Below are 57,671 nucleotides of genomic sequence, written 5' to 3' on the forward strand. Positions count from 1 at the left end.
TCATGATAAAACCGTTATGTCAACAGAATTAAAAAGAAACACACTTTCACCTTAAAAAATCACAAGCCATGCAGAAGCAAATATTAATTCGTGAAGCCAAAGACTACTTCAACATCACCCTCGGGCTGATGCTCTACACGTTCGCCTTCACGGTGTTCCTCCTGCCTTACGAGATAGTTACGGGAGGTATAGCGGGAATCGGCGCCGTGGTGTTCTACGCCACGAAGTTCCCCGTTCAGTACACATTCTTCATAATCAACGCCGTGCTCATCGTGGCCGCGCTGAAGATACTGGGCTGGCGCTTCCTGATGAAGACCATCTACGCCACGTTCATGCTGACGTTCCTGCTCGACGTGGCCCAGAGAGTTGTCATCCAGCCTGACGGCACGTTCTACAAGCTGCTGGGCGACGGCAACGACTTCATGTCGCTCGTCATCGGATGTATGATGACCGGCACGGCCCTGGCCATAGTGTTCCTCAACAACGGCTCTACGGGCGGCACCGACATCATAGCGGCCTCGGTCAACAAGTACCGCAACATATCGCTCGGCCGCGTAATCCTGCTAATCGACGTGTGCATCATAGGCAGCTGTCTGTTCATCGACACGTTCGGTCCCGTGCAGTTACGCTGCCAGAAGGTGGTGTTCGGCTTCTGCACCATGTTCATCGAGTGCACCATGCTCGACTACGTGATGAACTGGCAGCGCCAGTCGGTGCAGTTCATGATATTCTCAAAGAAATATCAGGAGATAGCCAACGCCATAGCCACCACGACCGACCACACGATAACCATACTCGACGGTCACGGATGGTATACGGGCAAGGAGACCAAGGTGCTCTGTCTGCTGGCAAAGAAGAACGAGAGCGTGACGATATTCCGACTGATAAAAGTAATCGACCCCAACGCCTTTGTGAGCCAGAGCTCCGTGATAGGCGTATACGGCGAGGGCTTCGACCAGATAAAGGTGAAAGTGCCCAAGAAGATGAAAGACAATACGCTAAACGGCAAGTGACGGCAAAAGGCCGCTGCCGGGCGCACAGAGAAACAATAAAGAAAAGATGAAAATAGTTTTCGCAACAAACAACAAGAACAAGCTGGCCGAGATAAGAGACATGCTCGGCGACAAGATAGAAGTGATGTCGCTGGCCGACATCAACTGCCACGAGGACATACCCGAGACGGCAGACACGCTGGAGGGAAACGCCCTGCAGAAAGCCCGCTACGTGTTTGACAAATACGGCATGAGCTGCTTTGCCGACGACACCGGACTCGAGGTGGACGCGCTGGGCGGAGAGCCGGGAGTCTACTCGGCACGATATGCCGGCGGCGAAGGTCACGACAGCGAGGCCAACATGGCAAAACTGATGCAGAAGCTCGGCGACAACGACAACCGCAAGGCGCGCTTCCGCACGGTGATAGCCCTGATAACGGGCAGCGGCGACGACGGCGTGAAGCTGTTTGAAGGCGTGGCAGAAGGCGACATAATACGCGAGAAGAGGGGAGGAGAGGGCTTCGGCTATGACCCAATATTCCGCCCCGAAGGCTACGACAAGACATTTGCCGAACTGGGCCACGAGATAAAGAACAAGATATCTCACCGCGCCAGGGCCGTGCAGAAACTTGTAGAATATCTTAAACAGGCAAGCGGCAACAGATAGCCGCCTGCCTTTATATTATCATCACCGTCGCCGGAAAGCGCTGCGCAAAGCGCTCTGGCGGCGCAACGGCAATGCCGCTGAACGAAGAATTTTGGCATTTTATAAAACAAATCTTACCTGCCGGCGTTATATCATTGAGCAACAAGCCACAAGCTGTAAACAAAACAATTATGCGAAAAATAAACACCCATATCCTCAGACATATCATGTCATGCTGTCTGCCGTGCCTTTTTCTGCTATTATCAGTGCCGGCCAATGCAATAAGCGGCGGCAGCACAGACGGCTGGACCCTCTATCCAAGCTACGGCAACATAACAGAAATAGAGCCCACGGGCAAGGAGGTGTACGTGCTGGCATCCAACAGTCTGTTTTCGTATAACCCCGCAGACGGACTTGTTGCCACCTACGACAAGACAAATATGCTGTCGGATATCGAGATATCGCACATAGCATGGTCAAAATCTGCCGGCAGACTTATCGTTACCTACACAAACTCTAACATCGACCTGCTTTCAAGAAACGGCAGCGTGATCAACGTGCCCGACCTCTACATGAAGGAAGCTACCTACGACAAGACCATAAACAACATTTATATATATAACCAATATGCCTATCTGTCGACAGCCTTCGGCATAGTGAAGATGAACGTCAGCAACGGAAGCATTGCCGACTCGTATCAGCTCGGATTCCAGGTTGACTACTGCTACATCGAGGGCAACTACATCTATGCTGCATCGAGCACGCAGGGCATCTACCGCGGCAACATGCAGGACAACCTGCTCGACAAAGGCAACTGGAGCCGCACGGGCGACTATGTGGCGCAGAACATAGACCGCACAAAGGTGTACGACCAGACCGACGGCACGTGGTGGACCAAGACCGAAGACGGAAAGCTAACAGGATATAAGATAAACAGCGACAACGTGCCCGTGTATGTAACCGAAGGCGTTGCACCAGACGGACCCGCATCAAACAACTTCTACCGCATATACATCAACAACGGAAGCCTCTACGGCGTGGGCGGCCTGTGGTCGCAGGAGACCGACGGCAACCGACCGGGCGAAGTTCACGTGTGGAACGGCGACAGCTGGTCGGAGTTTGAAAAGGTTACAACAGACAAGATAGGCCACAACTACGTTGACGTGCTGTGCCTCGACTTCGACCCAACAATAAGCGGACACGTCATGGTGGGCGCCAAGAGCGGCATGTATGAGTTTCAGGACGGCAAGTTCGTGAAGCACTACACAACGGACAACAGCGCGCTCGAGTCGCCGTTCAATCCGCCGTCGAAAGACTATACCATCGTTACATCTGTAAAATACGACGCTGCCGGAAACCTCTGGGCGCTCAACTCGCTGATAAGCAACAGCATAAAGTGCCTCTCGAAAAGCGACGGAAAATGGACTACATACAAGCATTCAGAACTGTCGGGCACCAACAGCTACGACCTAGAGAAAGCCTTTATCAGCAAGACCAACGGCAATATGTGGTTTGTAAACAACAACTACAACAACACCATACTTTACTCATACGACTATGCCAACGACGTGCTGACAAAATACGGACCGAGTATAATAAACCAAGACGGAACAAGCCTCGGCGCAAACTACATATTCAGTCCGGTTGAAGACAGGGAAGGAAACGTATGGGTAGGCACCAACGCCGGACCTGTTTATCTCTCGGCAAGCGCCATACAGAACGGCTCAACTTACTTCACGCAACACAAAGTGCCGCGCAATGACGGCACCAACTATGCCGACTATCTGCTATCGGGCATCGACGTGCGCGCCATAGCCATCGACGGCGGCAACCGCAAATGGATAGGCACCAACTCTAACGGAGTGTTCCTCATCAGCGACGACAACAACACCCAGATAAGCCACTTCACCACAGACAACTCGCCTCTGCCGTCAAACCTTGTGCAGGACATAGCCATCGACGGTGCGTCGGGCCGCGTATATTTCGCCACAGACAAGGGCTTATGCTCTTATCAGAGCGACGCAACCGAGCCGACAGACGAGATGACCAAGGACAACGTATACGCATATCCCAACCCCGTAAGACCCGACTACACGGGCCTGATAACCATCACAGGCCTTAGCTATGACGCCGACGTGAAGATCGTAACGTCGAGCGGAGCACTCGTAAACCAGGGCCGAAGCACGGGCGGATCATACACATGGGACGGATGCGACCTCAACGGCAAGCGTGTGGCATCAGGCGTGTATATGGTTGAGACGGCAACATCGTCGGGCGACAAGGGCACCGTGTGCAAGATTGCCATAGTAAACTGACATCACAACAGACATAAAAATCTCAGCAGGAACACGTGACACGAAATACAGACATCCTATCTCACGAAAACACATTATGGACGCAGGGCATATCGGCAATAATGGTTATGCTGATGCACTTCATAATGCAGATTGAAGGTTACCCCCGCATCGTCAACATATTAGGCAGCATAGGCGTGGCTGCGTTTCTGTTCATATCAGGCTTCGGACTAAACGAAAGCTACAAGAAAAGCGGTCTGACCGGCTACTGGCACAAACGTATCGTGCGCGTAATAATACCGTGCTGGCTCGTCTTTCTGTTCAAGCTGCCGTTTGAAGAACAGTTCAGCCTGTCAAGGCTTGTCCACAACCTGCTCTTCACCGACTCGGAACTGTGGTTTGTCGACTATATCGTAAGATGGTATATCATCTACTGGCTGGCGCGCAGACTATCACCGCGCCACACCACCAAGATACTTGCAGGCTTCTCAGTGGCCTTCATCTTCGCCCAGCAGCTCATGTGCGAGCAGGCCTTCTCGTTCTTCTGCGGATACATCGTGTCGCAGCATTATGATAAGGTAAGACAGATAAGCCGCGGCAGGATCATAAAATTCACGGCGGCAGCCTTTGCCTACGGCACGGCGTTCATGCTCATCAAGGAGATTCCGTTCGTAAGGAGATACATCGGCACCGTGCCCTTCAACGTCATACTGCTCAACATCAAGCTGCCGCTGGCAGTAGCCATAATCACAGCTCCGCACATATTACCGCAGCTGAAGAGGCTCAGACCTATATCATGGTTCGGCAAGATAAGCTATGAAATATACATAGTTCACTTCTTCGTCCTGCCGTTTGTAACCGACTTTTTATCCATAATTAAATACATGGCGGCGTCTACCGTCATTGCAGCCGTGTTCAACAGGATAAACAACGAGCTGAAGAACAACTTCACCACGGTGTTCACCTCAATACTCTACATCGCCGTATGCTACATCATGGCATGCAAATACAGCATGAGGGCCACCGAACATTTCGGATACGTCAGCATGAGCTATGCCGTCATCCTTGCGCTCGTCACGCTGCTGTTCAATCGCCGAAAGACAATTATAAGCAGACATTCTGAGGCAATATTTTGGTCAATGGCAGTGATAATGGCAGTTGCAATGGCAGCCGTGCAGTATCATTTCGACCCCATGCAGAACCAGGTTGACCGCTGGTCGGCCATAGCCAATCCGCTCACTGCCATGTTCAGCGGCCAGTTTCCTTATTCGGCACAGACCCATTTAGGCGGCTATGCCTCGCCGTTCCCGGTGTGGATGGTGTTCCACATACCTTTCTGGGCACTCGGCAACGTAGGCCTTTCAGAGATTTTCACCGCCCTGCTGTTCGTCATCAGCGTCAAGGCCGCCTACGGCTCTCAGGCAGGCATAAAGGCCACCGTGCTGCTTGCGCTCAGCCTTAACCTGTGGTATGAAACGGCTGTGAGGAGCGATCTTATATCCAATTTTCTTCTTCTTGCATCATTTATAAACCTTCTTATATGCAAGAAGATAACCTTCAGTAAATATCCTTTGATGCTCGCGGCCATAGCCGGCCTGTGGCTGTCAACGAGAATAAGCACGGCCTTTCCTCTCTTCATCATGTTCTTTCCCTTCTGGCTCAAGCTTTCTGCGGGCCGCAAGGTGTCCACGCTGCTCATTGTCGCGGCCGTGCTGTGCCTTACATTCCTGCCGTTTGCATTGTGGGACTGGCACGAACTATTCTATGCCGAGAACAATCCGTTCTCGCTTCAGTCGAGACAGGGACGCCCGGCCGACTCGCTTCTGCTGCTCGCGGTTGCAGTGATAATGGCTTTAAAATGGAAGGGAAACAACAAGATGCTTATGCTATTCTCGGCTATAATGCTTATCCTCGTGCCCGTGCTGGCATACGGACATAATATGTATGTGTACGGCAACTGGACCGACATATTCAATTCGGCATACGACATAACCTATCTCGATGCCTCGCTGCCGTTCTGCATCACGCTCATGGCAGCCTTCGGAGCATGTCAGATGCAGGCAAAGAAGCCCAGCTTATAGAGCTTGAATACGGTCAACGATGGCTTATTGCCACGCAGATTGCGCAGTTCGGCGCCGCGGAACATTCTGTGAAACAGCCTGACAAGCCACAGCATGTGCATCGACCTCAGCCTGCCCACCATGCCGAGCAGCGGCGAATAGTCTTTTAGTTCACCGGCAAACTGATGCAGAGTGAGCATAGCCTCCTCTATCTTCTTCAGATAAGCCGCGTTGCCCTCAAAGCACGTATAAGCCACAGGATTGTCTATATGCCTTACCACGATGCCGCTGTTACGGAATGCACGGCCAAGCATCACGTCCTCATATCCGTAGCCCTTTATCCTTTCGTCGTAAGGCACACGCTCAAGAACAGAGCGGTGATAAAAGAAGTTTGTCGTGCGGAACGAATTGTATGGCAGCCTGTTTCTCACCTCAACCGAATGGTTTTTCTCCTCAAATTTCTCATATCTGAAGCGAAGGTTCTCCTTATATAGTCTTGCCGAATCTGCTCCTCCGTCAACACACACGCCGCCGCACACAGCCTCGCCGCGCTGCGCTCCGCTGCGTAGATAGCGCAGCAGAAAGTCGTCGTAGACCAAACTGAGGCGCGCGTCGACCATCAGATGCCACTCATATTTGCCCTTAGACGTCATATTGTTGCGCATGGCTGCACGGCAGTCGTGGTGGCGGTCAATAACGTAGCGGCAGTTAGAAAGGCCGTCTATCGCCCTGTTTTCGGCTATCACGGCCTCGTTGGTGCTTCCGTCGTCTATTGCGAGAATCTCATATTCAAGGCCGTCTATGGCTTCAGCCTGTGAATGGAGCACGCTGACAAGCGCCACGGCACTGTCGTTATAGACGGGTATAAGTATTGACAATTCGTTTATCATTTTGTTTTGCACAGATATGAATATTTAAGGTGCTGCCACCGGCGTACCTCTTTTGCAGGCCGGCGTATATTATGCAAATATAATGAAAGCCGGCGGCAAAACAAAATAAAAGGCGCAGTTTTTAGACCGCGCCGTCAAGCGCGTACCATATACACACCTTAAAAAACACAATAAACAGCATAATTTGCAAATAATGCTATTTATTTTTTTAAATTTGCAAGTATGAAACTCAGCATCATCATCCCCGTTTACAACGCCGAAAAGACGCTCGGCAGATGCCTGGACAGCATACTGTCGCAGACGTATGAAGACTTCGAGGTGCTGCTCGTTGACGACGGCTCTACCGACGGCAGCGGTCTGACGGCCGACAAAATAGCGCAAGGCGACAGCCGCCTTACCGTCATACATAAGGCCAACGGAGGCCCCTCGGCGGCACGCAACTGTGCGCTCGACCGCATCAGAGGAGAGTATGTAACCTTTGCCGACAGCGACGACGAGCTCACACCGGGCACGCTCGGCAGGATAATGGCCATAATGGAGCAGCATCCTGAATACGACATACTGGAATATCCGGCTACGGAACGGCCCGGACGCAAGGACATGCACGTGATGAACCCGGGCAGCAGGGTGTATGCCGACGCCATCGGATGGCTCTCCGACCACGGCTTCGGCCACTGCTGGATGTGGAACAAGGTGTTCCGCAGGCAGATGTTCGACGGCGTAAGGTTTCCTGAAGACAGAAGGATGTTTGAGGACGGCATCGTCCTCGGCAAGATCATCAGCCGGCATCCTGTAATGGCAACCACCGGCGAAGGCATGTATCTCTACCACTGGAACGGCGACGGACTGACAGCCAAGGCTGCCTGCGGCGGACTCGTAACCATGCTCGAGGCACAGCTCGAAGTGGTGAAGATGCTCGGCATTGACACGAGAGAGAAGAAATGGCACAGGCTCTACATGGACATGTTCACGGCGCAGCTGTATGCCTACCGCGCCACGGGCAGACTGATGCTGCGCAGCCAGAAGGTTGCAGCCGATATGCACGGAGGCATGAGCGGCATGATAAAATCGCTAATGCTCAACACGTTAGGACTGAAGACGGCGTGCAGGATATTCAAAACACTAAGACCATGAAGATTGTTTATCTGATAGAAGACTTCGCCATAAAGGGCGGGGCAGAGCGCATGATATCCGAAAAGGCCAACACCTTTACGGCCGTGAAGGGGCACGACGTAACCATTGTGTCGATATTCAGCGACAGCCGTCCGCCGGCATATCCGCTCAACGGCGTGTCGTTCGTAAGTCTGGGCGTGCCCTTTGCCGCCACTGACTGCAGCCTGCTTGCCAAGACCATGTCGCGCCTCAGGGTGCTTACGTCGGCTGCCGTGCGCTTCAACAGACTGATGTCTGAGCTTCGCCCCGACGTAATATTCTTCACGCTGCCCATGGGAGCGCTGCTCCTGCCGCTCTACCGCGGCAACGCAAAGAGAGTGTATGAGTCGCACTCGGCACGGCAGTTTACGCCTTACCACAGCTTGTTCGCGCCCATGGAGCTTATGGCCGACACCGTGGTGTGCATAACCCAACAGGACGCACGGCAGTATGCACGGGCACGCAATAAGAGAGTTATACCCAACTTTATCAACACTCCCCGCCACACCGCCGAAGACTACGGCGCAAAAAGGGCGCTGGCGGCAGGCAGACTTGAGCATCCAAAAGGCTTCGACATCCTTATAAGATGCTGGAAGGAGATAGACAAGGCGCATCCTGACTGGCGGCTCGACATCTACGGCGAAGGCTCGCTGCGCGAAAGTCTGCAGCAACAGATAGACCAACTGGGGCTGAGCGGCAAGATAAGACTGTGCGGACGCACCGAAGACATGATGCAGACATACCCCAGATACAGCCTCATGCTGGCCACGTCGAGGTTTGAGGGCTTCTCGCTCGTGCTTGCCGAGGCACAGGCATGCGGACTGCCTGCCGTGACGTTCGACTTTAAATATGGCGCACGCGAGATTGTTGCCGACGACATAACGGGCACAATAGTGCCGCAGGACGACATGCAGGGCTTTGCCAGGGCAGCAATAGACATGATGGCGTCTGAAGACAAGCGCCGCAGCTATGGCGAAGAGGCTGCAAGGCGGACGATGCGCTTCTCGCGCGACAGGGTGATGGAGGAGTGGTACAGGCTGCTTGACGACCTGAGCCGATGAGCATCACGCGCAGTATATCTTCTGATGAAACAAGCAGGGCAACAGCTTACAAGACGAGATATGACTATATATAATGTCATACCGCCTTACCGCGACTATAGCCTCAGGCATACTTTAATGGCTGTGCTTATGCAGCATTACATTTACACATACGGATAAATAATACATAAAGAAAATAGCACCTCAGGCGGTGCTATTTTTTTGTTTACCCCAAATCGGCTATCAGTATTTATATAAAGCCATGTGCCGTCTGATGACAGATTGGGGCTTAAATACACGTTTCTTATTTCAACACAAACTAATCACGGCGCACAGAATATTTCTTATACACTTCAACATATTCTGCCGCCACCTTGCGGTAGTCGTGATACTTTCTTACAAACTCCACGCTCTGCTTTGACAGCAGTGCCACGTTGCCGGGCGTCAGGAGCGCCTGCTCGAGCGTAGCCACATTGTCGTCGAAGCTCTTCTCGGGACTTACGTTTATTATAGGCCTCAGTTTCTTCTCGCCTATAAACTCATAAAACTCTTCCTCACCTCCGCCTATCACCACCGTTCCGCGCGCCATTGCCGCCAGCGAGTTCATCGACGGCGTGTAGCTGTAGAACTGGTCCACCTGCACGTCGGCCTCGTCAAGCATCACGCAATAACGGTCGTAGGGCACGTCCTCTACATACATCACGCTGAGCCGTCCTGGATGCCTGCGGTCAACCTCTTCTATCATCTCGGCTATCTTGCGCGCACCTTTCAGATACTCGCGCCTGCTCTGCACGCCCACCAGCACCTTTATTTTGCCGTCTGTGCCCTTCACGCGTGCGTCATGGGGCACATGCATGGGCAGCGGCACATAATGCAGCCTTGAGCGAAAAGAATCGACGTCGTAGGCAAGATAATACTCATACAGGCATGCCACGAAGGCGTCTGAGCTGCCGGCTGCCTTGTTGAAGCACGAAACACACTCGGGCAGGCGCTGCTCTGCCAGTCGGGCCTTGTTCTGCTCCTGGTTGCGCACGCAGCCGTTCCAGTACATGTCCGAATATTCGGGCACGCCCTTCAGCTGGCGCTCGAGCACCTGCGGATCGTCGCCGTAGCATCCTTTTATAAGACAGCGGTTGTGGCGCTTCAGGAAACTGATGAGCATCTTGTTCCAGCTCATCTTCAGCGGCACAAACTGATAGTTGTGTATCTGCACCACATCGTTGCCGCACAGCCGCCTTATGTTGCGCAGGAGCGTGAGCAGCACCTTCAGTCCGCCAAGCTTTCCCCACCGCGGGTCGCGCCTGAGGTCGATGTCGCGCGGACAGTCGCGCGGAGCGTTGCCGTCAGACATCAGCACTACGTCGTGTCCAAGCTCAGCCAGACCGTCTCTCAGCGTAGCATGAGCATAGCTCGCCTCACCAATTAATAATATACGCACGGATTTTTTGGAATTAAAAAGTAAAAATTAAAAATTAAAAAATTAAGGAGCAAAAATTAAAAGGCGGGAAAGAACGGAATGTCAGGAAACTAACGGCTTTGCGGCTTGCATGAAATAGCCGGCTAAAGTTTTCCGTTTTTTTATAATCCCTTCATTCTTCCCAGCCTTTTAATTTTTACTTTTTAATTTTTAATTATGAACAATCTCTAGCTCATCTCCAGCATGCGGTTTATCGGCTTCACTGCCTCGGCTGCTATGTCGGCAGGAACGTCTACGCTGGGCCATTCATATTTAAGGGCGTTGTAAACTTTGAGCAGAGTATTCATCTTCATGTATTCACACTCGTTGCAAGAGCAGCCTACGGAGCCTTCGCTCACTTCGGGAGGCACGGGCAGGAACACCGTGTCGGGGCACTGGCGCTGCATCTCGAACAGTATGCCCGGCTCTGTTGCCACGATATACTCCTTGTCGGGATGTGCCACGGCATAGTCGAGCAGCACTGCCGTTGAGCCTACCACGTCGGCAAGCTTCACTACGGGACCCTTGCACTCGGGGTGAACCAGCACGATGGCGTCGGGGTGTTCCTTCTTCATCTCAACGATGGCCTGAGGCGAGAAGCGCTCATGCACATGGCATCCGCCGTTCCAGAGCAGCATCTCGCGGCCCGTAACGGCGTTGATGTAGCTGCCCAGGTTGTGGTCGGGTCCGAAGATAATCTTCTCGTCCTTCGGCAGCTGGTCAACAATCTTCTTCGCGTTGCCGCTCGTAACCACCACGTCGGTCAGCGCCTTCACGGCAGCCGTAGTGTTGACATAGCTCACCACGGTGTAGCCCGGGTGCTCCTGCTTAAACTTCCTGAGGTCTTCGGCGCGGCATGAGTCGGCCAGCGAGCATCCGGCGTTGAGGTCAGGACAGAGCACCAGCTTTTCGGGGCAAAGTATCTTGCACGTCTCCGCCATGAAGTGAACGCCGCACATCACGATAATCTTGGCGTCGGTCTTGGCAGCCTTGCGCGCCAGGGCCAGCGAGTCGCCAATGAAGTCGGCCACCTTCTGCACCGATCCGTCGGTGTAGTAGTGGGCCAGTATTATGGCGTCTTTCTCCTTGCACATTCTTCTTATCTCGGCGGCCAGGTCGGTGCCGTTGTCAGCAGGCTCGTCTATGTAGCCCTTCTCTGTCCATTCTTCTTTAACCATAGTGTTTGTTTCTTTTGCCGTGTGTGCTTGTCCTGCTTTCAGGTTACCCTCAGGTTTCCACACTCACATAATTATTCTTATCCTTTGTTTTCCTTTTTTAAAAAAGAGAATGAGTTGTATGATATGCCGTTGATTTGTTCAAAACTTTAGGGCTGAAAGTTTGCTTATTTCGTTATCAACCCGTGGTTATGTGTTTTCAACATGTGCCATTAATATCTTCTGTCTGACTGTCAGGCGTTAAGGCATCTTATCCACAATTCTCCTGTCAGACTGCAAATTTAATAAGTTTATATCTTTTTTCGCCATTTATCTGTTGAAAACTTGCTTATTTTGTCTGTATAAAGGTGTTGATATACACGTGTATAATGTCGTGCCCGCATGGCGTGTTGATATCCACATATTTTTCCAACGGTTTTCCACATGGTTATCAACAGGGTTTTCAACAGTGTCTCGGTGTTCTTTGTCCGCTGTGGCGTTTGTGCCTGTTTTCATGGTGTTTTCTGCGTTGTTTTCGGTCTGTGGTGTGGCTTTATCCCGGTTTTGGTGTTGCTTTATGCGTTTTTCGTGTTGTGATATGCCGTCTTTTGCCTTGCAACAGGTGGCTTTTTGCATTGCGATATGTGGCTTTTCGTGTGCTGAAAGATATGCTTTCGGCTTGTTGATAAATGGTGTTTATTTTGTTGATAAGTTTTGTAAAGGCCTTAGGCTCACGTCTTTATGATATGTTGAAATTTTGTTGAAAAGTGCCGTTATGCTTATTCTTTTCGGTGTGTTTTTCTGATGTGCCTATCTTCTGCGCAGTTTTTTCAGCCGTTCTGTCAGGCTGTTCCACAGCGATGTCTTTTTGTGCAGTATAAACAGCGAGGCGGCTGTGCTGACCAGGGTGAGCATTATGCCGAGGCTGGCGCTCAGCAGAGTGTTGCCGATAAGTGTTGAAAGATATGCCGCTATGCCTATCGGCAGATGTATGGCGGCATAGGTGCATACGCCTTTCGAGGGGCGGTAGGCGTAGCGTGTGTGGGCATAAGTGTATATCAGCGTCAGCTCGAAGAGATACGACACGAGCAGTCCGGCGCCCGTGCCCGTCAGTCCCATCAGGCGGTATCCGCCCATCACGGCTGCCACCTGCATGGCTGCCGACAGCGTTTCGAGCACGAAGAAGGCCTTAGAGTGGCTCTTGGCGAGCGTCATGTAGGCTATGGGCAGCGTTATGGCCCTGAGATACATCGACATGACGGCTATCTGAGCCATGGGCACCACGGGCGTGAACTTGCGGCTGTAGAGCATCGGCACCACCAGCGGCAGAGCCACGATGAGCAGCGTGAGCATGGGTGCCACGATGAGCAGCGACACCTCTATCTGGCGGTTGGCCGTGAGCTTCATGGCCTGGTTGTCGTGGTTGACGGCCGACAGGCGCGGAAAGTAGTCGGTCTCCATCGCCGAGAACACCATGCCCGAGTAGGTTATCGTAAGCACGAATCCCGCGTTGTATAGTCCCACTATGTCGAGGTCGGCCTCGGCGTTGAGCAGTGCGCGCAGCAGCATCTCGGCTCCGCTTGCCATTATGCCCGACATGATGAAGGCTATGCCCAGCCTTACCATCTCCATGCCTTCGCCCAGCAGGCCCTTGGTTCCGCTGAGGCGCAGCGGATAAGCCCTGTAAGAATACACCACCGTTATTATCATCGTGGCAAGCGCCATGAGTATTATCACGGGCACTATGCCGGTCCATCTGAACATCCAGTATATGGGCACGGATATCAGCAGCGAGGCTATGACCGACCATATCTGCACCACGGCGAGCGCCCTTAGCCGTCGTGTGGCCTTCAGTATGGCCGTCTCGCCGCCCGTTATGGCCATCAGCGCCACGGCAGGCGATAGCAGCATGAAGTGGAGCGTGTGGTCGCCCCACGAGAAGGCGAGGCTGTTGAGCAGCGGTCCGGCGGCTATGCACACGAGCATGCCGAGCAGTGCAGCTACGAGGCTCCATGCCCTGACAATCCTGATGAAGCGCTCCATGCCTTCTGTGTCGCCCTGATCGTAGAGTTCTGATATGTGCTTTATCGCACTGAATGATATTCCGAGGTTGGTGGCCTGCGAGATAAAGTTGACCGAAGAGTTAAGCAGCGACGCCAGTCCCATGCCGGCAGGGCCGAGCAGCAGGGCCGTAATCTTGTTGCGTACAAGGCCGATGATGATGTTGAGTCCCTGCACGCCGCCGAATATTCCAGTATATTTCAGCACATGTCCGTAGCTGTCTTTACTTTCGTCTTTATCCATTTAAGATATAGAACGGCGGAATTGGGGAAATATTGTTTGGTTTAGTAGTTAAAGGAGTTAGAGTAGTTAAAGTAGTTAAAGTCAAATGCATTGTTGGTTTTAGGAGTTAAGGAGTTATGTAGTTAAGTAGTTAAGACGAATGTTTTTCTTTTAGTAGTTAAAGGAGTTAGAGTAGTTAAAGTAGTTAAAGTCAAATGCATTGTTGGTTTTAGGAGTCAAGGAGTTATGTAGTTAAGACGAATGTTTTTGGTTTAGTAGTTAAAGTAGTTAGAGTAGTTAAAGTAGTTAAAGTCAAATGCATTGTTGGTTTTAGAAGTTAAAGTAGTTAGAGTAATTAAATCCGAATGTATTATTTGTTATTTTCTCAAGCACTACGTTTGCTATTGTTCCGGCGGATCTGCGCTCCGCCGGAATTGCTTATAAGGATCTCCAGATCCGCTTAAAATACCGCTTGTTTTAAGTGAAAAGCAGGCGCAAAAGCGCAATTGAAAGTGAAAGACGTTGTATTAGTAGTTAAAGGAGTTAAAGTAGTTAAAGTCAAATGCATTGTTGGTTTTAGAAGTTAAAGTAGTTAGAGTAATTAAATCCGAATGTATTATTTGTTATTCTCTCAAGCACTACGTTTGCTATTGTGCCGGCGGATCTGCGCTCCGCCGGAATTTATTATAAGGATCTCCTGATCCGCTTAAAATACCGCTTTTTAAGTTAAAAATGAAAAGCAGGCGCAAAAGCGCAATTAAAAATGAAAAATTAAAAATGAAAAACGCCTGACGGAAGTGAAAAGTTAAGAGTGAAAAATCCAAATGTTTTGTGGTCAGATGTTTACAAATAAAAGAAGAACGTCCCATTGCAACAACAAGCAACGGGACGTTCTTTATTTTCTTAATTCTTACTTCTTAATTAAAATAAACGCTGCCCAGTATTGTGGCTTCGAGTAGGGGCGAACGGTTTTCATTACTTTCTTCTTCGGCCATACCCATCGGCCTAAGCGCCTTATCTGTCCGTGCGACTTGTCGTCCTCGTCTGTCTCAACTTCTATCTTCACTTCATGGCAGCGCAGGTCAGTCTTGGCTTGGGCGAAGGCTTCCGACATAGGCATGCCGCCGAGCAGATGATGATAAAAACGGGTCATGAGCAGCTTGGTGGCCTTGTCGTCAACGTTCCACAGACTTGCCACTATCGCGCCGGCTCCAGCCTTCTTCAGTCCGCGCTGAAAGCCGAACACGCCCTCAGAAGTTATCGGTCCGAGACCTGTCTGACATGCCGACAGCACTACGAGGGCTGCCCTGTCGAGGCGCATCTCTGAGGCTTCGCGTGCCAGCAGTATGCCGTCGTCGTAGGCGCAGTATGCCGGGTGCACCATGCGGTTGGCACCAGCAAACACCAGTCCGCTGCGGCTCATCGTGTCGTCTTCGCGCAGACTGTCGCGGCAGAACGCCAGCGGCTCGGGCCTGTCGGTGTCGGCAAAGCAGAAGCCGTGGGTGGCAAGATGTATCATTGAGCACGACGGGGCGGCGAGCTTGAAGGCCGTTTCGGTGGCCTGCGTGCCTTTTATGCATTCAGCCTTTATGCCGTTGCCTTTTGCTATCATGCTCCTTATGGTGTCAGCCTCTGCCGCCGTGGCGGGCAGATAGGCGTAGGCTCCGTTGGCTGCGGGCGGCAGATGCAGGGCTGAGAGTATGCTGCTTGCGCTGCGGTCGGGCGCTGCTGTGGCGTCGTCCTGAGTCTTTGCGTCGCATTCGTCGTAGCTCACTCCGCCCATTATCAGTGCTTTTCCCCTGATGTCTTTGTCGTCATTGGCAAGCTCGCGCGTAGAACTGAGGCGGCACACGTCGCTGCCGTTCATGGCGTCGGCCATGTTCTCTATGGCAAGCAGATGCAGCAGACCGTCGGGCGCGAAGTATATCCGTCCGCGCTTCGTCAGCAGCGGTTTCAGCTTCGACCATATCATAGAGCTAAGCTTAGTGTCGGTGTATATGGCGTTCTTGTCGGCAGCGCGCATCGAGTTCATCGCCTCGTTGAGCGTTCGGCCGTCGGTCAGTCTGAAGTTGCGCAGACTGTCTTCTGTCCACAGCGGCACGAAGCCCACCTTGCCTGTGCCGTCAAGGGTCAGTGCGGCATAGCGTCGCGCCGATGTGCTGCCGTATCTTATAAACTCTATTGCCGTCTCGTTGCGCCCCAGCCGCCGCGCTATGTCGGCCGATGTCAGCCTCATGTTGGCGTTGAAGCTCCTGTATCCGTCCATCATGGCCATCAGTCTCTGCTCCTGCCTGTCGGCTTCGGCATAGAGCGAGTCGCGCTGCCGTGCGTCAGAGTTGCCCTTGTCGGCCTCACGCCTCAGTGATGCTATGCTGTCATAAAGCCTCGATGCAGATGTGTCGCGCCTTGCCTCGGCCTCTATGTTGCGCTCAACCTGCAGCAGAAGACACTTGGAGAAGAGCGCCACGTCGTAGAGCAGCTGCGGGTCGGCGGCCTCGGTGGCGTAACATTCGGTTACAAGCGGTTCGTTGCTGAACCAGAAGTCCTGCCGCTGCTTGTCGGTAAGGAAGGCAAACGAGCGGCACACATAGTTGCGCATAAGGCCGAAATACGTCTTAAACCACGCCGCCGCTTCATCCTTCCGTCCAGCTTTCAGCAGAATTTCGGCGCGCTTTCTTACGCTTATCGCATAGTCGGGATGCTTCTCTCCGAGGTTTGTTTTCTGCCATGTCAGGCACGAGTCTATGTGCGCCAGGGCTTTGTCAGCGTGTCCGCATCCGCTCTCAGCCAGCGCCAGGTTAGCCATCACGATGTATCGTCCGGCTCCCTCTGCCAGCATGCCTGTAGCCTTGCCGAGCGATGCCGCCGCCGCTTCGTGCTGTCCGAGCGACATCTCTATAAATCCGCGGTTGGCTGTCAGCGTGGCCTTCTGCTCTGCGCTCATGCCGTCGGTCGGTGCCGTGGCGAGCAGCTGCAGGGCGTCGCCGCCGCGTCCGAGATATGCATACGCCGATGCAAGGTTTATCAGCCGTGTGTCCTGACCTATCGTGGCGTCGAGCGGTTCGAGCAGGTCTACGGCGTCGGCGTATAGTCCGAGAGTGAGATACAGGTTGCTCATGTTCAGTTTTCCGCGCACGTCGAGCAGTCCTTCGCTGTCAATTGTGCGGTAGTTTTCGAGCGCCTCGCGATAGTTTCCCGTCTGTTTGTTGCACGTGGCCATGCCCGTCAGCGCCCTTAGCCGCCACGATCCGGGTATGCCTTTCTTGTCGTTCACCTCACGGTAGGCTTCAATAGCCTCGGCATAGCTCCCCGCGTTGCGCAGCGAGTCGGCCCTGAGCAGCGTTGCCACCGTCTGTCCTTCTGCCGTGGCGGCAGCGGCTGATAATATCAATAATGCAAGAAAACGAAACACGATGATAATCAGGAATTAAAAATTAAGAATTAAGAAAACATGTATAAATAATATTGCGGCAGCTGGATTTTTTGCCTTAACCCGAATATGTGGTGATAATCCGGATGGAAGCACCGATACGCAAACAGACAAAACAGCATGCACTCTGATAACCTTTCAGGGCTTAGTGAGCCTCATTTATGGCTTGTCATGCCGCTTCGGCCGTTTCGGCTTGTCTTATGCCTTTAGCTGCCTGGGGCTGTTCAGTTGGACACGATGATAAAGCTCAGGTCTTTGTCCGACTTGTTCTCCACGGTTATCACCAGTTCGCCGGCACGTTCTATCGTCCAGTTGAGCGTGCAGCAGTCCTTGCCTCCGTCGGCCTTGTCTGCCAGTTTGCGGCCGCTGCCCTTGTCGTCTACGTAGAGATTCACTTTGCCTCCGCACTCGGGCACCACCATCAGCTGCTGTTCGCCCTGCGCCATCATCGAGTAAGTTACGCTGCTGCCTGCCGCCACGGCGCGGTGGGTGCATCTTAGCGGAGCGCCCGTTGCCCTCATCTTGTAGGCGTCTTCAACCTCTATGAGCCCCATGTCGAGGTTTTTCAGCAGCAGTTCGTCAAGATATTCAACGTTATATTGCAGATGTCCGCGCATCGGCACGGCGCTCTTGGTGTCGACAGAGCTTAGCGTCAGTTCGCTGAACGGTATCTCGCTTATCATCTCCATGCCCGCCATCACGTTGTCGGCAGAGCGTGCCGTAACGGCGTCGCGTATCATCATGCACGCCTTTTCAGCCTTCATCATCAGTTCGGTTGTGTTTTGCGCATGTATGGCCGATGCACATACGGCAAGCACAAGCAATAATATTTTTCTCATGTCAGTAATATTTTAGTTGTCAGTCAATGTTCATTCACGTCTTTTCTGCTGTCTTTCCCCTTGTCTCTGTCGGAGGTGCCGTCGGGTCGGCGCGGCCTTATTCGGCGTCAAGCAGAGTGAAGGCAGCCCAGAAGAACGGCTCGCGGTGCTGCTGTCTCATGTTGTTCACGGCAGTCCTGAAGGCCTCGCGCTTGGTCATTCCGCCGAGCCACAGCCTGTAGAAGTCCTGCATGAATATCGCCGTGGCGCGGTCGTTCACGTTCCATAGCGACATCATCAGCGTGTTGACGCCTGCCTCCTTAAATCCGCGCTGCAGTCCGTACACGCCTTCGGTGGTGTAGCTTCCCAGCGCCGTCTCGCATGCCGACAGCACAGCCATGTCGGTGTTGCCAAGGTCGAGCAGCGACAGCTCGTTGGCGGTCAGTATGCCGTCCTCGCGGTCGGGCTTGCGTTCGCCTGTCCATGTGGCGTTGGCACCTACGAAGGCAAGTCCCGTGCGCTGCATGGCGTGGTGCTTTGAGCCGGGATGGTTGCGCAGGAACGCATATTCGTCGGCATCCTTTGAGCCGTCTATGAAGAATCCGTGCGTGGCCAGATGTATTATGTCCGTGCTCTGTCCGTCGAGCTTGTAGAATGCCGTTTCGGTGGCGTTGCTGCCCGTTATGGTGTCGGCCTTGATGTCGGCTTTGGCCATGCATCGGGCTATGGCGTCGGTCTCGCGTCGCGTCTCGTCAAGATATACGAAGGCTTCCTGCATCGCTGCTCGTGTGTTGTCGCTGCCGTTGCCTGCGGCCTGCGCTGCCTGTCCGTCGCTGTAGTAGATGCCTCCGAACACGGTTGCCGTCCTTATGTCGTGCTTTCCGGCTCTGCTTACGAGTCTTGCCGTGGTAGACAGCTGGCGCAGGTCGTATCTGTCTATGAGGCAGCTGTCGGCCGATACGGGTATGGCGGCAAAGGCAATGCGGTTGAGTTCGCCTGTGGGCGAGAAGTATATGGTGGCCGTGTTGCCGAGATATTGCTCAAGCGGCCGCCATATTATGTCGTAGAGCTTTGACCTTCCGAAGGTGTAGAGCCTGCGCACACGTGTTTCGGCAGGCATGAAGTCGGTCTGTCTGAGCAGCGCGGTCAGCTGTCTTGCACCGTTGAGCATCACGGCAGCGGGACGTTCAAGTCCGGGCTTTATTATGAGGGCTGCCATGGCCGTGTCGGTGGCTACAAACTCTATGGCTGCCTCGCCGGGGCTGAGTGCCTTTCTTATCTCCTGCCACGACACAACTCTCATGGTGTCTGTGCGGTAGGCCTCGGTGCTGCGTGCCAGGCTCTTCTCTATGCGCTCTATCTGCTGCTGTATGCCGCTCAGCTGCTTGCTCGTCTCTGTGTCGCCTGTTCCTGCGTTGAGAGCGCGTGCCGCTTCGTTAAGGCGTGCAAGCGTGTCGAGCTGAGATATCAGCGCATTGTCGCCCGAGCGTATTATCGAGCGGCGTATGCGTTCCCACGAATGCAGCAGCAGACCTTTGTCAAACAGTGCTGCGTCGTAGGCCTGAGCTGCCAGCTCCCGGCTCTTGCGCGGCAGCATCCAGTTGATCATCAGGCCGCTTGTGCTGTGGTCGGCAAGAAACTGCGCGCGTTCGTCAGAGCCAAGATAGTCGAAGTTTGAGAGCACATATCTGCGTATCTGACCGGCGTATCCGGCTGCAGCTTCCACGGCTTCGTCGTCTCTGTTGAGCGCATAGCACAGCTCTGCCTGCCAGCGGCTTATCTGTATCTGGTCGAATATTGAGAAACGGTCAAGCTGCCTGTAGCATTCGGTGTTGTAGGGCAGCGCGCTCCTGAAGTCGCCGCGCATGACGTAAAGTCCTGCCATGTTCTGTGCCGCCGTCCACGGCCTGTGGCACAGCGAGTCGGCTTCGGCCATCAGTCTGTAGTAGTGAGTGATCTTTGATGTGTCTCTTACCATGCCGTAATAGTTGGCAAGAGCCTGTATGAGCATATAGTATTCGGGCAGTACACGGTAGTCGGCACCCTGCACAAAGCCGGGATATCCCTGCTCCATGTCGAGCAGCTGCGGTATCAGTTCGCCCAGCTGGCTGCTTATGTATTCGCGCGAGTTTCCGGCTCCGTCCTGCTGTTCCGCCGCAGCTGGTGTGGTAGCATACAGTCTGGTGCCGTTGGTTACAATGTTTGTGAGCAGTCTTAACACATACGAATACTTTATGTCCTTGTTGTAGTTGCCTCTTTTATATACGAGGAATGTGGGCGATATTATGCCCGTGCACTGCGTGAAAATCTTGTTGAGGTTGCCCGGAGTCCTCAGCCGCGTTATGTCCACGCGGTTCCACATGCAGTCGAGATATGTCGTGGTGCCCTGCATATTGTCCCTCTCAAGCTCCTCTATCATGCTCTCGTTCAGCTCCTCAGCCTTGTGGTCTTGTCCGAGAGCCATGTACAGAGTGTACAGATTCTTTGAGAAGTTGAGATAAAATCCGGGCGAAATGTCGGTTATCTTCTTTGCCAGGAGGTATCCGCGCTGAAGGTAGAATTCGGCAGAGTCGGGCCTGTTCTCGCTGATGTGCCATGCGCTGAGATACAGATATCCGTTTACGGCGAGCGACGGAAGCTGTGCGGTGTCTGTCAGCAGCGGCTCGGCAGCCGACTCAAACAGTCGCCTTGTCTTCCTGTCATTCTTGCCCTGCATCATCCTTATGCGTCCGAGCAGTGTGCGGGCGCTTGCCAGATATGCCTTGCGCATGGTCTTGCCGTCGTCCTTTATCAGCTTTGTCACCACGCCGGCGGCATCGTCGAGCCGGTATTCGTCAGCGAGATGCACGGCATAGCTCATGGCCGGCATAAACTTTTCGAGCCTTGCCTCGCCGTAGGTTTTCAGTGCTGCCTGCCAGCAGCTGTCCACCGTTGCCGAGTCGGCGGGCTGTCCGCTGCTGCCGTATAGCACTGCCAGGTCGTATCGTGCCTTGGCTTCATATCTGCGTCCTATGGTTCCGGGCAGCATCGTTGCCTCGTCCACCGTCTTGCGCTGCATGTCGAGCGCCTTGTCGTGTTCGGCGTTCTGTGCCAGTCGTGTGGCTATCTTTCCGCCTGTTGCCACGCGCGTCCAGCTGGGTTGCGTGCTCCTTTCGGCATAACATTTCATTATCTCTTCAGACAGGCGGAGATATATCTTCGGGTCTACCAGCGATGCCAGCGTCATGAATCCGTCGCACGCATCGATGTATCTGTCGTCGCATCTGCCCGTCCGGTTCATCAGTTTTATGTAGAGTTCAACCAGCTGCGAGCCGTCGCCCGGCTGTCCGTCGGCTATGTTGTCCATGAGTCTTATCAGTGCCACTTGCTGCAGCATGTCGGCATACGCCCCGCTGTCTTCGCCGTAATAGTTGCGGTAATATTTCAGGTAAGTGGCGTATTTTCTGCTTTCCGACACGTCTGTCCCCTCGTTAAGGGCAGTAGTCCATTTGGCTATCTTGACGTCGCAGAGCATCGGTGTGCCCAGCGGCCAGTAGGCAAGGGCGTAGACGAACATGCTGTCGAAGCACGGCGAGCCGGCAGCAAGCGTCATAAGCCGCATTGACATCACGTCGGGATGGCTGTATCCCAACGCTCCCGATGCTATCCTGAAGGCTTCTTTCACGTAGTATCTGCCCAAGAGCCATTCGGCCGTTGCCACGCTGTCGGGCAGTTCTGCCGGCCTGCTGCCGCCGAATTCTGCCACGTCGGCTTCGTCAGACTCGCGCCCGAAGCCGCGCCCCTGCCTTATCATGGCAAGCATCGACATGGTCAGCGCGTCGTCTGCCGTGCCCTTGCGTCCTCTGAAGTATCTGAGAAAATCGTGCTCGAGCCTGCTCTCCTCGGCATACAGCAGCGGAGAGTCGCCCTCGGTGTAGTTGGCTTTTATGAAGAGTCGTGTGGCGTTGTAGAGCATTGTTTCGGCCGTAAGCCTGTCCTTGCTTATTCCGCCGCGGCTCTTTTCTGCCAGCCTGCAGGCGTCGCATATCGAGCTGTATGCGCGGCCTGCGTCGGTCTGCACGGATATTACGGCTATGTGGTATCTTGCCCTTGCCTCCACGTCGGGCCTTTGCGGCACTGTCTTCTGTGCTGCCAGGGCTATGGCCTCGAGGGCTTCGGTCTTGCGCCTGTCGGCATGGTCAAGGCTGTCGGTCTGTCTGAATGAGGCATATTCGGCAAGTGCGGGCACCAGTGCTGCGGCCTTGCGCAGCACTGCCGTGTATACCGGCTCGCGCGACAGCGTGGCAGCGGCGTCGGCGGCAGCCCTCAGCAGGTCGGCGTCTGTGGCAAATGCCGTGTCTACGTTGGCAGCCGCCCATTTGCGGTGGGCCAATATGTCGGTTATGGCTTCGCTCCTTGCCTTGTCGTCATCCTGCTGCGCGGCGGCTCTGTGTGCGGCGTGGCTTGCGGCCGTAGCATAGGTCTTGCCGGCATGCGTCGGCGCGGCAAGAAGCGACATAAGTATAAATAGACATAACAGTGGTTTCATAAGCCGTTTTATGTTATTGTTGTCCAGCCGTTGCCGGGTGCCTGTTGATGTCGTGCCTGCGCCTTGTCCATCCGTCCTCCCGGCTTTAGGCATGTGCCTGTTGCTATTTGTCGGGTGCCAGGTCGAGCTTGTCTATTATGTCGCCCGTTATCATGTCGGCAGGTGCGCTCAGCGTGGTTATCACCCATTGCTTTGATATCTCGTCCCATTTCTGCGACTCTATCACCTTCCATACGTTGTCGGTCCAGCCCTCCTTCGGCGTCAGTTTCTTGCGGCGCTTGCGGTCGTTTCGCCATTCGTCGCGGTATTCGTCGGTTACGTCGCAGCTCTCCTTCAGCGTTACAGACATCTTGTATTCGCCCGTTCCCCAGCTGTTGTGATACTGGTCGTTCTCGTCGCGGTATGCCATGAACGAGCGCGGCACGATGAAGCTCTCGCCCTTTATCACCAGTGGCGAGCCCTTGCTGCGTCCGCGCACGTAGCGGTATTTGCCGTCGGCCGCCACCTGCGACGAGTCGATGGGCACGGTCAGCTCGAAGCGTCCCAGCTCCTTGTCCTTCTGAAGCACGGTCAGCTCGTTTATCCACGACGATGTAAGCGTCATGGTCATGTCTATCTGATAGCTGCCGCGCTCGCTGAAATAGAAGGGCAGGGGCAGCGATGAGTTGGGCAGGTTAGACTCCTTCGGGCATAGTATGAGCGTGTCGAGCACCAGCTCAAACTTAGAGTGGTTCACTATGCGGTAGAGCTTGCTGTGGTCCACGTGGCATGATATGTAGAACACGGTGTCGCCTTTCTCGCCGCGGCGCAGGCATCCTATGCCGTTGAAGCGCATGCCGCGCGGGTCCATCGCCCCGTCTGTAGACGGCACCGAATAAAAGTCGTTGAGCTCGCTCACCGTGCCGAACTTGGTCTCAAAGGTGCTCTCGGCCTTAACCGTCTCCTCCCATTCGTTCTTCAGGCGCGACGGTCTTGTTATGAGCGATGCTATGGCGTTGACGCCCATGTCGATGAAGCTCGTCACGTATCCCCCGGCAATGCCCTTTCCGGCGTTGGCCATCGCCATGCCCAGGTCGGCCATGTAGCCTCCGCGGGCAGCGCGCTCGTTGCTCAGGTCCTGTATCTCGCTGCTCAGGGCGTCGCTCGTGTATATGAATGTCTCGTAGGTTACTTGTGCTTTTGTCTCAGTCGGTGCAAGCCATATGGCCATGAATGCCAGAATAAGATATGCTGCCGACGCTGCTGAATGTTTAATATTCATGTTGTGAATGATTTTAGATTGTGTGATAATATATTGTTAACGTTTTGGCAAAAATAATATTTTTTTACCATAAAAGCAAAGATATGCTTTATGATGTTGGCCGTAACACTTGTTATTTTCTGCCGAAAATCAGGGCGCAGGCAGGCGTTTTGACGAATAATTTACATTTTCTGACATGCGCGTGCTTTGTCCTTCAGCCGCATGATGCTAACTTTGCATGCAAAAAAGATGGATATATTCAGCAACGATATAAGCTCGGCAAAGGGCACGTTCAGGGTGTTCCGCCTTGTCAACTCGCAGGGCTGCGAGGCTGCTCTGTCGTCGCTTGGCGCGGGCATCACGGCTATAAGGGTGCCCGACGCACGCGGACGGATAGACGACGTGGTGCTGGGATATGCCCGGCCTGCCGACTATCTCTACGACAGCGCCTGCGCCGGAAAGACGCCCGGACGATATGCCAACCGCATTGCGCGCGGCAGGTTCAGCATAGGCAGGGACGAGTATCAGTTGGCTATCAACAATCCGCCCAACGCGCTGCACGGGGGCAACGACGGATTTCACAACGTGATATGGGATGCCGAGCCTCATGACGGCGGCGTAAGGTTCACGTATCATGCCGCCGACGGCGAGGAGGGATATCCGGGAGCCATGGACGTGGCGGTTGATTATGTGTGGAACGACGATAACGAGCTGACCATTAGCTATGAGGCAACTGCCGACAGGCCCACCATTGTCAATCTTACCAACCATGCCTACTTCAACCTTGCGGGCGAAGGCTCGGGCTCGTGCCTGAGTCAGCGGCTCAGGCTTAACTGCCACAGATGGCTGCCTGCCGACGTCACGGACATTCCGCTGGGAAGCATAGAGCCGGTGGAGGGCACTCCGATGGACTTTCTGCAGGCCAAGGCGCTGGGCAGGGACATAGGTGCCGACTTCAGCAACATGAGGACGGGCAAGGGATACAACCACTTCTTCTTCGTAGACGGATGGAACGGCGACGGGCAGCTTAGGCTCGTGGCTGTGCTCGACGACGATGAGAGCCGCCGCCGTCTGAGCGTCTACTCCACACAGTGCGGAGCCATGCTCTACACGGGCAACTGGCTTGCCGACAACCTGCCCGTGGGCAAGAGCGGCCGAAGGTATGCCGACCACGACGGCGTGGCCATTGAGTGTCAGGGTGCGCCCGACGCTCCCAACCATCCTTCACTGCCGTGCCAGGTGCTGATGCCGGGCGAGACATACCGCCATGTGATTAAATACGCATTTTCGATTAATTGTTAGAGAGTAGTAACATGGTTTGTTTTCAACCGTGGAGCGCGCCCCTGCCATAGGCTTTCGGGGCGCGTTTTTTTGTTGCTCTGCGGTGAAGGCCTTTGCCTACGTGTATTTATGGCTTTAAAATATGTAAGCAAAAGTGCCCGTTATACCGACAAAATGCTTATTGGGCGTATAGAAAAATTACTGACTGACACAAAACTCTTCTGTTTTAATTACAATGTTAAATATGGCGTTTTAGCTCGCAAAACGTGGCTTTCCGGCGTGTTAAAAGCCGCGTTTCGTCTTGCAATATGCCGCCTTATGTCGAGCCGTATGCCGATGCCTTATCAGCAGCACTGCAGGCGGCTCACTTCATTACGGCATAAAAAATGCGGCAGAACTGTCACAGCCCCGCCGCATCTGTAATTAAAACATGTTTTGTTAACAACAGACAAATTAATTATAAAGTCTTGAATGCCTGTATTCCCTGATGATTGATGTCCAGGGCTTCGGCCTCGCCAAGATAGCGCATGCTCTTGTCCTTGTTGCCGAGTCCGCAGTAGCCCAGTGCCATCATGTATTTGCAGTGAATCTCGTTGCGCACCTGCAGGTCGTCTTCCCATATCAGAAGGTCGGGCAGGGAGACGGCGAAATAGTCCATCCTTACCTTGTCGAAGAGATGCTTCTCGCCATAGTTCACCAGCTTGTGGAAGCGGCCGTTGGCCTCGCCCGTGCGGCCCAGCTTGAGCAGCGCCATGCCCTGATAGAATATCTTGTCGGGCTTTGCGTCGTTATAGTAGAGCGCTGCGGCAGGCTCTGTGGGTCCTTCGGTTGCCTTCAGCCAGCACTGGCGCGCCTTGTCGGTCTGTCCCATGGCGTCGTATGCCACGCCCATCAGATAGTAGAAGTCGTTCTCCTGCGCTCCGTGCAGCTTGCCTTCGCCGAGATGATGAGGATATGTGAGGCACTCTTCGAGCAGGCTCACGGCGTCGGCATGTCGCCCTTCGGCTATGGCCTTCTTTGCCAGTTCTACGCGTGCAAACTGATATTGTGCCGGCACCTTGCCTTCGCCGCCCTCCCATGGGTGGAATATGTGGGCGTCGAGCTTGGTCTTTGCTTCCTCATACTGTCCTGTCTGGTTGAGCAGGGTTATCTCTTCGAGCAGCAGGTCGTCGCGCTTGGCTACGAGGTTGCCGTATTTTCTTAGCAGCGCGAGCCGCTCGGCGTGTGGACGGCGCATGCATTTATACAGCTGATCAAGCTCCATTAGCACTCGGGCGTCGGTGTCGTCAAGCGCAAAAGCCTTCTCCATTAGTCTTACTGCCTTGTCCTTGTCGCCCTGCTTGTTGAACGCAGCCAGGGCAAGATTGCGCCACACCGTGGGGAACTTGTCGTCGGCTGCGGCCGATCTTTCCCATGCCTTTATTGCAAGGTCATACTGCCGCTTGTCGTAGTAGAGGCAGCCCAGATAATAAGGTGCCTTGGCTGCCCGGGGCAGATGTGCCATGGCGCAGTTGAGGGCGAGCACGGCTTCGAGACGGTTGGGGAAGCAGTAGTCTGAAGGATATGCCTCGGCCTTGGCAAACAGCTCTTTGGCTGCTTCGGCGTCGGTTGCGGCGTTGCACCAGCCCATATAATAATATGTCATAGGCGTCAATGCTCCTTCTTCTATTGCTATGCTCCACAGCTTCAGCGCCTCGCAGTTGCAGCCTGCCGCACAGTAGTCGAGCGCTATCTCGTCGTAGTTGTTGGCGCATCGTCTCATCATCGTCTTCAGCAGCTGCAGCGTGTCGTCGTCGCCCGTTATGATATATTTCTCAAACAGACAGCCGTAGTTGAATCTGTCTATCCCGAGCGACTCCTCAATCAGTTTCAGAGCCTCGTCGTTGCGTCCCGCCTTGCGCAGTATGGTCGTTTTCAGCGCGCGCGCCTTGTGGTTGTGCCAGTTGCGTATCAGCGAGCGGTCTATCTCGTCCATGGCGTCAGTCAGGCAGTTGCGCATCAGAGATATCTGCGCGCAGGCAAAATAGCCCGCATCCTGCCATGCGCCGTTCCATGTCGACTTGTAGAACTGGTCGTAGGCCTCGTCTGTGCGCCCCTGATACTTCAGCGCCAGTCCGAGGTTGTATATCGGTTCGCCGTCGTATGGGTTGGGGTTGCGCTTCATCAGCACCCTGACAGCCGTGCGCAGATATTTCTCGGCACGCTCAAAGCGCCCCTTGCGGATGTACCACAGGCCGAGGGCGTTGTTGTTTCTCACGTCCAGCGGGTCGCGGCGCAGAGCCTCTTCGTAGTAGTCGACGGGGTTGTATGTGGCGTGGCGGTATTGCTCAAGGTGCAGACCTGTCAGATAGAGCTGCTCCGTGGTCTTTATCTCCTCGGGCAGCAGGGCAGCTTCGGCAGCGTCGGGTATAGGTCTTACCTCGTCGGGCTCGCTGTGCCATGTCAGCAGCGTGCGTCCGCCGGCTGTTATGCTGAGGTTGAGCTGACAGAGCTTGGCGCCCTTCACGTCCACATTCTCCTCCATAATGTTCTCAGGCGTTATCGTAACCTCCTTGCTGTAATACACCGTTCCGTCGTCGTTGCGCAGCTCGACGCATACGTGCTGCTCCGACGTGGCGAATATCTTGAAGTTCACCTTGCCCGACTTGCCGTCCTGATCGATGTTCATCAGCAGGTCTTTCGTGGCGTTCTTCACCACGCCCAGCTCGCGGTAGGGCAGGAAATACTGCACAAACGACTTCTCCTCATAGGGCTGAAGCCATGTGAAGTCGGGCTGGTTCTCGGTGTACACGCCCGCCATAAGCTCAATGTAAGGGCCGTCGGTGTCGGTCAGGTTGCGGTCCCATGCGCGTCCGAAGTCGCCGTTGCCCCATGTCCACTGCTTCTTTCCGGGCGAGATGTGGTGGTTTGCCACGTGCAGCACTCCGGCCTTCGTGTCGTTCTCGTAGCCGCCCTCAAAGTCATACTTGCTGTTAACGGCCATGTAGCTCGTGGGCACAAAGATGTTCTTATAGTTAGAGATGTCCACTCCTGCCGAATAGTCCATCTTATAATATGTGCCCGTTGCTATCGGGAACGAGCTTACGGCGCGCTTGCCGTGGTCGAACACCGCGTTGATGTCGGGCGGGAACACGCTCTGGTAATGGTCGTTAACTGCCACGGCAGGGTTTGCCCACCACAGGAACGTCTGCGGCACGTCGGTGCGGTTATACACCGCGCCCTTTATCTCAAGATAGGCATGTCCCGGCCTCAGGGTGAATCCTGCCATGCCCTTCTGATGGAACATGCGCTCCATCTCGCTCACCCACACCGTCACGCTGCCGTCGCTGTTGTGCTCTATGGCCGTGTCAACGGGCATGTAGGTGCTGGGGCGGTGATGCTGCGGCCAGTTGAACTCGATGCCTCCCGAAATCCAGGGGCCTGCCAGACCAACCAGTGCCGGCTTTATCACGTGGTTGTAGTAGATAAAGTGGCGCTGGCGTATCTTGTCGTAAGCCATCTGCACGCGTCCGCCCAGTTCGGGCAGAATCATCACCTTTATATATTCGTTCTCAATGAAGACAACCTCATATTCCTTGTCGGTTTTCTCGTCGGCAATCGACTCGATCACGGGATATGGATAAACCACTCCGCTCGAACCCTGATACACTCTCTTTTCAAGAAAGATAGGATTTTTCTCAGGTGAGCCCACTTCGTAGGTAGGTATCACCACCTTTTCTCTCCATGCTTTTACCATTTTTCTTAATCCTTTGTTATGTTATTTGTTCTTGTTTTTTCTTTTGCAGCAATGTTTGTGGCTGTATGTCATGCATGCGATAAAGTCTGCCTGCGGTCATATTCATGGCCGCTTCATGCCCAGTGGGGCGCGGCATGCGCCCTGTTGCGGCGTCATCTGGTAAGCTCCTTCTCTATCTCCTCGAGCGACTTGCCCTTCGTTTCGGGCAGCACGCGCATGAAGTAGACGAAGCCTGCGGCGCATATTGCGGCATAAATCCAGAACGTGCCGTAGCTGCCGAGCGAGCTGTTGAGCAGCGGGAAAGTGTAGGTAAGCGTGGTGCTGCCCGTCCACAGCGCAAAGGTGCATGTGCCCACGGCAACAGCCCTGACGCGGCTCGGAAACAGTTCGGCTATCAGCACCCATGCCACGGGACCGAGAGTCATGGCATAGCAGGCTATGGCCGACACCACCAGTGCAACCATCAGCACGCCCTTTATCTCGAAATAATAGCATGTGCCCAGCACCAGATATATTATTGCCAGTCCGCATGCGCCTATAAGCATCAGCTTGCGGCGGCCGAGGCGCTCGACGGTGAATATGGCTACGATGGTGAATATCACGTTGATGACGCCTGTTACGACGATGTTGAACAGCACGTCGCTGAGCGAATAGCCTGCCGACTGGAATATCTCCTGGGCGTAGTTGAATATCACGTTGGTGCCGCTCCACTGCTGGAACACAGCCACCACGATGCCTATTATGACTATCCTGACGAGCGGACGGCGGAACAGCGTGCGCAGTCCGTACTGCTTGTTGTCGGCCTGTGCTGCGGCAGATATGGCCCACAGCTCCTCGTCGGCATAGCTCCCGCCGCCTATGCGTGCAAGTATGTCGCGTGCGCTGCTGTTGTCGCCCTTCATGGCAAGCCAGCGCGGACTCTCCGGAATGAAGAACACAAGGATGAGGAAGGCAAGCGCCGGGAAGGCTCCCGCCCAGAACATCCAGCGCCATCCCATCTGGCAGTTCCATGTGTCAATGGTGTTGTGCACCACGGGTTCGGCTATCAGCCAGTTGGTTATCTGTGCCGCCAGGATGCCTATCACTATCGTCAGCTGGTTGAGCGACACCAGTTTGCCGCGTATGTGCGACGGTGCCACCTCGGCTATATACATTGGCGAGAGGCCCGAAGCCATGCCTATGCCCACGCCGCTGAGGAAGCGCGCCGCCAGAAAATAGCTGAAATGGCTGAAGTATCCCGTGCCGTAGGCAGACAGCAGGAACACCACTGACGAGGCGATGAGCAGCTTTTTGCGGCCGAAGCGGTCGGCAAGACTGCCGGCTGTCATGGCTCCCGTGAGGCATCCCACGAGGGCTATGCTCATGGCAAGACCCTGCATCTGAGGGTCGTCGGCAATGTTGAAATACACTTCGTAGAACGGCTTGGCGCCGCCTATCACCACCCAGTCGTAGCCGAACAGCAGTCCGCCCATGGCCGAGACGATGCAGATAAAATATACAAAACCCTTGTTAAACGTTTTCATAGGTTGCTTATGGTTTTTAGTTTGACATTCTTCTATATTCCCATGGCGCCGACTTCCGGCAATGTTTGTTGCCCTCCGTGTGCCCGTCATGCCGTTTTCTTATGGCCCGCGGCTTGTCTGTCGTCATGCATTCCGCAGCCTTTTTACGGCGTTTTTTTATTATCTTATTATTTGTGCCGCCGGCAGCCGTTGCCTGCTATATTGTTTGACAGCGCAAAGTTACGGACATTATAGAATATAAAAAATAGAAAAAAATCAGAATAAAATGGACAATCTTATTATTGTTTTCAGTATATTTGCATCATAGTCTATCACCGTTTGACGCCATGCTTAGAATAAAGAGCGGATTTTCGGGCGAGCGCTCGCTTGTGCTGCCCAAGATGGTTACCGACATGATGGCAGCCGACGCCATCGTATCGGTGCTCTACGTTACCGACATAGGCTATTATCCCAAGGCCGAAAACCACTACCGCGAGCGCCGCGAACCAATAGACCAGTATGTGTTTATCTATTGCATCGACGGCCGCGGGAGCTACGAGGTGGGCGGCAACAGCTACGAGGTGTCGGCCAACCAGTATTTTATCCTGCCCGCAGGAGTGCCCCACAGATATCAGGCAGACGCCGAAGAGCCGTGGACTATCTACTGGATCCACTTCAAGGGCGTGCTCGCCCCGCACTATGCCGCCGACGCCATAGCCCCCACGTCGGTGAATCCCGGCATACACTCGCGCATCAGCAACCGCATAAACATGTTCGAGGAGCTGTTTGAGACGCTCAATTCGGGCTACAGCATAGAGAACATCCGCTACGCCATGTCGCTCTTTCACCACTATCTTGCCTCGCTCCGCTATGTTCACCAATACCGCAGCGCGGGCGAGAAGATAGACGAAGGCAACGTGGTGGAGGCAGCCATACATTATATGAAAGAGAACATAGAGCGCCACATGACGCTGCAGGAGGTGGCCGACTTCACGGGCTATTCGGCGTCGCATTTCTCCATGCTGTTCAAGGCGAAGACGGGGCACAGTCCGCTAAACTATATCAACCTGCTGAAAATTCAGCGTGCCTGCCTGCTGCTCGACACCACGCAGATGCGCATGAACCAGATATGCCACAAGCTCGGCATGGACGACCCGTATTACTTCTCGCGCCTTTTCAGCAAGATAATGGGCATGAGTCCGCGCGCCTACCGCACGAAACCGAAGGCGTAGAGGGCGGGATTTTTCTAATTAAAAATTAAAAAGTAAAAATTAAAAATTGACGGGGGAGAGATTTCTTTGGGGGTAATTCATAATTGGCTGATGCCGGACTTCGTATTCACGATTTATAATTCATGATTCATAATTAACAATTAGCTGACGCCGAACCTCGTTTCATAATTGTCTGATGCCCAACTTCGTATCCACAATACATAATTCCTAATTTAAGATTTCATAATTAGTAATTTATACTTCTTGTTTCTTACATCATAGCTCTAACTTGTTGTTATTGGCCTATTTCGCTCCTTTTGGCGTAAAATTTATATTTTCTGAATATTTTGTTTCCGTATAGTATTGTGATGTTTGCTAATTTTGCAGCCGTAAAATTGTAACTTAAACCGATACTTTGAAAATGACATCAAGAATAACATTCATATTAGCCTTTATTATGACTGCTGCCCTGCAGGTCAGGGCCGACAATATATTATGGTATCAGCAGCCGGCCGGCGAATGGATGGAAACCATGCCTGCGGGCAACGGCCGCCTGTCGGCTATGGTCTACGGAGGCATAGCCCGCGAGCGGATAGCCCTCGGCGAGATCAGCTTGTGGTCGGGAAAGCCCGACGCATCTAACAACGACATCTGCGGAAAGGATAAGCTCGACGAGATGCGCCGCTGCTTCTTCAACGGCGACCCGGAGCGCGGCAACGAGCTGGGCAACAAATATCTCAACGGACTGGGCCGCTCCTTCGGCACTCATCTGCCGCTCGGCGACATGGTGGCCGACTTCAGATATCCGTGCGGACAGATACGCAACTACCGCAGGAGCATCGACATGGACAGCTCGGTGGTGGCCGTTACGTTCAGCTGCGGCGACACAGACTACCGCAGGGAATACATAGCCGACTATCCAGACGACGTGATAGCCATGCGCTACACTGCCAGCCGCAAGGGAGCAATAACGGCAACGTTCGGTCTTAACCTGCTGCGCAAGGCCGGCGTGAAGGCAACGAAAGACGGACTGACGCTGGCTGGCAAGGTAGACTTTCCGCTGCACGGAGCGGGCGGAGTGAGCTTCTGCGGCGAGGTGAGACTGCTGCCCGAGGGCGGAACCGTAAGCACGACAGACACCACTGTAACCATAGAGGGAGCCGATGCGCTCACCATTATAATAGATGTGCGCACCGACTATAACAACAAAGACTACATGCAGCTCTGCGCTGCCACTGTTGACAAGGCCGCAGGCAAGGGCTACGGAGCGCTGAGAAATGCCCACGTGGCCGACTATACGGCACTCTTCGGGCGCATGGACATATCCCTGGGCGAGGGCGCAGGCAGCCAGTTGCCCACAGACACACGCCTGAGGCTGGCGCAGGCAGGGGCATCCGACCCTATGCTCGACGCCCTATTCTTTCAGTACGGACGCTACATGCTCATATCGTCGTCGCGCCCCAGCGGCATGCCTCTGTGTGCCAACCTGCAGGGAATATGGAACGACAACGGGGCGTGCAACATGCCATGGACGTGCGACTATCATCTTGACATAAACATACAGCAGAACTACTGGGCTGCCAACCGCGCCAACCTGGCCGAATGCAACGAGCCGCTGTTCAGCTATATCAGCATGCTTGCCGACAGCGGAGCCGTGACGGCGCGCAAGATGTACGGCTGCGGCGGATGGGTGGCACACACCGTGTGCAACGCATGGGGCTACACCTCGCCGGGCTGGGGCGTAGGCTGGGGCATGAACGTAACGGGCGGAGCATGGCTCGCCACGCATCTGTGGAGCCACTATCTCTACACGCGCGACAACGACTATCTGCGCCGCACGGGCTATCCGCTGCTGAAAAGGACGGCAGAGTTCTTCATGGACTACATGGTGAAAGACCCGCGCACGGGCTATCTCGTAACCGGACCGAGCATATCGCCCGAGAACGGATACGTGTCAGAGAAGGGCAACCACCTAAGTCTGTCGATGATGCCTACGGTAGACCGCGCCGTGGTTTACGACATATATTCGGCATGCATAGAGGCGTCGAAGATACTCGGCACCGACAAGGCCATGCGCCGCCGCCTTGAGCGCGACATAAAGATGCTGCCGCCCCTGATGACGGGCAGCGACGGACAGGTGCGCGAATGGCTCGACGACGTGCGCCGCAGCGACCCTGCCCACCGCCACTCGTCGCATCTGCTGACGCTCTTTCCGTTCGGACAGATATCCTATACGCGCAATCCCGACCTTATGGCAGCAGCGCGCAAGGGGCTCGAGATGCAGACGGGACAGAAGGGATGGGAAGACACCGAATGGAGCACGGCCAACATGCTTTGCTATTACGCCCGCATGAAAGACGCGCCGGCTGCCTACGGATGGCTGCAGAACCTGTTCAGAAAGTTCACCCGCGAGAACCTCATGACCGTGTCGCCGGCAGGAGTGGCCATGGCAGAGTACGACATATTCAGCTTCGACGCCACCGAGGCGAGCGTTGCCGGAATGTGCGAGATGCTGCTGCAGAGCTACGACGGCTTCATAGAGTTTCTGCCGGCATTGCCAAGCCAGTGGAGCACGGGCCATGTCAGAGGACTGTGTGCCGAGGGCGGACTCGTGGTGGACATGAGCTGGCGCGACGGCAAGATGACGTCGGCACGCATAAAGGCCACGGCCGACTGCACTTTCAGCGTGAAGGGCATCAGCGGCAAGATCAGGCTGAAGAAAGGAGAGGAAAAACTCATAAATTTCTGATCTGATAATATAATTTTATGAATTTTATATTGTTTAAACATGACGATATACGAAGTCTTTAGTCTTAAATATAATGTGTAGTGATTTTATATTAGCGGCATGTTCCTGCCGCGAACGAAAAAGAGGTTGGGGCCTTCGGGCCGTGTGGTTGCTATAAGAAAAAGTTTCTTTTGATGTTATATGATTATATGTTTATTGACGTTTGAGTTTAGATTTGCATGATTTAGTTTTACCATAAATTGTTTTATTAATTAATATCGGGCAATCACAATTCAGGGTAATATACAGGGGCGGCTTTCCGGTGACGGAAGGCCGCTCTTCTTTATTATGCTATGAATAAATATTTGCTAACGGGTGCAAGTCCTTAATGATTCTTGGGTAAATAAGAAAGTAGGAGATAAATAGCTATGATTAGTATTTACCTCCTACCCATTAACATCTGAAATTAACTTATCCTGCTTTTATATATATGTAGTCTGTTGGTTGTTGGCATCGTCAATTTCATTTGTTCATCATAAGTTATACGTTTTTTAATGCTATTAATCAAGGAAACGTGTTATTTGATAATTATCTTTTTCACAACAGCTTTTCCACCCTTGCTTATTTTTAGAACATAAATACCCGGTGTTACGCCGTTCAGTGATATAGAGTTTGCGGCTGACTGTGATACGCAGATACCGTTTGTGTTAAAGATTTCTGCTTTGTCAAACTCACCGTTAATATTGATGTTCTTCGTTTCAGAATTGAACGATATGCTAAGGTCGTCGATAGTATATTGGCTGATGTCAGTGCTGCTGTCGAAGATGAAGGCTTCTGATGCGTCAGATACAGAACCGTCAGCGTAGTAAGCTATCACGTAATAGCTGTCGCCGTCTTTAGCGTCCTTGTCGAAGTAGTGGCTCTGCAGCTTGTCGAGCATGTCAGTAGACAGAACTTCTCCGTTGCGGTAAATGTTGTAATACAGATTCTCTATAGCTTCAGGGTTAAGTTCCGGCTCGTCTGTCACGCAGCCGGTAATGTTCCAGCAGCAAGGTGATTTTTCGTTGTTTTCACCGTAAAATTCTGACACTTTTTGCCAAGTTGCTCCGTTGTCCTCAGAGAACAGGTCGCTCTTTCCTGCAATAAACTTGTCTGAAACGGCGTAGAGCAGAGGTATCTGTTCTGCATCATAGTCGTGTACCTTGATGCCTATTTTAAGCTCTTTGCTTCCGTCAATGAGCAGAGGCTCGTCAAGTGCTGTCGTAAAGTATTCATTGTATGGCAGATCTTCTATTTCTTGCTCTCTTACAAGCTTGCCGTCTTCAAATACAACGATTGCGGCGTGTATGCCTTTGTTTACTTCATACCAGTCGTAGAAATTGATGATGGTTGTTACTCCTGTCAGATACTTTCCTTTGTATGGTGCCAGGTCGTCTTTATCGAAGGCGTTGGCTCCGATTACTTCTTTTCCTTCGTTGCCGAGCGTAAACATGCTTTCAACCACGCTGTTGATATGGTTCAGCTGATAAGCGCCGAAATTGTTCTTCCATATAAGTGAAAGCGGTGTGTCGCTGCTGTTCTTGCAGCCTGTGAGTCCTTCGGGAGCGTCTTTCTTTACTTCGTTGCCCGTTGTTATTTTCACGTTCTCAATATCCACGTAATATAATGACTTGCCTTGGCCGTGGCTGTGGAAACGGATAGAGAATATCTTGCCTGCAACCTCTTTTGATATGTCCACGTTTATCATGTTCCATTTGTGCTGCGGGTTTAATTCTGCAATCGACCAGTCGCCTACAGATTTCCATGTGTCGCCGTTGTCTGTTGTCACTTCGAGGCTTATCGAGTCGTTGTCAAGAGCTTGGTCTTCAATGTTGATGAATCCGTAGATATTGGCAAATGAAACATTCACTGATTCTTCGTTGGTGGCGTCCATAGGTCTTGATACAAGACTTGATGAGTGGGGCTTGGCGCTGCTTACGTATATAGCGGCGCATGTTGTCTGAAGCAGTCCGTAGCCGTCCAAAATCCATTTAGTGTCTTCGCCTTCGCCATAGTCAGCCTCAGTAGTCCAATAGTTTGTTTCGAGTGAGCCTGAGTCGAAGTCGTCAAAGAATGGCAGGGCGTAAGTGTCGGGAACAGATGCTTTAAAAGGAACTGATTTTTGTGAAAGCATTGTGCCTCCGTCAGCCTTTGCCATAACAGCCTCTACAGTATATTCTGGGTGTCCGTATATGTCTTTGTCTCTGAAAGACATTTCCTGCTCTGTTGCTTCTATATTGCCTATAAGTTCACCGTCACGGTATATGTTATATGATTTCAGTGTAAGAGTCTTATATTCAGTTTCGTCTTTTGTCCACGACAGCTTTGCCTCTTTCAGTGCGTCAGACTTTGCATTGAGTCCGGTTGGGGTCAATGGTATTTCAGTGTTACTGATGTCATCTACGTTCAACACCCAGAATTTAGGTGTCTGCTGGAGGAATGTGTTGTAGATATCTGCATTTCCTGCAATAGTCTGGCCGTCAGCAGAGATGAATGATGGTATTGACAGTGTTTCCTCATCGAAAGTGAAATCAATGTCAGGATTTACTCCCTCAGCTGCTATTGTCATGTAATAGCTGAAGTCGTAGATTGCATTACGCTCGTATGAATACCAGAAAGGATGTGTGTAAGGCATCGGACCTAAGATTGGGTTGCCATAGTCGTATGCTCCGGCAACGTTTCCATTGTTGTCAATGCTTGCATACCTGAAGTTGTTCCAGTTGTCATATTCACCAAAAGAAGGCAAAGGTCTGCATTCTTTTGTTTCTGTGTTGTATATATAAGTCTTGAACGTGTTGCTTTCGCTGAAAATAACGAATTTTCCATTCGGGCTTACATCAATAAGATTCATTACGCATAAATAACGGAATTCTATGCCCAGGTCTTCGTGTGTCAGGACGGTTATCTTGTCGTCATCCCAGATGCACAGGTAAGTGCCTTTGTCGTCATCTTCATTGGATGTTATGATGCCGAATATTTTTCCGTCTGATGATATTTTCATCGCGTATCCGTTTTTCATATTTTCCGGTACGGTAAGAAAATCTATAGCGTATTTACCTTCGCTGTTCTTGACCCACTTACACGGAGTAATAAAAGCGCCTGAACCGGTATTGAAGTTTCCTACCACAATGTTGCCGTCTTCAGAAATATCTTGGCTGAAGGCGCCTTCGGCAGAACTTGAAATGGTGGAAATGTCAAAGTCGCCATATTCTAATAAAGTGCGTTTTCCGTTTTCCCATATAGCGGCAGAAATCGGATTATTTTCAGAAGCCAGCTTAATGTCTGTGTTGATGGCGTCTCCGCAAATAATACCATTATCGCTTACAGCATTAAATCTGCCACACTTCGTATAATCACTTTTGTCTGCTTCAGTTATCCACGTAAGCGTTCCGTCTTTTGTGTTGTAAATGAAGCTTTCCATTTTCATTCCGTTTATGGAATGTTCACCGGCTACAGATGTACCAACAAAGTACTGGCCGTTGGGCGAGATACCACTGCCGTTGATGTTTTCGCCAAGAGTTTTGAACCCTTTCTCTGCGTCGGCATTATTCGGGAATGCCGTAAACGCAGCCATTAGAAAAAAGAAGATTTTTTTCATAATAAAGACTTTAAGTTAAACATGCGATTAATATCATCGCAATATTACGAAAAAAATGTTACAGTTGTTTTTTTTTTATTTTGGTCTTTTTTAACAAAAGGTGTATTTTTTATTATTATGTAGACTTAAGTTTGTATGCTTTATCTTGGCAATTTTAGTTGTTAATTGCTTTAAATCCAAATCTGTCTGATTGGAGTAAAATAATATCAACCATAAGGCTGTATATGGCCTAACTCAATGAGTTGATAGATATTTACGGGCATTTATTGTTCTTATTGTTGCTTTGTCGTCTGATTTTTCTTGACAAATAACGCTATTCCTGTCGAGAAGCAGGCAATAATGTGTCCGCCTGTAAAGCGACAGTCCGACCGTATGCTGATGACGGATTGGAGTAAAGCGTCATTTGTATCATAAATGCAATGTCTGTTCAGTCGATGTCTATAGCTTCGAGGTCGTCAGGTACAAAAATGTTGCCCTTGAAGCTCTGCGCCGCCTCGCGGGCATATTCGGTCCTGCGTGTGGCCAGCGTCTTGTCTTCGGTGTGGTATAGCAGCAGATTCTTCACGCCCAGCTCGGCTGCCACGGCTCCGGCGTCCCTGGCCGTGCTGTGAAACTTCTCGTAGGGCTTGAACACGTCGCGGTCCTTATACAGACAGAAAGCCTCGCACATAAGCCAGTCGGCACCGCGCGCAATAGGGTAGTTGGCCCTGTTGCACGGCTCGTCGCCCATGCACACCAGCGTGGCTCCTCCCGGCATTATGGCACGGAAGCCAAACTGCTTTTCCTTGTCCGACAGCACGTCGAAGCACTGCATGCTGATGTCGCCGGCCTGAAATTCGTCGCCGCTCAGCTTCTCGCACAGCATGATGCGGCTGCCGAACAGCGCGTTATAGTTCTTGTGCAGCGTCATGAGGCATATCTGCTTTAGCGTGCTTATCACCTTGTCATTGCCGTATACGTTCAGGTTGCCCTTATATTCGCCGCCGAGAATCCTGTGCATAATCATTCTCACCACCCACACGGCGCCCAGTATGTGGTCGGTGTGAGCGTGCGTTATGAACATGTGGTGTATGTCCGTAAGGTTTATGCCCGCCTTTTCTATCTGCGACATTATGCCGTTGCCGCCTCCTGCGTCCACGAGCAGTGCTGTGTCGGCTGTCTTCAGGAAGAAGCATGTGTTATAGCATCTTGTAACTCCTGCGCTGCCTGTGCCCAGCATTATTATCTTGTTGTGGCTGTTGTTCATGTGGTGTATTGTCTGCAAGGTGTAGCCGTTGCGGCTAAAAGTGATGAATTATACAAAAACAAAAAAGGAGTTACCGAAGCAACTCCTTTTTGCGCTTCAAGATGGGCTTGAACCAACGACCCCCTGATTAACAGTCAGGTGCTCTAACCAACTGAGCTATTGAAGCATGTGATGCATTTCCTTTCAAATGCGATGCAAAGGTAAGAAGATTTTTTGAAACCTCCAAACTTTTTTGGCAAAAAATTCAATTTTAGACTAAAATAAAATAATTTTTCCCCGAAAAGTGGTGTTTTCACCATTATACATGTAACTTTGCATAAGTCAATACGGCTGCTGAGACCATGCCTTAGGCTCATGCTTTTTGGCCTGTGTCCGGTCGGCTGCCGGTGAGTCTGCGTGTGCTGCTTCTGCCGCTTAGGGCACGTGTGCATGCTTTTGCTGCCGGTGGAGGCGGCTGTGGGCATTGCCGGCAACAGGGCTGAGGCCTCTCGCGTTGACGCTTTGCGGCCGTATGAGGCATGAATTTGCTTTGCAACAAGAAAAAGAAACAATAAGAACATAAGATGAGAATAAGACTATTTCAGCTTGCGGTGCTGCTCATGCTGCCTTTCATGGCGGCGTCGGCCCAGGAAAGCAAGAGCCACAACTTCGACGTGGCCAAGAACATGCAGGTGTTCAACGAGATTTACAGCTATCTCGACCTGATGTATGTAGACACGCTCAACGCCGACGAGGTGGTGGGCACGGCCATCAACTCGATGCTGCGCTCGCTCGACCCCTACACCGTCTACTATCCCGAGGACAAGGTGAACGACCTTAAGACGATGATAACCGGCCGCTATGTGGGCATAGGAGCCGTGATACGCTACAACCAGAAGCTGAAGCGCGTGGTCATCGACGAGCCTTATGCAGGCAACCCGGCTGCCGAGGTGGGCCTGAAGAAGGGCGACATCATCCTGAGTATCGACGACTCCGTTATGACCGACAAGGACGTGAGCTACGTAAGTTCGCATCTGCGCGGCGACGCCGGCACGACGTTCGTGCTGAAGGTGAAGCGCCCCAGCACGGGCAAGAACATGGAGTTCAGAATAACTCGCCGTTCTGTCAACATGCCTTCAATTCCTTACTACGGCCTGCGCCCCGACAGCATAGGCTATCTCAATCTGAGCAGCTTCACCGAAGACTGCTCAAAGGATGTGCGCAAGGCGTTCATCGAGATGAAGAAGCAGGGCATGAAGGGCCTCGTGCTCGACCTGCGCGGCAACGGCGGCGGCTCTCTCTCAGAGGCTGTCAACATTGTCAACATGTTTGTGCCGAAGGACATCACGCTGGTGAAGACCCGCGGCAAGCTGAAGCGTGCCAACTATGACTATAAGACCACCGTTGAGCCTATCGACACGGTGATGCCCGTTGTGGTGCTAGTCAACGGCGAGTCGGCCAGCGCCAGCGAGATTACCAGCGGAAGTCTGCAGGATCTCGACCGCGCCGTAATCATGGGCACGCGCACCTACGGCAAGGGTCTCGTGCAGTTGCCTGTTGACATATCATACAACGGACAGCTGAAGCTGACCACAAGCAAATACTACATTCCGAGCGGACGCTGCATACAGGCAATAAACTATAAGCACGCGCGCGGCGGATATACCGAGCACATACCCGACAGTCTGACCAAGGTGTTCTATACGGCAGGCGGACGCGAGGTGCGCGACGGCGGAGGCATTAAGCCCGACATAGAGGTGCGCCCCGACTCGCTGCCCAACATTGCCTACTATCTCACCGTGAGCGGACTCGACTCTACCGAGGTGCTGCTCGACTATGAGGTCGACTATATAGCGTCTCACCCCACGATAGCCAAGCCTTCTGAGTTTGAGCTTTCTGACGCCGACTATGAGGACTTCAAGCAGAGAGTGATAAAGAGCGGATTCACCTACGACCCTGAGAGCGAGAAACTGCTCAAGTCGCTAAAGAAGGTTGTTGAGTTTGAGGGCTATTATGACGACGCCAAGGCCGAATTTGAAAATCTGGAGAAGAAGCTTAAGCACAACATAGCCAAAGACCTCGACTATCACAAGGACGTGCTAAAGCAGATAATATCCAACGACATCATTGCGGCCTACTATTATCAGGTTGGAAGCATGGAGAACAGTCTGCGCTACGACAAGCAGATGAAGGAGGCATGCCGCCTGCTCAACAGTCCTGACGAGTATAAGGCTGTATTAGTAAAAGGTGCAGCGAAGAAGAAATAAAAGTTGAGAGAATATATTTTTTCGGGAGAGGTAAAGGCCGCATGGCTTTTGCCTCTCCTTTTTTATGGAGTCTCATTAGGAGTTAAAGTAGTTAAAGTCAAATGCTTTTTTCGGAGTTAAGGAGTTAGGTAGTTAAGGAGAAATTTCCTTTAGCGCAGCGAAAAAAGTCAAATGCTTTTCTTTTTAGGCAGTTAAATTCAAATGCCTTGTGTTTTTCTCGCTATTCTTTTTTTGTTGTAGCGATGTTAAGAAACAGCAGGGCTAATGTTCTGCCGGATGTGCCATCCGGCAGCATTGAGTATAAGGATCTGCGATCCGCAACATATACCTTTTGGTATTCAAAATATAATAACACCCCTGATTGACAGCTCAGGTGTTTTATGCCATAAGATAAAAGCCTTAAAGTAGTTAAAGTCAAATGCTTTTCTTTTTAGACAGTAAAATTCAAATACCTTTTTTTCTCACTAAAGTTTTTTGGTTGCAGCGATGTTAAGAAACTACAAGACTAATGTTCTGCCGGATGTGTCATCCGGCAGCATTGAATATAAGGATCTGCGATCCGCAACATATATTTTGGTATTCAAAATATAATAACACCCCTGACTGATAGCTCAGGTGTTTTATGCCATAAGATAAAAGCCTTACAGTAGTTAAAGTCAAATGCTTTTCTTTTTAGGCAGTTAAATTCAAATACCTTTTTTTCTCACTATAGTTCTTTAGTTGCAGCGATGTTAAGAAACTGCAAGACTAATGTTCTGCCGGATGTGCCATCCGGCAGCATTGAGTATAAGGATCTGCGATCCGCAACATATACCTTTTGGTGTTCAAAATAAAATAACACCCCTGACTGACAGCTCAGATGTTTTATGCCATAAAACAAAAAGCCGTAATAGGTTAAGTTGTTGAATGCGAAAAATAACAGGGCCGTTTGCGTATAAAAAGTGGCCGGTTTTTGACTCGTAAACGGCCCATTAACGACTCGTAAACCGGCCACTAACAGTCTGAAACTATTACGGCTTAATTTGCTTAAAGAAAATGTTTTTAAATAGCGCCGTATAACATAACCGTAACATAATTAAAAGAAAAAGTTACGGATTTTTGGATGTTTTTGCTGCGTGGTGAAAATATAAGGTTAAAATGGCGGAAATTATATCTTTATGAGGATAGTTTTTTCAGCATTATCCGTAGGGACATCCCCGAGGTATGTCCACCTTTGCATATAATTTATTATTGTTATTCATAGTGTCGTTATTTGAACGTACATCGGGTACGTCCCTACGGGCTGGTTTGTTGCGCTCAAATCCATAATTCAGCAGGCAGAAAGGCTTATGTATTCGTCAGGCTTTAGAGGTCTGATCCGTAACTCTTCCTGCATTTTTGTTTCCGTATAAAAACAGAAAAGGCGGAAACCTTCAGCCGGATATTGTTTCCAAGCCGGCTCGGGTTTCCACCTTTTTCTGCGCTTATGAATGTTGTTTTTACTTTGTCTTTGTTGCTTTCAGGCAGGCGCGCCACGCCTTATTTAGCCTGTTTGCCGTGTGATGTGGCGGTGCTGCTGAATTTGCAGCTCAGCTTTTCGCCCATCAGGCTGTTCAGATAAACCTCAAGGGCGGTGTAGCCGTCGGGGTTTGTCAGGTTGCGGTCGTCGGCATTGTCAGGGTTCAGTCCGTGTTTCTTCTCCCATTTGTCCGGCATTCCGTCGCCGTCGGTGTCAGCCGGTGCTGCCTCCTGCTTGTGGCTTAGTCCGAAGCCTTCGGCATCGTTCACAGAGTCGATAATGCCGCGCTTGCCTGTCTTCGAGCCGCTGAACTTCGGGTTGCCGCTCTTCACGTCGTTTATCACGCGCTTTTCCGTGGCGTCGCGGTTTATCGTTCCCGCCTTCTTCAGCACCGTCTTATATGCTTCGTCGGCCGTCTGTATGTCGGTCAGCATGTAGCGCGACGGGCGGTATTTGCCTATGGCGCCTTCAGTCTCGTCGAGCTTATAGTAAGGCATTTCGGGCACGATGCGCTCATTCACTCTTATCTGGTCTGTTGTATATTTCTCGGCGCTCATGGCCTGCCAGTTGTCGGCTGTGGCAGCGTCGTTGCCCTCCATGACGTTTCCGCTTACATACCAGCGCGCCGGGCCCCACGACGTGGCACCCTTGCGGGCGTGGCTTGCCATGACAAACACCGAGTTGGCAGGCGACTCAGGGCCGGGCTTGTAGTAGTTGTTCATGAAGTTGCACTCATGAGCTGAGTTGCGGCCGTTATATTCTGTTATGTCGGCCGAGTTCTCGCCGCCGTAGCACGAGTTCCAGCGTCCCCAGTTGAAGTTCACGTTGTTCACATATTCCATAAACACCACATAGTCTTCGCCCCTGGCGCCGTTGAAGCGCGGACTGCGCGAGTCGTTGCCTGCCAGCAGGTTGTGGTGGTAAGTGGCAGGCGAGCCGCCCCACTGCGAGCCGTATCCGCGCTTGCCCTTCTTGTGGCCGGCGTCGTTGAGGCCCTCGTGCACGATGCAGTACTGAACGGTAAGATAGTGGCTGTCGGCCGTGTTCATGTTTTCCTCCATCGACCATCCGAACACGCAGTGGTCGAATATAAAGTTGGTGCAGTTCTCCGTTCCGCAGGCCTGGTCCTGCTTGCCGTCGCCGGCGCGGAAGCGTATGTTGCGCACGATGAAGTTTTCCGAACTGCCGAAGTTCACCTTGTCGCCCACGATGCTTATGCCGTCGCCCGGGGCCGTCTGTCCTGCTAGCATCCAGTTGGCACGCTTCACGCGCAGGTTGCTGTTGAGGCGTATCTCGCCGTTCACGGCAAACACGATGGTGAGCGGCTCGCCCGGATACTGGCTGAAGGCCCATCGTAGCGTGCCTTCGTCCTCGGTGTCGGCCAGCGACGTAACCGTAACCACCTGTCCGCCGCGTCCGCCAGTGGCATATTTGCCGAAGCCTTCGGCAGTGGGGAAGGCCACGGGCGTTACGCGCATGGCAACAGCCTCTGACGTGGCACCCTGGCGCGAAACGGTCTTCACGCTGTATTCGTCTGCATTGCCGTCTGATATGGTGTATTCAGGCTCGGCCACAAAAGCCTCGAAGCGCCCGTTGCGGTATATCAGGTAGCCGGCAGCCAGTCGGTCGCTGTTCCACTCGAACGTGTTGCCGCTGCGCGTGAATACCGACGGGGCAGGGGCGCCCTGAAGAATGGCGTTGAAGTCGAAGGGCACGTCAGACGCCTTCTTGAACAGGAAGTCGGCGTTTATGTATGCCTCCACCTCGTCCTTGGTGGCCTGGCGGCCGAAGCCTACGCGCCGGCTTGTGTCAGCCGGCTGCCCGTTTTCGTCGGTGCTGTTATATTCAAGATATGATGCCGTGTTGCCTCGTCCGCCCCAGTCGAGCCATCCTGCCTCGTTTATGTGGCTGCCCAGCGTGCAGTTTATGAACATCGTGCCGCTGTTCTCCTTCCACGGGCGTCCCAGATAGTAGGCACCGTCGGCCACGCCCTGTTCGGCGGTGAGTCGGCAGCGGTTGAAGAACAGACCCGCATACAGGCGGCTCTGGCTCAGTTTGGGATACATGGCACGTGTCAGCGGCAGCTCAGATGTGGCGGCAGCCGTGATGTAGCCCTTGCCCCTGACGCAGCGTATCTCGCAGTTGTCAAACCACTCGAGGCCCGCGTCATAAATAAAGTCGGTGGCACCCTCTATGGTGCAGCGGCTGAAGTATCCGCGCGCTCCGCCGTTGGCCTTGTATGTGTCCTGATATCCGCTCAGCGTGCAGTTGCTGAACACGTGTGCGTCGCCGGCCGTAAACAGCGCCTCTGCCTGTCCCACGTTGCCGCTGGTGTTGCGTATGGTGATGTTCTCGGCATAGAAGCGGTCGGTGTAGACGTTGAGCGCGGCGCAGTCGTAGTAGCGCTTGCCCTTGCTCTTCGGGCCGCGGTCAACAGATGATGTCAGTATCGTGGTGTTGCGGTCTTCGCCTATTATGCTTATAAACTTGTTCTTGTCGTTGCGTCTGCCGGCATATACGTTCTCGTCGTATACGCCCGGACTAACGTATATTATGCCGCGTGCCCCGTCGCTGACGGCATCGATGGCCTGCTGTATGCTTGTGTACTGTGCGCTGCCGTCCTGCGCCACCACCTTCAGTTCTATGGGTGCCTTGGCATCGGGCGCGCTTATGTGCGGCTCCTTATGTCCCCTTATGGCTGTCAGCTCGCCCACGCTGCCCACGGGGTTCTGCCTTGCATAGAGAGCCTGTTCGGCCGTAATCTTCTTTCCGTATATCATTATCTTGTGCACACGGGCCGGCTGCTGGCGTGCCAGCGGGTCGGTCTCTGCCTGAAATACGGCCTTGCCGTCGGCTGTAAGCTGCACGGGATTGTCTTGAACTTCGCCGTCCCACACGCGCCAGCGCAGCGACACGTCGCTGGCGTTAATCACGTTCTCCATCATGTAGCCCTGGTCGCTGAAGGCCGAGTAGCCGTAGGCGGCCATGCCCGAGCCCATCCATACCAGCGGCTTCCACTGACCGTTGCCAATCTTTATGTCGCACTTTATGCCGCGGCCCCATGATGTAGACGACCACGACCACTGCACGCGCTCAACGTATGGTATGTGGTCTATCTCCACCCAGCCGTGCTGCGACTCGCCCTTTGTGGCGCCGTTATGTCCTGCGGTGGCCGGAGCGCTGCACATCTGCACGAATCCTGCCTCGCCGTAGACGATGTTTCCGTCCTTGTCGCGCTTTATGTTGTCCTCCAGATAGGCCGTGTGCCCCTTTGCCGTCCAGTCGTTGGCATAGCGGTTGCCCTTGCCTGTGGCGCTCTGTCCGAGGTAATACTGCCGGCTGAAGGCCGCCGTTGCACCCGCAAAGCCGTTGTAGCTCTTCTTGTTGGCAAAGGTGCAGTTGTGGAACATCACGGGATATGTAACCTCGCTGCCGCCGTTGGCAGGCACATCTATTATCGTGTTGACATATCCGCCGTCTGCCAGTTCCGGACTGTCGGCTCCGGTCTTGCCTGCCCATGTCTGTCCGGGCCACATGGCATCGCTGAAGTTTATGTCGATAATCTTCTGATAACCCTTCGGCGTGCTCCATGCCGCAACCACGGCTGGCGGGTCTACGCCGTCGTTAATAGCCTTTCCGCCGGCACATACGGTCTGTGCGACGGCTACTGATACAATTGTAAGTTTCAGGGAAAAGTTCATAGTAACAATATTGCTTTTACGTTATTTCCGTTCTTATACCCCTTAAATCAGGGCGTTGATATAAAAACGCATTTGTGCCCTTTTTGTTACTATGGTTTAGTGTTAAAAGTTCATATACGTTGCCTCATGCCTTGTTTTCAGCGGTTTTTGCCGTGTTGCCGTAATCATTCCGCCCTGTAGCCGTGAGGCTCTATGCTGCTACATGTCGGGCAGCCAGCTGTCGTCTGTGCTGCCGCCGTAAGACGATGTCATGCGCAAAGTGCATTCATACCATGCTTTCAGCCATACGGCTGTCAGCCTTCATCATGCCTGCTGCCGTCATGCAGCTGCATGGGTTTTCTTTCTGTGGCGGTGTTCATGGCCAGAATGCGCTTTTCCGTTATCAGGTCGTCCTCGTGCATGGTGGGCGAGGGAATGTTGCACATGCGCACCACATCCTCCTGTCCGCACGTATATTCATAATATTTGCGCTCCTGCTCGCTCAGTTCCTCGCGTGTTTTGAGACATCCCTTTAGCTTCGCGAAGTCTTCGCGCGAGGTGCTGTCTGACAGCTTCACGAAGAGAATGCGCCTTGCAATGGGATTGTAGTTGTAGTCGAAGCAAGTGTAGACGCCCCTCAGAAACGGCGGTCTGTCGTACATCGGAATCTTCAGGCAGATGTTGAACAGGGCAAGCTGAGGCTCCTTGTTCTCGTTGAACATCAGGTAGATGTGGTTTATGCCGTTCATCATCGCAATACCCCAGTGTGTAGTTCCGTAGGCGTTGTTGTGCCCAACGAGCACGTAGTTGCCGTTGGCCGCCGGCGTTATGATATAAGGTTCGAGCTTCATTGCGAGCGAGCCTGACGACACGCTGTAGCTCATGTATATGCCGCTGTAGTTGGCTATCTGTCCGGCAGTGCGCTTCATGTTGCGCTCAAGCTCGGATATGAAGGGATTGGCGGTCTCGCTTTCAGGCACAACAGGTATGATGTCGTCAGAGAACAGCACCTTCTTCATGGCCGGAATAGAGCCCAGCAGCTTCTTCTTTGAAACATTGTTGACCCATATCAGGGCGTTGTCGAGCGCAGCCTCATGGCTCTCGCCCTTCTCTATGTTCTTGAAGAAGGCCGGCAGCACGGTGGTGTAAAGGGCCGAAAGCACGCTCGGCGCAAAGTCGATGCATCCTGCTATGTCCTTCATTTTCATGCCTTTCTGTCTCAGATAGGTTATGCGGTCGTATATCTCTCTAAGCTCTTTCATAATTTCACTGAATGGTAATTGCACTGCAAAGATAGGCCTTTTCGTATTAAAACATATTACATCCGTGTTACATTCGGGTTTCTTTCCGGCAACAGAAAAATTATTATCCGGTTACAATCATTTTACTGAATTGTTACGGCCTATTATTCATGATTTATTCATTTTTGCGCTGCCTGCACGATGCTAATTTTGCACCCGAAACCGAATGACTGCAAATATTGAAATGGAAAAGATTCTAAACATAATACAGCGCCTGAGAGGCAACGGAAAGGCAATGCCCGACTGGCTTTTCGTATTCTGGGCAGGAGGCACGGCCCTGCTTTCATATTCGCTCGTGTATGCCCTGCGCAAGCCGTTCACGGCAGCCGAGTTCGACGGCATGCAGATAGCCGGCATGGACTACAAGATTGTGGTCAGCATGATTCAGCTCATAGGCTATGTGTGCGCCAAGATGCTCGGCATAAAGTTTATATCAGAGCTTAAGCCGCAGAACCGCCTGAAGTTTATCGTCGGTTCGGCAGCCCTGTCGGAGGTGTCGCTGCTGACGTTTGCCCTCGTGCCCGCACCGCTCAACATCTTTGCACTCTTCTTCAACGGCCTGTCGCTGGGCTGTATGTGGGGCGTGATATTCAGTTTTCTTGAAGGACGCCGCACCACCGACATACTGGCAAGCATCATGGGAGTGAGCATGGCCCTGAGCTCGGGCGTGGCAAAGTCGCTCGGACTCTATGCGCTCCACACGCTCCACGTCAGCGAGTTCTGGATGCCGGCCCTGATAGGGGCAGTGGCCTTCCCGCTGTTATGCCTCGCAGGGTGGGTGATGACCAAGCTGCCGCGCCCCACGGCTGCCGACATAGCGTCGCGTTCGGAGCGCGTGACTCTCAATGCCAGAGAGCGCATGCAGCTGTTCCGCAGGTTTATGCCCGTGCTGCTTATGCTCTTCATAGCCAACCTTCTGCTCACAGTGCAGCGCGACATAAAGGAAGACTTCATTGTCTGCATCATCGACGTTCACAGCGTTTCGTCGTGGGCCTTCGCCTATATCGACGGCATTGCCACGCTCGTCCTGCTGGGAGTGTTCGCCGTGATGTCAACAGTGAAGAGCCATCTGAAGACACTCTGCATCCTGTTGGGCGTGTCTGCCGCCGGAATGGCAGCCCTGGCGTTTGTCGGAGCAAGGCATGCCGCGCTGTCGATGCCCGCCACGGCATGGCTGTTCATGCAGACCTTCTGCATCGACATAGCATATCTGAGCTTCCAGACAATATTCTTCGAGCGCTTCATTGCATGCTTCAAGATTCGCGGCAACGTGGGATTCTTCATCATAACCATCGACTTCATCGGCTATGTGGGCACGCTCGCCCTGCTGATGTTCAAGGAGCTGGGAGCGTCGCATGTCGACTGGGCTGTGTTCTACAACCATATGAGCATATTTATCGGAGTTGCGTGCTGCGTGATGTTTATCGGAGCATTGGTATATATGCTGCAGGCAGGAAGGCCGAAACGCAGCACCGACGAGGCCGGAGCCGGCGACGCACAGCTCTACGGCACGGTGAGCATGGCTAAATAAAAGCAAACGGAATAATACAAACAAAGAACATTAAACAGTAATAAGAATATGAACAAGATTGAATGTGTGATTATGGACTGGGCCGGAACGGCCGTTGACTACGGATGCTTCGCTCCGGTGGCAGCCTTCGTTGAGTGTTTCAAGAACATGGGACTTACCGTTACGGCGGAAGAAACCCGCGCCCACATGGGCCTGACAAAGATAGAGGAGATACGCGCTCTGTTCGCCATAGACCATGTCAGGGAAGAGTTTGCCGAAAAATACGGACGCGACTACAACGAGGACGACGTGCAGGCATGCTACAAGGGCTTTCAGGACAAGCTGATGGCTACGCTGGCCGACTATTCGGAGCCTATCGACGGAGTGGTTGAAACGGTGGCTGCGCTAAAGGCACAGGGCATAAAGCTGGGATCGACCACGGGCTACACCAAGACCATGATGGACATTGTGATAAAGGCTGCGGCAGAGAAAGGCTATACCGTTGACAACTGTGTTACGTCTGACAACATGCCCGGCGGACGTCCGAAGCCATACATGATATACAAGAACATGTGCGACCTGGATGTGGCATCGCGCCATTCGGTTGTGAAATTCGGAGACACCATTGCCGACATCAAGGAGGGAGCTAACGCCGGAGTGTGGAGCGTGGGCGTGATATTGGGCAGCAACGAGCTGGCCCTGACGCGCGACGAGGTGGCTGCCATGCCTGCCGACGAACTGAAAAGACGCATGGCATGCGTGCGCAACCGCATGTATGCAGTAGGCGCCGACTTTGTGGTGGACGACATAACTGAGCTGCCCGGACTGATAGACTGCATTAACGCACGAATGAACAGATAAGCAGACACAAGCATGACAGCCGCCGCGCGGCGGCCGGAACTTGCAGAGCATAGATAATAACGATAAAAAACAGTAACGACATGAGACCATACTTATTACTTACACCCGGACCACTGACAACCACAGACACCGTTAAGGAAGCCATGATGAGCGACTGGTGTACATGGGACGAATACTATAATATAGGCATTGTTGAGGTTATACGCAAAGAGCTCGTGGAGCTGGCGTCGAGCCGTCCCGAAGAATATACGGCAGTGCTGATGCAGGGCAGCGGCAGCTTCTGCGTTGAGGCTACGCTCGGCTCGGTGATAAAGGCCGACGACCATCTGCTCGTGGCTGCCAACGGAGCCTACGGAAAGCGTATGGGCGTGATAGCCGACTATTATCATCTGAACTGCCACGTGATGCGCTTTGAGGAGACTCAGCCCGTTGACCCGAAGCAGATAGACGAATATCTGACCAGTCATCCCGAGACGACACACGTGTCGGTGGTTCACTGCGAGACCACTACCGGAGTGCTCAATCCGCTTGCCGACATTGCAGCCGTTGTAAAGAAGCACGGCAAGACGCTGATAGTGGACGCGATGAGCAGCTTTGGCGGAGTGCCCGTAGACATGGCGGCGCTGGGCATCGACTTCATGATAAGCAGTGCCAACAAGTGCATACAGGGCGTGCCGGGCTTCGGCTTCATCATTGCGCGCCGCTCGCTGCTCGAAGGATGCAAGGGCGTTGCACGCTCGTTGTCGCTCGACCTGTATGACCAGTGGCAGACGATGGAGAGCGGACACGGCAAGTGGCGCTTCACTTCTCCCACTCACGTGGTGCGCGCCTTCATGCAGGCACTGAAGGAACTGAAGGCTGAAGGCGGTGTGGAGGCACGCCATGCACGCTACGCCGAGAACCACCGCACGCTGGTGGAGGGCATGCGCAGCCTCGGCTACAAGACGCTGCTGCCCGACGAGGAGCAGTCACCCGTGATAACGTCGTTCTATTATCCGTCGGCCGACTTCAACTTCAAGGACTTCTACACAAAGCTCAAGGCAAAGGGCTTCGTGATATATCCGGGCAAGATTTCGCAGGCCGACACGTTCCGCATAGGCAACATAGGCGACGTGCATCCTGCCGACTTCAAGCGCCTGATAGAGGCCATAAGAGAGATTAGTCTATAAGATTAAGCATCAGTAAAGTAGAATATCGATAATTTTCAGCCCGGGCTGGTCGTGAGACTGGCTCGGGCTTGCTTGTTATGCGGCCTGCATAAGCTAAGACAGACCACTGGCATGCGCATGGCCTTATGCTGTAATAAGACTCTTGTTTTCAGCCGTCGGGTCGTTTCCCGGCATCGTCCTGCCGGCTGTATTTTATCGAATTGCATGCCATGCATGCTGAAAATAAGACTGCAAAAAAAACCCATACGGCAACGGCGATGCGCCCTGATGCTTATGGCCGACAGGGCGTTTATGCTTCCTTGACGGCGCAGGCGGAAGGCAGACTACTCTTTAGAATTGTTGTCGAGGGCTATCTTCTGATAAATAGAAGGCGTGATGCCGGTAATCTTCTTGAATGCATTGACAAATGCGGTGTACGACTTGAAGCCCACGCTTTCGGCTATAGCCTTCATCGTGAAGTTGCCGTAGTTGACCCTGTCGGTGAGCCGCTTGCAGGCAAGGTGTATTCTGTAAGGCGTCACGTAGTCGTTGAATGTCTTCTGGAACGAGTCGTTAATAACCTGCGACACATACGACCTGTTAGACCCCACAAGGTCGGCAAGCCTGCTGAGAGAGAAGTTGCAGTCGCAAAACTCCGTGGTGTTCTCCATCACGTTGCCTATGGCGTCGGCTATGGTCTGCATCTGTCCGTCGGTCAGGTTGCTTGTCTGATATTTCATTCCCTCCTCGGCTGCGCTCTCTTCCGTGTCCTTTGCGTTGCCGAGTTCCTGCCTCAGACTGTCTATTATGTCGTTTTTCTCGCTTATTTCTGTACGGCATTTGCGCAGTCGGCTCGTCAGCAGCTCCTGCGTCTCTATGAAGTCGCGGTTGATTTTATACAGGTTGATATACCCCTTGTGTATTCTCTTCTTCTGCTTCCATACAATGAAGAGAAACAGTATTGTGGTGAGCGCCACAACAGCCACGGCACACATTATCACCCATTGCATCCTGATGGTCTGCATCCTCTCGTGCTGGCTTGTGCGCAGGTCTTCTATCTCCTTTGTCGTCTTGTATATCTCGTAGTTGAGCAGCGAGTTTTTTACCATGTCGAACTTTCTCATGTCATAAATCGAGTCCATGATGTCGAGATAGCGCGACTTGTAGAGATTAGACATGGCTATGTCGCCTTTCTCCTGAAAAAAGTCAGAAAGGCTCTTGGTCGTCGTGACGAACGTGTGCTGAAGGTTGTATTTCTGTGCCGTCCGGTCGCACAGATGCATGTATTTAAGCGTAGAGTCTTTTACCCCCAGCTGCCTGTAGGCGCTGTAAATCTCCTGATAGGCAAAGCAGCGGAACCTAGGCTCCAGCTTCTCCTTTGTGGCATATCCGGCGAGCCATTTCAGCCTTGATATGGCAGGCTTGATGTTGCCCTCGCTTATCTGTATCAGGCTTAGCGTGTAGAAACTCATGAACGTGTCGGTCTTGTTGTTCTTGTCTCTCGTGCTTTCAGACAGCTGATAATACTTCTTTGCCTTCGGGATGTCCTTGATGTAATAGCTGTACATGCCGGTCAGGTTAACGAGTACGCTGTGCTGCATCTTCCTGTCGGGATACTTCTTGCTCAGGTCATACGCCTTGAGATAGTAGCGTATGCCCTTCTCGTAGTCGAGAAAGATGCAGTAGATGTTGCCTATGTAGTTATACAGACTTGCCGCATACGTGGGTTTGGAGCACGCCTCGCTGATCTTCACGCCGTTGATAAATTCGTCGAGGGCGTTTATGTAGTTGCCTTTGTCATAGTATAGCGTGCCGGCCTTCTTCCTTGCCAGCGCGCACATGTCCTTTTCCTTGTCGGCAGCATTGGGGTCAAACCTGTTATATACTATGGCATACAGCACGAGGGCTTCGCCGTCTTTGCCCTTTGCCGCATATCTGTCAGCAATATTCATTATGTTAGCCGTCGGTTTGACCGAAACCTTCTTCACGAGCTTAGTATATTTCGTGTCACCGGAACCAAATGCCGCGCATGTGGTGAGCAGCGCGCAGATAATAATGAATATCTTGTATTTTTTCATAGTAGCGACTCTGTTTGCCGGTTTGTATCTAAACCAAATAGCGCACAAAAGTAATAAATATAATTTTAAATGTGGCATAATATTTTGAAAAAGACATATTGACGTTGCGTTTCCTTCATGAGTATTATATAGCCTTGCCGGCATATAATAAATCCAAACGGAGGTGCAAATCATGCATGAGACAAGGTAAAAAGTCAGGACAAAATATTTTTCCGTTATAGGAAATCAATGTATAACAGATGTTAATGTCTTGCCGTCCGAATATGCTTTTGTTTAACTTTTGTTAGCTGTAGAGCGTCATAAACAGCCCGAACCCCATTGTTTTTCGGTCTGTAAGGCATCCTTTTGACGCATAAAACGCAGCCTTTCGCCCTTCAAAAGGTGCCCTTTTAGAGCCTCAAAGGGCATCTTTCAGAGTATGAGCCGTGTCCGTCTTATTTGTGTTTAGATGTAAGTGGCTGTACATCAGCATTTTATCTTTTCTGCCGTTTTTCGCCATATTTCCCGTCATTCCCCCCTTTCGCTCCCGCCGTTGCCGTTCTGAGGGCGTCAAACGGACGGGAAATGTCATTTTTGTTTACAAACGGCTGATGGATTCTGCAGCCGTGATGCCCGTGCAGATATGCTGAATATATCAGCCGGCCGTTGCGCCGGTGTCGCCGTTGTCAGCGCGATGGTCAGGCCGCCTGCTTCTCGATGCTATATATTCAGACGGTGTGCATCCCTCCATCTTCTTGAACAGTCTGCTGAAGTGCTGCGGATATTCAAAGCCGAGGGCGTAGGCCACCTGGCACACCTGCTCGCCTGCCGTCAGCCTGCTCTTGGCCATGGACATCACAAAGCGGTGGATGTGTTCGCCGGCCGTGATGCCGGTCTGCTTCTTTATCAGGTCGGCAAAATAGTTGCTCGAGAGGCATAGCTCTGATGCGCATGCCTGTACGGTAGGCAGTCCGTCCGTAAGCTGTCTTTCCGAGTCGTAGTAGCTGTGCATCAATTGCTCAAAGCGTGTCAGTATGTCGCTGTTCTGCTGCCTGTGCGAGCTGAACTGTCTGTTGTAGAAGCGTGAGCAGTATTGCAGCACGATGTCTATCAGGCCCACGATGATAGAGTCGCGGCAGCCGTCGTCAGGCGCCTGAAACTCCTGCTTGATGAGCTTCAGGCATGCCACGAGTATGTCGCGCTCGCCGGGGCGCATGTGCAGAGCCTCGTTCACGTTGTAGGCAAAGAACGAGTAGCGGTGCATCCTGCCTTCAAGAAACGTGCCTCTTATCAGGTCGGGATGAAACAGCAGGGCCCATCCCTTCAGAGCCACTCTCTCGCCGTTGTCCTCCTTGCCGCCCGTCTGTCCAGGCGCCACGCATATCAGCGTAGACTCGTCGTAGTCGTATCTGCCGCAGCCATAGGTCAGGTCTACGAGCGTGTCCTCGCGCAGAAACAGGCCGTATATGCCGTAGCTGTTGAGGCTGTGCCTTATCGGGGGCAGGTCGTCATAGTTTATCACGCTTGCCAGCCTGTGCTCGTCTGCCTGTCCTACGTATGCGTTATAGTCGTGCACCGTGTTTACCTTCTCAATCTTTGCCATGCCCTTAACTTTTTTGGTTGTTGCTGATGCAAATATATCGCTATTTATCCTTAACGGCGAAACATAAACCATGAAAATGGTACTTATGCATGAGAATTGTATACCGCGCCGGCTCTGTCGTGGCATATCTTTGCGACAGAAACAACAACTAACCTCCAAAAGACAGAAAGATATGGACAGAAGAAAATTCTTAAAGTCGGCATCGGGCCTGGCACTCATGGCTGCCGGAGCCTTGACGGGCACGTCGAGAGTGCTTGCCGCCACAGACGCCATGGCTGCCACAGGCAAGGATAAAGGGCGCACGGGGCGGCAGCCTAAGGCCGAGCGCCGCAATCTGGGCGGCATGAGCGTGTCGCCCATAGGCCTTGGCTGCCTGCCCATGGTGGGCTATTATGGCGGCCGTTATGACCGCCGCGACATGGTGGCGCTGATACGCCGCGCCTACGAAAAGGGCGTTACGCTGTTTGACACGGCCGAGGTTTACGGCCCTTACACAAGCGAAGAGTGGGTGGGAGAGGCCCTGCAGCCCATAAGAGACAATGTTAAGATAGCCACAAAGTTCGGATTCGGTGTTGAGGAGGGTCGCCCTACGGCTCTCAACAGCAGCGTGGCACATATGCGCCGGGCCGTTGAGGGCTCGCTGAGGCGGCTGCGCACCGACCACATCGACCTGCTGTATCAGCACCGCGTAGACCCTGCCACGCCCATAGAGGAGGTGGCCTACGCCGTGGCACAGCTGATAAAGGAGGGCAAGGTGCTGCACTTCGGACTGTCGGAGGCAAGCGCCCGCACCATCAGGCGTGCCCACAGCGTGTGTCCTGTGTCGGCCGTTCAGAGCGAGTATGCCATCTGGTGGCGCGAGCCTGAGCTTAAGATTTTCCCCACGCTCGAAGAACTTGGCATAGGTTTCGTGCCCTATTGTCCGCTCGGTCGCGGCTATCTGACATGCACGATAGGCGAGGACAGCCGCTTCGGCAGTGATGACCGCCGCCACAATCTGCCGCGCTTCACTCCGCAGGCCCTGCGCTACAATAGGCCGCTGACTGAGCTGGTAGGGCGCTGGGCGCGGCGCAAGGGCATCACGCCTGCGCAGTTCTCGCTTGTGTGGATGCTGTCGCGCAAGCCATGGATTGTGCCTATACCCGGAACTACGAGTGCTGCCCATCTCGACGACTTTATTGGTGCGGCAGGCGTAAGGCTTACGCCGGACGAGGCTGACGAGTTTGACATGGAATACTCGCGTATCGACCTGATGGGCCATCGTGCCGACCCCTTCACTGAGAGTCAGATAGACAAGTGAGGCATGGCGCGGTCTGTTAGAGTATGGAAGCCGGCAGGGCATGGTGGCGGCACGGGCGGGGCAGAGGCGGTTGTTGCGCCTTATGCAGCTTCTGATAGGGGCATGACGGGCGTGTGATGGCGGCAGACAGATAACATCATGCTGCCTTTATAGAAATAAAAAAATCCCGACAGCCATGACGGCTGCCGGGATTTCTTATGATATAGGCTTATGCAAGATTTTTATTTGTTCACCTTTAATATTCTCGGGCACAGGTTGTTGCCGCTTACATACAGCAGTACGACGCCCTTAGGCAGGCTGTTGAGCTGTGTTGTGGCAGATGTTATGCGCATCTGTGCCAGCTGCTTGCCGTCGGTTGTAAACACTCTCAGCGTTGCGCCTATGGCGTTTTCGCTTACGGTCAGTGTGTTGTTGCTGCTGTTGTAGCTTATCTCAGGCTTCTCGGTAACGGCCTGTGTTATGCCTGATGTGAAGTCGTCGTCGAGCAGCTCGCCCATGAGTCCGTTGAGGTAAACCTCGAGGGCTGTGTAGCCTTCGGCGTTGCGCAGGTTGCGGTCGGCAGCGTCGTTGGCGTTAAGTCCGTGCTCCTTCTCCCATTCGTCGGGCATTCCGTCGCCGTCGGTGTCGGCAGGAGCCTTCTCGTTGCCGTGGTCGAGACCGAAGCCCTCAGCGTCGTTCACAGAGTCGATGATACCCTTCTTGTTGGCCAGCGAGCCGGTGTACTTAGGTGTACCGGTCTTAACGTCGTTGATGACACGCTGTTCTATCACGTCGCGGTTTATGGTTCCGGCTTTCTCGAGCACAGTGTTGTAGGCGTCTTCTGCAGTCTGAATGTCGGTGAGCATGTAGAGTGCAGGGTCGTATTCGCCCTCGTTGCCCAGAACAGAGTTGTACTTGTAGTAAGGAGTCTCTGTCACGATGCGCTCGTCAACACGCAACTCGTCGAATGTGAAGTGGTCTGAAGCCATTGCCGACCAGTTGTCTGCTGTGGCTGTGGCGTTGCCTTCCATTACGTTTCCGTTGATATACCATTTAGAAGGTGCCCATGACGGACCGATGTCGCGCATGTAACCTACTGATACGAACACAGAGTTAGATGGTGACTGAGGTCCTGGCTTGTAGTAGTTGTTCATGAAGTTGCAC

General features: G+C 52.8%; 32 protein-coding genes and 1 tRNA gene (1 of these 33 only partly in view). 14 read left to right on the forward strand and 19 right to left on the reverse strand.

What is annotated here, in order from left to right:
* Window positions 1-68: 68 nt before the first annotated feature.
* The 4 genes from ACZMIG_RS03700 (at window position 69) to ACZMIG_RS03715 (ending at window position 6,013) form a co-directional block, all read left to right on the forward strand.
* Entirely contained in the window at window positions 69-1,013 is a 945-nt protein-coding gene (locus ACZMIG_RS03700) for a YitT family protein (protein ID WP_021855820.1), read from the forward strand.
* A gap of 46 nt (window positions 1,014-1,059) precedes the next feature.
* A complete protein-coding gene (locus tag ACZMIG_RS03705; protein ID WP_021855821.1) occupies window positions 1,060-1,659 on the forward strand; it encodes a non-canonical purine NTP diphosphatase in 600 nt (199 codons plus the stop codon).
* A gap of 170 nt (window positions 1,660-1,829) precedes the next feature.
* Entirely contained in the window at window positions 1,830-3,953 is a 2,124-nt protein-coding gene (porZ, locus tag ACZMIG_RS03710; protein WP_487889067.1) for a type IX secretion system anionic LPS delivery protein PorZ, read from the forward strand.
* A 35-nt stretch (window positions 3,954-3,988) separates the two neighbouring features.
* Window positions 3,989-6,013, forward strand: a complete 2,025-nt coding sequence (locus ACZMIG_RS03715; RefSeq protein WP_487889068.1) for an acyltransferase family protein — start codon at window positions 3,989-3,991, stop codon at window positions 6,011-6,013.
* On the opposite strand, the gene ACZMIG_RS03720 is transcribed toward ACZMIG_RS03715, so the two are convergent.
* The gene (locus ACZMIG_RS03720; protein ID WP_487889069.1) at window positions 5,983-6,882 is read right to left on the reverse strand and encodes a glycosyltransferase; all 900 of its coding nucleotides are present in this window, start codon (window positions 6,880-6,882) and stop codon (window positions 5,983-5,985) included. The genes ACZMIG_RS03715 and ACZMIG_RS03720 overlap by 31 nt on opposite strands.
* 222 nt (window positions 6,883-7,104) lie before the next feature.
* Here ACZMIG_RS03720 and ACZMIG_RS03725 point away from each other — a divergent pair, with 222 nt between their 5' ends.
* The gene (locus tag ACZMIG_RS03725; protein WP_302023690.1) at window positions 7,105-8,016 is read left to right on the forward strand and encodes a glycosyltransferase family 2 protein; all 912 of its coding nucleotides are present in this window, start codon (window positions 7,105-7,107) and stop codon (window positions 8,014-8,016) included.
* Window positions 8,013-9,095, forward strand: coding sequence for a glycosyltransferase family 4 protein (locus tag ACZMIG_RS03730; RefSeq protein ID WP_487889070.1), 1,083 nt, complete (start codon window positions 8,013-8,015; stop codon window positions 9,093-9,095). The genes ACZMIG_RS03725 and ACZMIG_RS03730 overlap by 4 nt, the downstream gene beginning before the upstream one ends.
* Before the next feature lie 298 nt (window positions 9,096-9,393).
* Here the strand turns inward: ACZMIG_RS03730 and ACZMIG_RS03735 are convergent, their stop codons facing one another.
* The 8 genes from ACZMIG_RS03735 to ACZMIG_RS03770 all read right to left on the reverse strand — a co-directional run bounded on the left by ACZMIG_RS03735 (window position 9,394) and on the right by ACZMIG_RS03770 (window position 24,004).
* On the reverse strand, window positions 9,394-10,512 hold the full coding sequence (locus ACZMIG_RS03735; RefSeq protein ID WP_302023693.1) for a glycosyltransferase: 1,119 nt from the start codon (window positions 10,510-10,512) through the stop codon (window positions 9,394-9,396).
* Window positions 10,513-10,718: 206 nt separating this feature from the next.
* The gene (gene nadA, locus ACZMIG_RS03740; RefSeq protein ID WP_487889071.1) at window positions 10,719-11,708 is read right to left on the reverse strand and encodes a quinolinate synthase NadA; all 990 of its coding nucleotides are present in this window, start codon (window positions 11,706-11,708) and stop codon (window positions 10,719-10,721) included.
* Window positions 11,709-12,014: 306 nt separating this feature from the next.
* The gene (locus ACZMIG_RS03745; RefSeq protein ID WP_487889072.1) at window positions 12,015-12,320 is read right to left on the reverse strand and encodes a hypothetical protein; all 306 of its coding nucleotides are present in this window, start codon (window positions 12,318-12,320) and stop codon (window positions 12,015-12,017) included.
* 174 nt (window positions 12,321-12,494) lie between these two features.
* Window positions 12,495-13,988, reverse strand: coding sequence for an oligosaccharide flippase family protein (locus ACZMIG_RS03750; protein ID WP_487889073.1), 1,494 nt, complete (start codon window positions 13,986-13,988; stop codon window positions 12,495-12,497).
* Window positions 13,989-14,877: 889 nt separating this feature from the next.
* Window positions 14,878-17,379, reverse strand: a complete 2,502-nt coding sequence (locus tag ACZMIG_RS03755; protein ID WP_487889074.1) for a CHAT domain-containing protein — start codon at window positions 17,377-17,379, stop codon at window positions 14,878-14,880.
* Window positions 17,380-17,621: 242 nt separating this feature from the next.
* Window positions 17,622-18,236: a hypothetical protein gene (locus tag ACZMIG_RS03760; protein ID WP_487889075.1), complete on the reverse strand. Its 615-nt coding sequence runs from the start codon at window positions 18,234-18,236 to the stop codon at window positions 17,622-17,624.
* 97 nt (window positions 18,237-18,333) lie between these two features.
* On the reverse strand, window positions 18,334-22,743 hold the full coding sequence (locus ACZMIG_RS03765) for a CHAT domain-containing protein (RefSeq protein WP_487889076.1): 4,410 nt from the start codon (window positions 22,741-22,743) through the stop codon (window positions 18,334-18,336).
* A gap of 103 nt (window positions 22,744-22,846) precedes the next feature.
* Window positions 22,847-24,004, reverse strand: coding sequence for a hypothetical protein (locus ACZMIG_RS03770; RefSeq protein ID WP_125105059.1), 1,158 nt, complete (start codon window positions 24,002-24,004; stop codon window positions 22,847-22,849).
* A 228-nt stretch (window positions 24,005-24,232) separates the two neighbouring features.
* On the opposite strand from ACZMIG_RS03770, the gene ACZMIG_RS03775 reads away from it, so the two are divergent.
* Window positions 24,233-25,285, forward strand: a complete 1,053-nt coding sequence (locus ACZMIG_RS03775) for an aldose epimerase family protein (protein ID WP_482692959.1) — start codon at window positions 24,233-24,235, stop codon at window positions 25,283-25,285.
* A 436-nt stretch (window positions 25,286-25,721) separates the two neighbouring features.
* On the opposite strand, the gene ACZMIG_RS03780 is transcribed toward ACZMIG_RS03775, so the two are convergent.
* Both ACZMIG_RS03780 and ACZMIG_RS03785 read right to left on the reverse strand, forming a co-directional pair.
* Entirely contained in the window at window positions 25,722-29,000 is a 3,279-nt protein-coding gene (locus ACZMIG_RS03780; protein ID WP_487889077.1) for a tetratricopeptide repeat protein, read from the reverse strand.
* A gap of 152 nt (window positions 29,001-29,152) precedes the next feature.
* Window positions 29,153-30,523, reverse strand: coding sequence for a sugar porter family MFS transporter (locus ACZMIG_RS03785; protein ID WP_487889078.1), 1,371 nt, complete (start codon window positions 30,521-30,523; stop codon window positions 29,153-29,155).
* Between the two features lie 326 nt (window positions 30,524-30,849).
* On the opposite strand from ACZMIG_RS03785, the gene ACZMIG_RS03790 reads away from it, so the two are divergent.
* Window positions 30,850-31,734, forward strand: a complete 885-nt coding sequence (locus ACZMIG_RS03790; protein ID WP_053397650.1) for an AraC family transcriptional regulator — start codon at window positions 30,850-30,852, stop codon at window positions 31,732-31,734.
* A gap of 400 nt (window positions 31,735-32,134) precedes the next feature.
* On the forward strand, window positions 32,135-34,462 hold the full coding sequence (locus ACZMIG_RS03795; protein WP_487889079.1) for a glycoside hydrolase family 95 protein: 2,328 nt from the start codon (window positions 32,135-32,137) through the stop codon (window positions 34,460-34,462).
* 556 nt (window positions 34,463-35,018) lie between these two features.
* Here the strand turns inward: ACZMIG_RS03795 and ACZMIG_RS03800 are convergent.
* The 3 genes from ACZMIG_RS03800 to ACZMIG_RS03810 all read right to left on the reverse strand — a co-directional run bounded on the left by ACZMIG_RS03800 (window position 35,019) and on the right by ACZMIG_RS03810 (window position 39,490).
* Window positions 35,019-38,078, reverse strand: a complete 3,060-nt coding sequence (locus tag ACZMIG_RS03800) for a T9SS type A sorting domain-containing protein (RefSeq protein WP_487889080.1) — start codon at window positions 38,076-38,078, stop codon at window positions 35,019-35,021.
* A gap of 427 nt (window positions 38,079-38,505) precedes the next feature.
* A complete protein-coding gene (locus ACZMIG_RS03805; RefSeq protein WP_487889081.1) occupies window positions 38,506-39,324 on the reverse strand; it encodes an MBL fold metallo-hydrolase in 819 nt (272 codons plus the stop codon).
* Window positions 39,325-39,416: 92 nt separating this feature from the next.
* Window positions 39,417-39,490 (reverse strand) — tRNA-Asn (locus ACZMIG_RS03810).
* A 397-nt stretch (window positions 39,491-39,887) separates the two neighbouring features.
* Here ACZMIG_RS03810 and ACZMIG_RS03815 point away from each other — a divergent pair.
* On the forward strand, window positions 39,888-41,570 hold the full coding sequence (locus ACZMIG_RS03815; RefSeq protein WP_288948558.1) for a S41 family peptidase: 1,683 nt from the start codon (window positions 39,888-39,890) through the stop codon (window positions 41,568-41,570).
* Between the two features lie 1,518 nt (window positions 41,571-43,088).
* Here ACZMIG_RS03815 and ACZMIG_RS03820 read toward each other — a convergent pair.
* Together ACZMIG_RS03820 and ACZMIG_RS03825 are read right to left on the reverse strand one after the other, a co-directional pair.
* Entirely contained in the window at window positions 43,089-46,769 is a 3,681-nt protein-coding gene (locus tag ACZMIG_RS03820) for a pectinesterase family protein (RefSeq protein WP_418874974.1), read from the reverse strand.
* 293 nt (window positions 46,770-47,062) lie between these two features.
* On the reverse strand, window positions 47,063-48,010 hold the full coding sequence (locus ACZMIG_RS03825) for a hypothetical protein (RefSeq protein ID WP_125105401.1): 948 nt from the start codon (window positions 48,008-48,010) through the stop codon (window positions 47,063-47,065).
* A 223-nt stretch (window positions 48,011-48,233) separates the two neighbouring features.
* Between ACZMIG_RS03825 and ACZMIG_RS03830 the strand changes: the two genes are divergently transcribed.
* The 3 genes from ACZMIG_RS03830 to phnW all read left to right on the forward strand — a co-directional run bounded on the left by ACZMIG_RS03830 (window position 48,234) and on the right by phnW (window position 51,589).
* On the forward strand, window positions 48,234-49,580 hold the full coding sequence (locus tag ACZMIG_RS03830; RefSeq protein WP_487889082.1) for a DUF5690 family protein: 1,347 nt from the start codon (window positions 48,234-48,236) through the stop codon (window positions 49,578-49,580).
* Between the two features lie 48 nt (window positions 49,581-49,628).
* On the forward strand, window positions 49,629-50,420 hold the full coding sequence (gene phnX / locus ACZMIG_RS03835) for a phosphonoacetaldehyde hydrolase (RefSeq protein ID WP_487889083.1): 792 nt from the start codon (window positions 49,629-49,631) through the stop codon (window positions 50,418-50,420).
* 80 nt (window positions 50,421-50,500) lie between these two features.
* Window positions 50,501-51,589 (forward strand): 2-aminoethylphosphonate--pyruvate transaminase, encoded by a 1,089-nt coding sequence (gene phnW / locus ACZMIG_RS03840; RefSeq protein WP_487889084.1) that lies wholly within the window; start codon window positions 50,501-50,503, stop codon window positions 51,587-51,589.
* Window positions 51,590-51,912: 323 nt separating this feature from the next.
* On the opposite strand, the gene ACZMIG_RS03845 is transcribed toward phnW, so the two are convergent.
* Together ACZMIG_RS03845 and ACZMIG_RS03850 are read right to left on the reverse strand one after the other, a co-directional pair.
* Entirely contained in the window at window positions 51,913-53,646 is a 1,734-nt protein-coding gene (locus tag ACZMIG_RS03845) for a helix-turn-helix domain-containing protein (RefSeq protein WP_484449133.1), read from the reverse strand.
* A 634-nt stretch (window positions 53,647-54,280) separates the two neighbouring features.
* The gene (locus tag ACZMIG_RS03850) at window positions 54,281-55,228 is read right to left on the reverse strand and encodes a helix-turn-helix domain-containing protein (RefSeq protein WP_288172903.1); all 948 of its coding nucleotides are present in this window, start codon (window positions 55,226-55,228) and stop codon (window positions 54,281-54,283) included.
* Window positions 55,229-55,400: 172 nt separating this feature from the next.
* On the opposite strand from ACZMIG_RS03850, the gene ACZMIG_RS03855 reads away from it, so the two are divergent.
* Window positions 55,401-56,528, forward strand: a complete 1,128-nt coding sequence (locus tag ACZMIG_RS03855) for an aldo/keto reductase (RefSeq protein WP_487889085.1) — start codon at window positions 55,401-55,403, stop codon at window positions 56,526-56,528.
* Between the two features lie 221 nt (window positions 56,529-56,749).
* On the opposite strand, the gene ACZMIG_RS03860 is transcribed toward ACZMIG_RS03855, so the two are convergent.
* Window positions 56,750-57,671, reverse strand: the 3' portion of a protein-coding gene (locus tag ACZMIG_RS03860; protein WP_487889086.1) for a pectinesterase family protein. It continues 2,975 nt past the right edge of the window; 922 of the gene's 3,897 nt are visible here — the last part of the coding sequence; the start codon falls outside the window, past its right edge; its stop codon occupies window positions 56,750-56,752.

Source organism: Xylanibacter sp. (assembly GCF_057607445.1).

What these genes read in the sequence shown, in the direction of transcription:
- ACZMIG_RS03700 (WP_021855820.1), top strand. Translation starts at nt 69, where the DNA reads ATGCAGAAGCAAATATTAATTCGTGAAGCCAAAGACTACTTCAACATC.
- ACZMIG_RS03705 (WP_021855821.1), top strand. Translation starts at nt 1,060, where the DNA reads ATGAAAATAGTTTTCGCAACAAACAACAAGAACAAGCTGGCCGAGATA.
- porZ (WP_487889067.1), top strand. Translation starts at nt 1,830, where the DNA reads ATGCGAAAAATAAACACCCATATCCTCAGACATATCATGTCATGCTGT.
- ACZMIG_RS03720 (WP_487889069.1), bottom strand. Translation starts at nt 6,882, where the DNA reads ATGATAAACGAATTGTCAATACTTATACCCGTCTATAACGACAGTGCC.
- ACZMIG_RS03725 (WP_302023690.1), top strand. Translation starts at nt 7,105, where the DNA reads ATGAAACTCAGCATCATCATCCCCGTTTACAACGCCGAAAAGACGCTC.
- ACZMIG_RS03730 (WP_487889070.1), top strand. Translation starts at nt 8,013, where the DNA reads ATGAAGATTGTTTATCTGATAGAAGACTTCGCCATAAAGGGCGGGGCA.
- nadA (WP_487889071.1), bottom strand. Translation starts at nt 11,708, where the DNA reads ATGGTTAAAGAAGAATGGACAGAGAAGGGCTACATAGACGAGCCTGCT.
- ACZMIG_RS03745 (WP_487889072.1), bottom strand. Translation starts at nt 12,320, where the DNA reads ATGCAAAAAGCCACCTGTTGCAAGGCAAAAGACGGCATATCACAACAC.
- ACZMIG_RS03750 (WP_487889073.1), bottom strand. Translation starts at nt 13,988, where the DNA reads ATGGATAAAGACGAAAGTAAAGACAGCTACGGACATGTGCTGAAATAT.
- ACZMIG_RS03760 (WP_487889075.1), bottom strand. Translation starts at nt 18,236, where the DNA reads ATGAGAAAAATATTATTGCTTGTGCTTGCCGTATGTGCATCGGCCATA.
- ACZMIG_RS03765 (WP_487889076.1), bottom strand. Translation starts at nt 22,743, where the DNA reads ATGAAACCACTGTTATGTCTATTTATACTTATGTCGCTTCTTGCCGCG.
- ACZMIG_RS03770 (WP_125105059.1), bottom strand. Translation starts at nt 24,004, where the DNA reads ATGAATATTAAACATTCAGCAGCGTCGGCAGCATATCTTATTCTGGCA.
- ACZMIG_RS03775 (WP_482692959.1), top strand. Translation starts at nt 24,233, where the DNA reads ATGGATATATTCAGCAACGATATAAGCTCGGCAAAGGGCACGTTCAGG.
- ACZMIG_RS03780 (WP_487889077.1), bottom strand. Translation starts at nt 29,000, where the DNA reads ATGGTAAAAGCATGGAGAGAAAAGGTGGTGATACCTACCTACGAAGTG.
- ACZMIG_RS03785 (WP_487889078.1), bottom strand. Translation starts at nt 30,523, where the DNA reads ATGAAAACGTTTAACAAGGGTTTTGTATATTTTATCTGCATCGTCTCG.
- ACZMIG_RS03790 (WP_053397650.1), top strand. Translation starts at nt 30,850, where the DNA reads ATGCTTAGAATAAAGAGCGGATTTTCGGGCGAGCGCTCGCTTGTGCTG.
- ACZMIG_RS03795 (WP_487889079.1), top strand. Translation starts at nt 32,135, where the DNA reads ATGACATCAAGAATAACATTCATATTAGCCTTTATTATGACTGCTGCC.
- ACZMIG_RS03800 (WP_487889080.1), bottom strand. Translation starts at nt 38,078, where the DNA reads ATGAAAAAAATCTTCTTTTTTCTAATGGCTGCGTTTACGGCATTCCCG.
- ACZMIG_RS03805 (WP_487889081.1), bottom strand. Translation starts at nt 39,324, where the DNA reads ATGAACAACAGCCACAACAAGATAATAATGCTGGGCACAGGCAGCGCA.
- ACZMIG_RS03815 (WP_288948558.1), top strand. Translation starts at nt 39,888, where the DNA reads ATGAGAATAAGACTATTTCAGCTTGCGGTGCTGCTCATGCTGCCTTTC.
- ACZMIG_RS03820 (WP_418874974.1), bottom strand. Translation starts at nt 46,769, where the DNA reads ATGAACTTTTCCCTGAAACTTACAATTGTATCAGTAGCCGTCGCACAG.
- ACZMIG_RS03825 (WP_125105401.1), bottom strand. Translation starts at nt 48,010, where the DNA reads ATGAAAGAGCTTAGAGAGATATACGACCGCATAACCTATCTGAGACAG.
- ACZMIG_RS03830 (WP_487889082.1), top strand. Translation starts at nt 48,234, where the DNA reads ATGGAAAAGATTCTAAACATAATACAGCGCCTGAGAGGCAACGGAAAG.
- phnX (WP_487889083.1), top strand. Translation starts at nt 49,629, where the DNA reads ATGAACAAGATTGAATGTGTGATTATGGACTGGGCCGGAACGGCCGTT.
- phnW (WP_487889084.1), top strand. Translation starts at nt 50,501, where the DNA reads ATGAGACCATACTTATTACTTACACCCGGACCACTGACAACCACAGAC.
- ACZMIG_RS03845 (WP_484449133.1), bottom strand. Translation starts at nt 53,646, where the DNA reads ATGAAAAAATACAAGATATTCATTATTATCTGCGCGCTGCTCACCACA.
- ACZMIG_RS03850 (WP_288172903.1), bottom strand. Translation starts at nt 55,228, where the DNA reads ATGGCAAAGATTGAGAAGGTAAACACGGTGCACGACTATAACGCATAC.
- ACZMIG_RS03855 (WP_487889085.1), top strand. Translation starts at nt 55,401, where the DNA reads ATGGACAGAAGAAAATTCTTAAAGTCGGCATCGGGCCTGGCACTCATG.